General features: G+C 71.1%; 46 protein-coding genes and 2 pseudogenes (1 of these 48 cut by a window edge). 28 read left to right on the forward strand and 20 right to left on the reverse strand.

Going from position 1 to position 57,671, the window contains the following annotated elements:
- Together OG254_RS07205 and OG254_RS07210 are read left to right on the forward strand one after the other, a co-directional pair.
- Window positions 1–29: the end of an SWF or SNF family helicase gene (locus OG254_RS07205; RefSeq protein WP_405578511.1), read on the forward strand. 1,255 nt of this gene lie to the left of the window's left edge; only the last 29 of its 1,284 coding nucleotides appear in the window; the start codon falls outside the window, past its left edge; it ends in the stop codon at window positions 27–29.
- Between the two features lie 253 nt (window positions 30–282).
- The gene (locus OG254_RS07210) at window positions 283–1,629 is read left to right on the forward strand and encodes an esterase-like activity of phytase family protein (protein ID WP_405578514.1); all 1,347 of its coding nucleotides are present in this window, start codon (window positions 283–285) and stop codon (window positions 1,627–1,629) included.
- 88 nt (window positions 1,630–1,717) lie between these two features.
- Here the strand turns inward: OG254_RS07210 and OG254_RS07215 are convergent, their stop codons facing one another.
- A complete protein-coding gene (locus OG254_RS07215) occupies window positions 1,718–1,954 on the reverse strand; it encodes a hypothetical protein (protein ID WP_405578516.1) in 237 nt (78 codons plus the stop codon).
- A 517-nt stretch (window positions 1,955–2,471) separates the two neighbouring features.
- Window positions 2,472–3,638, reverse strand: a complete 1,167-nt coding sequence (gene xylA / locus OG254_RS07220; protein WP_405578519.1) for a xylose isomerase — start codon at window positions 3,636–3,638, stop codon at window positions 2,472–2,474.
- Window positions 3,639–3,820: 182 nt separating this feature from the next.
- On the opposite strand from xylA, the gene xylB reads away from it, so the two are divergent.
- The 7 genes from xylB (at window position 3,821) to OG254_RS07255 (ending at window position 12,988) form a co-directional block, all read left to right on the forward strand.
- Entirely contained in the window at window positions 3,821–5,266 is a 1,446-nt protein-coding gene (xylB, locus tag OG254_RS07225; RefSeq protein WP_405578522.1) for a xylulokinase, read from the forward strand.
- A gap of 14 nt (window positions 5,267–5,280) precedes the next feature.
- Complete coding sequence (locus OG254_RS07230) at window positions 5,281–6,489, forward strand: ROK family protein (RefSeq protein WP_405578524.1); 1,209 nt, start codon at window positions 5,281–5,283, stop codon at window positions 6,487–6,489.
- 244 nt (window positions 6,490–6,733) lie between these two features.
- Window positions 6,734–8,230, forward strand: coding sequence for an APC family permease (locus OG254_RS07235; protein ID WP_405578527.1), 1,497 nt, complete (start codon window positions 6,734–6,736; stop codon window positions 8,228–8,230).
- Window positions 8,227–9,237 carry an acetamidase/formamidase family protein gene (locus OG254_RS07240; protein WP_405578529.1) on the forward strand — a complete coding sequence of 337 codons (1,011 nt, stop codon included), beginning with the start codon at window positions 8,227–8,229 and terminating at the stop codon, window positions 9,235–9,237. Before OG254_RS07235 ends, OG254_RS07240 begins: the two co-directional genes overlap by 4 nt.
- Window positions 9,238–9,347: 110 nt before the next feature.
- Complete coding sequence (locus OG254_RS07245) at window positions 9,348–9,947, forward strand: N-acetylmuramoyl-L-alanine amidase (protein WP_405578531.1); 600 nt, start codon at window positions 9,348–9,350, stop codon at window positions 9,945–9,947.
- Between the two features lie 118 nt (window positions 9,948–10,065).
- Window positions 10,066–11,343: a GAF domain-containing protein gene (locus OG254_RS07250; RefSeq protein ID WP_405578534.1), complete on the forward strand. Its 1,278-nt coding sequence runs from the start codon at window positions 10,066–10,068 to the stop codon at window positions 11,341–11,343.
- Between the two features lie 121 nt (window positions 11,344–11,464).
- A complete protein-coding gene (locus tag OG254_RS07255; RefSeq protein ID WP_351194194.1) occupies window positions 11,465–12,988 on the forward strand; it encodes an aldehyde dehydrogenase family protein in 1,524 nt (507 codons plus the stop codon).
- A 142-nt stretch (window positions 12,989–13,130) separates the two neighbouring features.
- Here the strand turns inward: OG254_RS07255 and OG254_RS07260 are convergent, their stop codons facing one another.
- Window positions 13,131–13,766, reverse strand: coding sequence for a hypothetical protein (locus OG254_RS07260; RefSeq protein ID WP_405578538.1), 636 nt, complete (start codon window positions 13,764–13,766; stop codon window positions 13,131–13,133).
- Between the two features lie 3 nt (window positions 13,767–13,769).
- Between OG254_RS07260 and OG254_RS07265 the strand changes: the two genes are divergently transcribed.
- Window positions 13,770–13,904: a hypothetical protein gene (locus OG254_RS07265; RefSeq protein WP_405578541.1), complete on the forward strand. Its 135-nt coding sequence runs from the start codon at window positions 13,770–13,772 to the stop codon at window positions 13,902–13,904.
- A 328-nt stretch (window positions 13,905–14,232) separates the two neighbouring features.
- Here OG254_RS07265 and OG254_RS07270 read toward each other — a convergent pair.
- Window positions 14,233–14,840 (reverse strand): annotated as a pseudogene (locus OG254_RS07270) (XRE family transcriptional regulator).
- Between the two features lie 166 nt (window positions 14,841–15,006).
- On the opposite strand from OG254_RS07270, the gene OG254_RS07275 reads away from it, so the two are divergent.
- Together OG254_RS07275 and OG254_RS07280 are read left to right on the forward strand one after the other, a co-directional pair.
- The gene (locus OG254_RS07275) at window positions 15,007–15,507 is read left to right on the forward strand and encodes a DinB family protein (RefSeq protein ID WP_405578543.1); all 501 of its coding nucleotides are present in this window, start codon (window positions 15,007–15,009) and stop codon (window positions 15,505–15,507) included.
- Window positions 15,414–16,289, forward strand: coding sequence for an alpha/beta fold hydrolase (locus OG254_RS07280; RefSeq protein ID WP_405578546.1), 876 nt, complete (start codon window positions 15,414–15,416; stop codon window positions 16,287–16,289). Before OG254_RS07275 ends, OG254_RS07280 begins: the two co-directional genes overlap by 94 nt.
- A gap of 104 nt (window positions 16,290–16,393) precedes the next feature.
- Here OG254_RS07280 and OG254_RS07285 read toward each other — a convergent pair whose 3' ends face one another.
- Both OG254_RS07285 and OG254_RS07290 read right to left on the reverse strand, forming a co-directional pair.
- The gene (locus OG254_RS07285; protein ID WP_405578549.1) at window positions 16,394–17,251 is read right to left on the reverse strand and encodes an NmrA family NAD(P)-binding protein; all 858 of its coding nucleotides are present in this window, start codon (window positions 17,249–17,251) and stop codon (window positions 16,394–16,396) included.
- On the reverse strand, window positions 17,248–17,685 hold the full coding sequence (locus OG254_RS07290) for a nuclear transport factor 2 family protein (protein ID WP_405578552.1): 438 nt from the start codon (window positions 17,683–17,685) through the stop codon (window positions 17,248–17,250). Before OG254_RS07290 ends, OG254_RS07285 begins: the two co-directional genes overlap by 4 nt.
- Window positions 17,686–17,786: 101 nt before the next feature.
- Between OG254_RS07290 and OG254_RS07295 the strand changes: the two genes are divergently transcribed.
- Window positions 17,787–18,395, forward strand: a complete 609-nt coding sequence (locus OG254_RS07295) for a TetR/AcrR family transcriptional regulator (RefSeq protein ID WP_405578554.1) — start codon at window positions 17,787–17,789, stop codon at window positions 18,393–18,395.
- 74 nt (window positions 18,396–18,469) lie between these two features.
- On the opposite strand, the gene OG254_RS07300 is transcribed toward OG254_RS07295, so the two are convergent.
- Complete coding sequence (locus OG254_RS07300) at window positions 18,470–19,054, reverse strand: SUKH-4 family immunity protein (RefSeq protein ID WP_405578557.1); 585 nt, start codon at window positions 19,052–19,054, stop codon at window positions 18,470–18,472.
- Window positions 19,055–19,504: 450 nt separating this feature from the next.
- On the opposite strand from OG254_RS07300, the gene OG254_RS07305 reads away from it, so the two are divergent.
- Window positions 19,505–20,359 carry a serine/threonine protein kinase gene (locus OG254_RS07305; RefSeq protein ID WP_405578560.1) on the forward strand — a complete coding sequence of 285 codons (855 nt, stop codon included), beginning with the start codon at window positions 19,505–19,507 and terminating at the stop codon, window positions 20,357–20,359.
- The gene (locus OG254_RS07310) at window positions 20,356–21,897 is read left to right on the forward strand and encodes a serine/threonine-protein kinase (RefSeq protein ID WP_405578562.1); all 1,542 of its coding nucleotides are present in this window, start codon (window positions 20,356–20,358) and stop codon (window positions 21,895–21,897) included. The genes OG254_RS07305 and OG254_RS07310 overlap by 4 nt, the downstream gene beginning before the upstream one ends.
- Window positions 21,898–21,931: 34 nt before the next feature.
- On the opposite strand, the gene OG254_RS07315 is transcribed toward OG254_RS07310, so the two are convergent.
- Both OG254_RS07315 and OG254_RS07320 read right to left on the reverse strand, forming a co-directional pair.
- The gene (locus OG254_RS07315) at window positions 21,932–23,107 is read right to left on the reverse strand and encodes a hypothetical protein (protein WP_405578565.1); all 1,176 of its coding nucleotides are present in this window, start codon (window positions 23,105–23,107) and stop codon (window positions 21,932–21,934) included.
- A gap of 143 nt (window positions 23,108–23,250) precedes the next feature.
- Window positions 23,251–23,736 carry a hypothetical protein gene (locus OG254_RS07320; RefSeq protein ID WP_405578568.1) on the reverse strand — a complete coding sequence of 162 codons (486 nt, stop codon included), beginning with the start codon at window positions 23,734–23,736 and terminating at the stop codon, window positions 23,251–23,253.
- 181 nt (window positions 23,737–23,917) lie between these two features.
- Between OG254_RS07320 and OG254_RS07325 the strand changes: the two genes are divergently transcribed.
- The gene (locus OG254_RS07325) at window positions 23,918–24,133 is read left to right on the forward strand and encodes a hypothetical protein (protein ID WP_405578570.1); all 216 of its coding nucleotides are present in this window, start codon (window positions 23,918–23,920) and stop codon (window positions 24,131–24,133) included.
- A gap of 11 nt (window positions 24,134–24,144) precedes the next feature.
- Here the strand turns inward: OG254_RS07325 and OG254_RS07330 are convergent, their stop codons facing one another.
- From OG254_RS07330 to OG254_RS07340, 3 genes are read right to left on the reverse strand one after another with little or no spacing between them, the layout of a single operon-like run.
- A complete protein-coding gene (locus tag OG254_RS07330) occupies window positions 24,145–24,558 on the reverse strand; it encodes a luciferase family protein (protein ID WP_351194181.1) in 414 nt (137 codons plus the stop codon).
- A 50-nt stretch (window positions 24,559–24,608) separates the two neighbouring features.
- The gene (locus OG254_RS07335; RefSeq protein ID WP_405578573.1) at window positions 24,609–24,836 is read right to left on the reverse strand and encodes a hypothetical protein; all 228 of its coding nucleotides are present in this window, start codon (window positions 24,834–24,836) and stop codon (window positions 24,609–24,611) included.
- A complete protein-coding gene (locus tag OG254_RS07340; protein WP_405578575.1) occupies window positions 24,833–26,338 on the reverse strand; it encodes an FAD-dependent monooxygenase in 1,506 nt (501 codons plus the stop codon). Before OG254_RS07340 ends, OG254_RS07335 begins: the two co-directional genes overlap by 4 nt.
- An 87-nt stretch (window positions 26,339–26,425) precedes the next feature.
- Here OG254_RS07340 and OG254_RS07345 point away from each other — a divergent pair, with 87 nt between their 5' ends.
- Together OG254_RS07345 and OG254_RS07350 are read left to right on the forward strand one after the other, a co-directional pair.
- The gene (locus OG254_RS07345) at window positions 26,426–27,037 is read left to right on the forward strand and encodes a TetR/AcrR family transcriptional regulator C-terminal domain-containing protein (RefSeq protein ID WP_405578578.1); all 612 of its coding nucleotides are present in this window, start codon (window positions 26,426–26,428) and stop codon (window positions 27,035–27,037) included.
- Between the two features lie 235 nt (window positions 27,038–27,272).
- On the forward strand, window positions 27,273–28,550 hold the full coding sequence (locus tag OG254_RS07350) for an alginate lyase family protein (RefSeq protein WP_405578581.1): 1,278 nt from the start codon (window positions 27,273–27,275) through the stop codon (window positions 28,548–28,550).
- Between the two features lie 18 nt (window positions 28,551–28,568).
- Here the strand turns inward: OG254_RS07350 and OG254_RS07355 are convergent, their stop codons facing one another.
- The 3 genes from OG254_RS07355 to OG254_RS07365 all read right to left on the reverse strand — a co-directional run bounded on the left by OG254_RS07355 (window position 28,569) and on the right by OG254_RS07365 (window position 34,186).
- Window positions 28,569–29,801, reverse strand: coding sequence for a glucuronyl hydrolase (locus OG254_RS07355; RefSeq protein ID WP_405578584.1), 1,233 nt, complete (start codon window positions 29,799–29,801; stop codon window positions 28,569–28,571).
- A 145-nt stretch (window positions 29,802–29,946) separates the two neighbouring features.
- A complete protein-coding gene (locus OG254_RS07360; RefSeq protein WP_405578586.1) occupies window positions 29,947–31,848 on the reverse strand; it encodes a glycoside hydrolase family 97 catalytic domain-containing protein in 1,902 nt (633 codons plus the stop codon).
- 37 nt (window positions 31,849–31,885) lie between these two features.
- Window positions 31,886–34,186 (reverse strand): glycosyl hydrolase family 95 catalytic domain-containing protein, encoded by a 2,301-nt coding sequence (locus OG254_RS07365; protein WP_405578588.1) that lies wholly within the window; start codon window positions 34,184–34,186, stop codon window positions 31,886–31,888.
- Between the two features lie 292 nt (window positions 34,187–34,478).
- Between OG254_RS07365 and OG254_RS07370 the strand changes: the two genes are divergently transcribed.
- The 3 genes and pseudogenes from OG254_RS07370 to OG254_RS07380 all read left to right on the forward strand — a co-directional run bounded on the left by OG254_RS07370 (window position 34,479) and on the right by OG254_RS07380 (window position 37,845).
- Window positions 34,479–35,774, forward strand: coding sequence for an SUKH-4 family immunity protein (locus OG254_RS07370; RefSeq protein ID WP_405578590.1), 1,296 nt, complete (start codon window positions 34,479–34,481; stop codon window positions 35,772–35,774).
- Window positions 35,775–35,938: 164 nt separating this feature from the next.
- Window positions 35,939–36,874: a LysR family transcriptional regulator gene (locus OG254_RS07375; RefSeq protein WP_405578593.1), complete on the forward strand. Its 936-nt coding sequence runs from the start codon at window positions 35,939–35,941 to the stop codon at window positions 36,872–36,874.
- A 211-nt stretch (window positions 36,875–37,085) separates the two neighbouring features.
- Window positions 37,086–37,845: pseudogene (locus OG254_RS07380) on the forward strand (hypothetical protein).
- Between the two features lie 6 nt (window positions 37,846–37,851).
- Here the strand turns inward: OG254_RS07380 and OG254_RS07385 are convergent.
- The gene (locus tag OG254_RS07385) at window positions 37,852–38,148 is read right to left on the reverse strand and encodes a hypothetical protein (protein ID WP_405578596.1); all 297 of its coding nucleotides are present in this window, start codon (window positions 38,146–38,148) and stop codon (window positions 37,852–37,854) included.
- A 186-nt stretch (window positions 38,149–38,334) separates the two neighbouring features.
- Here OG254_RS07385 and OG254_RS07390 point away from each other — a divergent pair, with 186 nt between their 5' ends.
- Entirely contained in the window at window positions 38,335–39,558 is a 1,224-nt protein-coding gene (locus OG254_RS07390; protein ID WP_405578598.1) for a TolB family protein, read from the forward strand.
- A gap of 13 nt (window positions 39,559–39,571) precedes the next feature.
- Here the strand turns inward: OG254_RS07390 and OG254_RS07395 are convergent, their stop codons facing one another.
- The 3 genes from OG254_RS07395 to OG254_RS07405 all read right to left on the reverse strand — a co-directional run bounded on the left by OG254_RS07395 (window position 39,572) and on the right by OG254_RS07405 (window position 43,450).
- Window positions 39,572–39,748, reverse strand: a complete 177-nt coding sequence (locus tag OG254_RS07395) for a hypothetical protein (RefSeq protein WP_405578601.1) — start codon at window positions 39,746–39,748, stop codon at window positions 39,572–39,574.
- 85 nt (window positions 39,749–39,833) lie between these two features.
- Entirely contained in the window at window positions 39,834–40,919 is a 1,086-nt protein-coding gene (locus OG254_RS07400) for a sugar ABC transporter substrate-binding protein (RefSeq protein WP_405578604.1), read from the reverse strand.
- Entirely contained in the window at window positions 40,916–43,450 is a 2,535-nt protein-coding gene (locus tag OG254_RS07405; RefSeq protein WP_405578606.1) for a SpoIIE family protein phosphatase, read from the reverse strand. The genes OG254_RS07400 and OG254_RS07405 overlap by 4 nt, the downstream gene beginning before the upstream one ends.
- 271 nt (window positions 43,451–43,721) lie before the next feature.
- On the opposite strand from OG254_RS07405, the gene OG254_RS07410 reads away from it, so the two are divergent.
- The 6 genes from OG254_RS07410 (at window position 43,722) to OG254_RS07435 (ending at window position 54,417) form a co-directional block, all read left to right on the forward strand.
- Window positions 43,722–44,810 (forward strand): substrate-binding domain-containing protein, encoded by a 1,089-nt coding sequence (locus OG254_RS07410; protein WP_405594877.1) that lies wholly within the window; start codon window positions 43,722–43,724, stop codon window positions 44,808–44,810.
- 109 nt (window positions 44,811–44,919) lie between these two features.
- On the forward strand, window positions 44,920–45,627 hold the full coding sequence (locus tag OG254_RS07415; protein ID WP_405594879.1) for an ATP-binding cassette domain-containing protein: 708 nt from the start codon (window positions 44,920–44,922) through the stop codon (window positions 45,625–45,627).
- A 14-nt stretch (window positions 45,628–45,641) separates the two neighbouring features.
- Window positions 45,642–46,910, forward strand: a complete 1,269-nt coding sequence (locus OG254_RS07420) for a sugar ABC transporter permease (protein WP_405594881.1) — start codon at window positions 45,642–45,644, stop codon at window positions 46,908–46,910.
- 144 nt (window positions 46,911–47,054) lie between these two features.
- Window positions 47,055–47,696 (forward strand): DedA family protein, encoded by a 642-nt coding sequence (locus OG254_RS07425; protein WP_405578609.1) that lies wholly within the window; start codon window positions 47,055–47,057, stop codon window positions 47,694–47,696.
- Window positions 47,697–47,869: 173 nt separating this feature from the next.
- A complete protein-coding gene (locus tag OG254_RS07430; protein WP_405578611.1) occupies window positions 47,870–53,071 on the forward strand; it encodes a family 43 glycosylhydrolase in 5,202 nt (1,733 codons plus the stop codon).
- A 119-nt stretch (window positions 53,072–53,190) separates the two neighbouring features.
- Window positions 53,191–54,417, forward strand: a complete 1,227-nt coding sequence (locus tag OG254_RS07435) for a cytochrome P450 (RefSeq protein WP_405578614.1) — start codon at window positions 53,191–53,193, stop codon at window positions 54,415–54,417.
- A gap of 28 nt (window positions 54,418–54,445) precedes the next feature.
- Here OG254_RS07435 and OG254_RS07440 read toward each other — a convergent pair whose 3' ends face one another.
- On the reverse strand, window positions 54,446–57,640 hold the full coding sequence (locus OG254_RS07440; RefSeq protein WP_405578617.1) for an ATP-binding protein: 3,195 nt from the start codon (window positions 57,638–57,640) through the stop codon (window positions 54,446–54,448).
- Window positions 57,641–57,671: the final 31 nt, after the last annotated feature.

Raw genomic sequence — 57,671 nt, forward strand, 5'->3', positions numbered from 1 at the left:
TGCGGTACGCGGACGAGGAGCAGCCGTAGGACGGCCTGTGGTGGGGCAGGAGGGGTGATCGCCAGTGGTGGGGCAGGCCCGGTTGAGGGGCAGACCGAAGCGTCGGCTGTCATCCCGCCAAGTGGCGCCGGGCGAACGGGCGTGTCTGCCGGGCCAGTTCGCTGACGGCCACTTCGGCTCGACGAGCGCCCGTCGTTCCGCGTTCACCCTGCGGTCGCATGGCGTTCCTCGCGGGCTCCAAATCTGGCCGCTGTCAGCGAACTTGGTCCTCAGGAGGCCCGAATGTCCCCGCACGCCACAGGCCGGCGCCGCGCCCACCGTTTCGTCGCCGGGGGCGTCCCCCTCGCCGTGATCGCGGCGCTCGTGGCCGCCGGGCCCGCCATCGGCGCCGGGGACGGGCAGGTCGACGCGCACGTCGTGCGTACGGCCACGCTCGGCGACATCCCGCTCGGCGCGTTCAGTAACGCGTTGCTGCCCGGCAGCGTGGACAACGACCGGGGCGTCGACCTGGGCGGCATAGGCAGCGACATCTACCCTGCCGGCCGCAAGGGCGAGTTCTGGACGGTCACCGACCGCGGTCCGAACGGCCAGATCAAGGTGGACGGCACGAAGCGCCGTACCTTCCCCGTGCCGGGCTTCGACCCGGCGATCGTGAAGATCCGGGTGACGGGAGACACCGTGAAGGTGCTCGACGCGATCCCGATCACGACCGCGTCCGGCAAGCCCGTCACCGGGCTGTCGAACCAGAAGGGGCGCGACGAGGCGCCGTACACGTATGACGCGCGGACTCCTCTGACGTACAACCCCAACGCGCTGGACACCGAGGGCATCGTGCGGGCCGCCGACGGGAGTTTCTGGCTCGTCGACGAGTACGGGCCCTCCCTCGTGCACGTGTCCGCGCGCGGGAAGGTCCTCACGCGCTATGTGCCCGAGGGCCTCGGCCTTACCGGCGCGGACTACCGGGTCGTGGAGGCGCTGCCCTCCGTCCTGCTGAACCGGAAGATCAACCGCGGCTTCGAGGGGCTCGCCCAACTGCCCTGCGGCGACCTGGTGATCGCCGTGCAGAGCCCGCTCTCCCTGCCGGACAAGGATGCCGGCGAGGCGTCGCGCACCACGCGGCTTCTGCGCTTCTCGCCGAAGAAGAAGGCGGTCACCGCGGAGTACGCGTACCGCTTCGACCCGGTGAACGTGGTGGACCCGAGCGAGGACGACACCTCCGAGCTGAAGATCTCGTCGGTCGTGGCCGTGGGCGGGAACCGGCTGCTGGTCGAGGAGCGCACCGACAAGGCCGCGCGGCTCCAGCTCGTGCGTCTGGACCGTGCGGCGAACATCCTCGGCAGCCGCTGGGACGACGCCACGACGTCCCCGTCGCTGGAACAGCTCGACGACCCTGCGGCGTCGGGCGTGCCGGTGCTGTCCAAGCGGCTGGTCGTCGACCTGGGCAAGGTCGCCGGTGTGCCCGGGAAGATCGAGGGCGTCGCGCGCGTGGACCGCGACACGCTGGCCCTGATCAACGACAACGACTTCGGGATGACGGACGGCGCGGACGCGTTCGACGCCCAGGGCCGGCTCGTCGACAGCGGTATCGAGACGTCCGTGGTCTACGTGCGGCTGCCGCACGGCATCTGACGGCCGATCAGGGCACCTGGTTCGCAGCGGCACGTGTGCGTGGCCGCCGGGGAGCGGTACGCGCGCGTGCCGCTCCCCGCTGCATGCCCTAGGGCAGTTCGTCCGCCAGTGACGGGAGCAGCGACTCCAGGTCGCTCGGAAGGCCGCTCGGCAGTTCGGTGGGGAAGCCCGACGGCAGGGACGTCGGAAGTTCGCTCGGCAGCTTGCTGGGCAGCTCGGTCGGGATACTGAAGGACGGCCTGGGTGAACCGCTCGTGCTGCTCTGTGCGGGCGGGTTCTCGTCGGGCGAGTCGTCGCTGCCCGAGAACGTCAGAACCACGGCCACGACGGCTCCGACGACCACGATCGCGGCGAGCAGGATGAGGAGGGGATTGCGCCGTCGGCCCGGTCCGCCGCCTCCGTCCGGCTGCTCCGGAGGGGGCCAACCGCCGTACGAGGGCGGGTCGTTGTCGCCCGGAGGGGGTCCGTAGCCTCCCGGGGTCCCATAACCCCCGGTCGCCCCGAAACCGCCTGTGGACCCATGGCCCTCTGTGGTCCCATGGCTCCCTCCCGCCCCCTGCCCTGGGCCGAAGCCCTCGGGAGGCGGTCCGAAACCGCCGCCCGGAGGCGGCGTGTCACCCGGCGGTCCTGGCGGCTGAGGAGGTACGGGCGGCATGGCCATACCGTCCAGAGTCGCCGCGTCCGGGTCGGGGCGCGACCCCCACGTTGGAGTTAATACGGGTTCAAGCCATGGATTGCATGATTCCGGAACATTCCGCGCCCAGAGCGATCATCGAGCCGTTCCGCGTGTGACCGGGTCTGTCGACCTGCGGTCACACGCGGTCGGGCACGCGCGCGTGGTCTCAGCCGCGGGCACCCAGAAGGTGGTCCATGGCCAGCTGGTCGAGACGCTCGAAGGCCATCCCGCGCGCGGCGACCGCCTCGACGTCGAACTCCTCGAAGGCCGTGCGGTCGGCGAGCAGCGTCTTGAGGCCGTCGGCGGCCGTCGGCTGAGCCAGTTCGTTCAGCCGCGAGGCACGCAGGGACTCCTGGACCTCCGGGTCTGCGCGGAAGGCGGCCGAACGCTCCTTCAGGATGAGGTAGTTGCGCATGCAGCCCGCGGCCGACGCCCACACCCCGTCGAGGTCCTCGGTCCGCGGCGGCTTGAAGTCGAAGTGGCGCGGCCCGGCGTAGCCGGCGCTCTCCAGGAGGTCGACCAGCCAGAAGGCGGCACGCAGGTCGCCGGCGCCGAAGCGCAGGTCCTGGTCGTACTTGATACCGGACTGGCCGTTGAGGTCGATGTGGAAGAGCTTGCCCGCCCACAGCGCCTGCGCGATGCCGTGCGGGAAGTTGAGTCCGGCCATCTGCTCGTGGCCGACCTCGGGGTTGACGCCGTACAGCTCGGGGCGCTCCAGGCGCTCGATGAACGCCAGCGCGTGGCCGACCGTGGGGAGCAGGATGTCGCCGCGCGGCTCGTTCGGCTTGGGCTCGATCGCGAAGCGCAGGTCGTAGCCCTGGGAGATGACGTACTCGCCGAGGAGGTCGAAGGCCTCCTTCATGCGGTCGAGAGCCGCGCGCACGTCCTTGGCGGCTCCGGACTCCGCGCCCTCGCGGCCGCCCCAGGCGACGTACGTCCTGGCACCCAGCTCGGCGGCCAGGTCGATGTTGCGGATCGTCTTGCGCAGGGCGTAACGGCGCACGTCGCGGTCGTTGGCCGCGAACGCGCCGTCCTTGAAGACGGGGTGCGTGAAGAGGTTGGTGGTGGCCATCGGAACGGCCATGCCGGTCGCGTCGAGCGCCTCGCGGAAGCGCTTGATGTGCCCCTCGCGCTCGGTGTCGGAGGACCCGAAGGGAATCAGGTCGTCGTCGTGGAAGGTGACGCCGTGGGCGCCGAGCTCGGCCAGGCGCTGCACCGTCTCGACCGGGTCGAGGGCACGGCGGGTGGCGTCGCCGAAGGGGTCCCGTCCCTGCCAGCCGACGGTCCACAGGCCGAAGGTGAACCTGTCTTCGGGGGTGGGCTGGTAGCTCATGCCGCGGCTCCTTGGTGCGTACGACTATTTCGTCATGGCCGTTTACAAATTAGTATGCGCTCGCATCCCTGGGAAGAGACAAGATGTCTTTGTCACCCGATGTCTTCGTCACCCACGTAGTCACCCACGTCCTTGTCGCCTGATCGCTTCGACCCGCAGAGCCGCGGAAAAGGGAGAGCCCGATGTCAGCAGCCGAGGGTCCGCTCGTCGTCGGCGTGGACACGTCCACGCAGTCCACGAAGGCGCTGGTCGTCGACGCCTCGACCGGGCAGGTCGTCGCGAGCGGCCAGGCAGCGCACACGGTGTCCTCAGGGGCCGGCCGCGAGAGCGACCCGCGCCAGTGGTGGGAAGCCCTGTGCGAGGCGCTGCGCCAGTGCGGCGACGCCGCTCACGAGGCCGCCGCGGTGTCGATCGGCGGGCAGCAGCACGGCCTGGTCACGCTGGACGGCCGGGGCGAGCCGGTACGTCCGGCGCTGCTCTGGAACGACGTGCGCTCGGCCCCGCAGGCCCGCCGGCTGACCGAGGAGCTGGGCGGCGCGAAGTTCTGGGCCGAGCGCACGGGCTCGGTTCCGGCCGCATCCTTCACGGTCACGAAGTGGGCCTGGCTCGCCGAGAACGAGCCCGAGTCCGTCCGCGCCACCCAGGCCGTACGCCTCCCCCACGACTACCTGACCGAACGCCTCACGGGACAGGGCACCACCGACCGCGGCGACGTCTCCGGCACGGGCTGGTGGGCGTCCGGGACGGAGTCGTACGACGAGGAGATCCTCGCGCACGTGGGGCTCGACCCGGCGATGCTGCCCCGCGTGGTCCGGCCCGGTGAGATCGCGGGCACCGTCCGTGACAGCCACGACCTGCCGTTCTCCAAGGGCACCCTGGTCGCGCCCGGCACCGGGGACAACGCCGCCGCCGCGCTGGGCCTCGGCCTGCGGCCGGGCACGCCCGTGCTGAGCCTGGGTACGTCCGGCACGGTGTACGCCGTGTCCGAGCGGCGCCCTGCCGACCCGACCGGCACCGTGGCGGGCTTCGCCGACGCGCACGGCGACTGGCTGCCGCTGGCCTGCACCCTGAACTGCACCCTGGCCGTCGACCGTCTCGCGACCCTGCTGGGCCTCGACCGCGAGGCCGTGGAACCCACCACCGCCCTCACACTCCTGCCCTACCTGGACGGCGAGCGCACGCCGAACCTGCCGAACGCCTCCGGCATCCTGCACGGCCTGCGCCACGACACCACCGCAGGCCAGCTCCTCCAAGCCGCCTACGACGGTGCCGTGCACGCGCTGCTCGGCGCCCTGGACCTGGTCCTGGACGACGACGCGGATCGATCCGCCCCGCTGCTGCTGATCGGCGGCGGCGCCCGGGGCACCGCCTGGCAGCAGACCGTACGACGGCTGTCGGGGCGCCCGGTGCAGGTCCCCGAGGCCAAGGAACTGGTCGCGCTCGGCGCGGCCGCCCAGGCCGCGGGCCTGCTGACCGGCGAGGATCCGGCCGCGGTGGCCCGGCGCTGGAACACCGCGCGCGGGCCGGTCCTGGACGCCGTGGAGCGGGACGAGGAGACGCTGGCCAGGATCAGCGGGGTACTCTCCGACGCGGCCCCGCTACTGGCGCGGGCCACCGAAGCTCACTGAGGACTGACGGAGGCATGACCGCACCGCTGCACGAGGCCCACCCGACAGGCGCCGGGCGCGCGCTGCCCAACACGCAGCAGGGCATGCGCCGCCGCAATCTCGCCCTGGTGATGCACACCGTCAGCGCCGAGGGTCCGCTCTCCCGGGCCGCCGTCGCCTCCCGTATCGGGCTGACGCGTGCGGCGGTGTCCACTCTCGTCGACGAGCTGATCCGCTCGGGGCTGCTGGAGGAACTCGGTCCCGAGCGGCCCGGCCGGGTGGGCCGCCCCGGGTCGGCGCTCGCCGTCAGCGGGCGCGGTCCGGCCGGGATAGGCGCGGAGATCGGCGTCGACCATCTCGCCGTGTGCGCGGTCGATCTGCGTGGCGAGGTGCGGTCCAGGGCCGTACGGCACGGCGCGAACCGAGGCCGGGACCCCGAACCGGTGGTCGAGGAACTCGACGAGCTGGTGCGCCGGGTCGTCGCCGAGGCCGAGCGCGAGGGGCTCTGGCCCGCCGGCCTGGCGGTCGCCGTGCCGGGTCTCGTGGCGCGCGACGCCCGTACGGTCGTGCGCGCCCCCAACCTCGACTGGCGCGACACGGACCTGGCCGACCTGCTCCGGACGGACTTCCCGCTGACCGTGGGCAACGAGGCCGACTTCGGCGGCCTCGCCGAACTCTGGCTCGGTGACGGCACCCCGCGTGACTTCCTGCACGTGTCGGCGGAGATCGGCATCGGTGCCGCGGTCGTGGTGGACGGGATGCTGCTGCGTGGAACGCGTGGTTTCGCGGGCGAGTTGGGCCATGTGCCCGTCGAGCCGTACGGCCCCGAGTGCCCGTGCGGGGGGCGCGGATGTCTGGAGCAGTACGCCGGCGAGGAGGCAGTGCTGCGGGCGGCGGGGCTGGAGCCCGGTGAGGACCGCGTCGGGCTGCTGGCCAGGCGTGCCGCGGAGGGCGACGAGGACGTACGGCGCGCTCTGCGGGACGCGGGAACGGCGCTCGGTATCGCGCTGACGGGCGCGGTCAATCTGCTGGACCCCGAGAGCGTGGTGCTGGGCGGCGCGCTGGCCGGGCTCGCGCCCTGGTTGCTGCCGTCGCTGGAGGCCGAGCTCGACCGGCGCACCGCGGGGCCGGCGTGCCCGGTGTCGGTGTCTCGGCTGGGGCCCGAGGGGCCGTTGCTGGGGGCTGCGCACTCCGTGGTGCGCGGGGTGCTGGACGATCCGGTGGTGGTGGCGGAGCGGGGCTGATCGCAGGCGTCGGGAGGGCTTGATCCAGGCCTCGGACGGGCCTGCTCTCAGGACTCGAACAGGCCTTGCTCCAGGGCGAGTTCACTCGTGTGAGTGAGGGAGTTATCCACAAGACCGCGGCTGTCCACGGAAACCCGGCGTGCTCTTCTGCCCAACCCGCCAGCGCCGTACCGTGATTCACGCGAGGCGCAGCCGTCGGGTCCCGACGACGCGTGGCGCATCGGCGTGAATGAGGGGGATTCACATGTCGGGGGAAACTGCGGAGCTCGGAGCCACGGGGTTGCGGCGCGACGCGATCGGATTGCGCGAGGTCCTGTTCCAGAGCATCACGGCGATGGCGCCGGCCGCGGCAGTCGCGGCGTCCATTCCGTCGGGCGCGGCGTTCGCGGGCGGGAGCCTGCCGCTGTCGGTGCTGATCGCATTGGTGGCCTGCCTGTTCACGGCGTCGTGTGTCGCCGAGCTGGCGCGGGAGCTGCCGGCCGCGGGCTCGGTGTCCACGTACGTGGCACAGGGGCTGCATCCCGCCATCGGCTTCCTCGTGGGCTGGGGCTATGTGTTCGTCGAGGCGTTGATCCCGGCTCTGCTCCTGCTGCAACTGGGCTTCACCACGGCGGGCACGCTGCATCAGGAGTGGTCCTCCTATCCGGCGGACCTGTGGTGGCCGTGGGCGCTCGCGGGTGCCGCGGTCATAGCTGTCTCCGGGTATTTGGGGGTGCGTGCCTCGGCGCGGTTCGGCACGGTCCTCGGTGTCTTCGAGGTGCTCGTCCTGCTGGTGTTCGCCATCTGGCTGATCGGCAAGGCGGGCGGGGACAACACGCTGTCGGTGTTCGGGACGTCGCACACCGCCGAGGGCTATGGGGGCGTCAGCGGCGTGTTCGCCGGGTCGGTCTACACGGTGCTCGCGTTCGCCGGGTTCGAGGCCGCGGCCCCGCTGGCCGAGGAGACGCGGGACCCACGCCGCACGATGCACCGCGCGGTGCTGGGCTCGGCCCTCGCCATCGGCCTGTTCTACGTGCTCACCACCTACGCCATGAGCGTGTACTACGGCCCGGACCGCTTCGAGGAGTTCGGCGCGTCCGGTGCCGCCTCCTGGGAGGGTGTGGCCCGGGCGTCGTTCGGAGTGTTCTGGGTGCTGGTGTTCCTGGCCGTGGTGAACTCGGCCATCGCCAACGCCAACGCGTGTGCCAACGTCTTCACCCGGACCGCGTTCGCCCTCGCCCGCATCCGCGTCCTGCCCCGCTTCCTGGCGATACTGCACCCCAAGTACCGCTCGCCCGTCGCCGGTATCGCCGTGCAGGGCGTCGTCGCGGTCGGAGCCGCGCTGGGGCTGGGGTTCGCCTACGATCCCGTCACGGCGTTCCTGCTGCTGGCCACGGTCATCGTCACGGTCGTGATCGGCGTGTACATCATGGTGAACCTCGCCTGTGCCGGTTACTTCCTGCGCCGCAGGCGTGAGGCGCTCAAGCCCGTGCGGCATCTGCTTCTGCCCCTCCTGGGCATCATCGCGTTCGTGCCCGCGCTACTCACCGCGGCGGGGCTGCCCGTCTTCGACTTCGTCTCCGAGCTGACCGCGCCCGTGTCGTACGCGGGGTCGGTGGTCGGGGTGTGGATGGTGACCGGGGTCGTGGTGCTGGTCGTGCTGATGCGGCGCCATCCCGGGCGCATAGCCGAGACCGCCCGTGTCCATCTCGACGACCCCTCCCCCACCGGCCTTCCGCAGAACGGAGCAGTGCAGCCATGAGCGACCCCCGGATCCTGACGGTGCGACCCGAACCCGGCGAGTACGCCTGGACGTTCGGCGGCGCACCGCCCGTGGCGCGCATCGCGCCCGGCACGGTCCTCGACCTGTACACCGAGGACTGCTTCGCCGGACGGGTGCGGTCGGAGAAGGACCTGGTGTCCGAGGTGTGCGAGTTCCCGTACCTCAACCCGCAGACGGGGCCCTTCCACATCGAGGGCGCGGAGCCCGGTGACACGGTCGCAGTGCACTTCGTGTCGATCGAACCGGCCCGGGACTGGGCGGCGTCGACCACGGTTCCGTTGTTCGGCGCACTCACCTCGACGCACACCACGGCCACGCTCCAGCCGCCCCTGCCGGAGACCGTCTGGATCTGGCAGCTCGACCGGGACCGACGTACGGCGTTGTTCCGGGCCCACGACAGTGACATCGAGGCCGAGCTGCCCATGGACCCGATGCACGGCACCGTCGGGGTGGCTCCCGCCAATCTGGAGGTGCGCTCGGCGCTTGTGCCCGACGCACACGGCGGGAACATGGACACGCCGGAGATGCGGGCGGGCGTCACCTGCTACCTCGGGGTGAACGTCGAGGGCGCGCTGCTCAGCCTCGGCGACGGGCACGCCCGGCAGGGAGAGGGCGAGACCTGTGGGGTCGCGGTCGAGTGCGCGATGAACACCGTGGTGATCGTCGAGCTGCTCAAGGGACTCGCCACACCGTGGCCGCGCATCGAGTCGGACACGCACATCATCTCGACGGGCTCGGCACGGCCGTTGGAGGACGCGTTCCGGATATCCCAGCTCGACCTGGTGCAGTGGCTCGTGCGCGACTACGGGTTCAGTGAGCTGGACGCGTACCAGTTCGCGACCCAGGCCGTCGAGTCACCGCTGGCCAACGTGTGCGACACCAACTACACGTGCGTGGCCAAGATCCGCAAACAGTGGCTGCCGGCGGGCGAGACTCACCGCGGTGTGCACGCGCGGCTGCGGGAGACGGCAGCAACGCTGCGCTGAGCGCCGGCGTCCGGCGTCCGGCGTCCGGCGTCCGGCGTCCGGCGTCCGGCGTCCGGCGTCCGGCGTCCGGCCCGACGATCAATCACCCAACGCTGAAAGGCAATCCCCTCTTGGAACGCGCAACACCACGCCTCACCCGACGGCGGATCCTGCAAGGCACCGCCCTCGCCGCCGTCCCGTACGCCCTGCTCCCCGAATGGCGGGCCGGAGCCCATGTCCCGGGGCCGGACTACCCGCTCGCCGAGTGGCAGCCGGCGAGCACCGCCAACTACACGGTGGCGAACCGTCCTACGTCCCATCCCGTCGATCGCGTGATCATCCACGTGACACAGACCGGCTACCCCAAGACCCTGTTCGTCTTCGAAAACCCCAAGAAGCAGGTGTCCGCCCACTACGTCGTCCGGTCGGCCGACGGGCACACCACCCAGTGCGTTCGCGAGGCCGACATCGCCTGGCACGCCGGGGACTGGGACCACAACATGCGCAGCATCGGCATCGAGCACGAGGGCTGGGTCGACCAGCCCGAGTACTTCACCGACGTCCTGTACGAGACGTCCGCCCGCCTCACGGCGGTGATCTGCGCCAGGTACGGCATACCCAAGGACCGGGAGCACATCATCGGGCACCACGAGGTGCCCGGCACCGACCACACCGATCCCGGTCCGCACTGGGACTGGACGCGCTACATACGCCTGGTCAACGCCGCCTGAGGGCTCGCACATCTGCGCCCATGCGCCCGTCGTTCGGGTGCCCCTCGTCGAAAAGGTTGTCCGCGCGCGTACCCGGAGTGACGATGTCCCCAGCCGCATTGCTTTCCGGGGAGGCGAGTTGACCGATCCGTGGGTGGCTCTCGAACCGGGGGCCGACCCTGCCGAGCGCGTACGCGCGCTGCGCCGCGCGCATGAGACGTTCACCGAGGTGGGCACCGTGCCGAAGCCGGTGCGTGCCGTGGTGGCCGACTCGTGGCGGCGCTCCGCTCGGGCCGGTGTCGGTCCGGACGGCACGGCGTGCGTGGAACTCGCGGACGGCGATCTCGGCGCCTATCGCGCGGAGCATCCGCTGGCACGGGTGATGCCGCTGTTCCGGGAGCTGCTGGGCACGTTCGCCGCCGACGGGGAGCATCTGCTCGCGGTGTGCGACGAGCACGGCAGGCTGCTGTGGGTGGAGGGCGATGCGACGACCCGGCGCAGGGCAGGGCACATGAACTTCGTGCCGGGTGCGCGGTGGGCGGAGAGCGCGGTCGGGACGAACGCGCCGGGTACGGCGGTCGCCGTGGACCGGCCAGTGCAGGTGTTCGCGGCCGAGCACTTCATCCGCCAGGTGCAGCCCTGGACCTGTGCGGCGGCGCCGGTGCACGATCCGCGGACCGGGCGGGTGCTCGGCGCGGTGGACATCACCGGCGGTGACGGGCTCGCGCATCCGCACAGTCTGGGGTTCGTGCAGGCGGTGGCGCGTGCCGCGGAGTCCCATCTGGCGCTGCTCGCTCCGCAGTTGCCCGCCGCGGACAGACCAGAGCTGTCGGCGCTGGGCCGCGACGAGGCGACGCTGCGCGTCGGTGGCCGCCGCGTCCGGCTCAGTCGCCGGCACAGCGAGATCCTGGTACTCCTGGCCCGCCACCCGGAGGGGCTGACGGGTGACGAGTTGCTGTGCGCGTTGTATGAGGACGAGTCGGTCACGCCCGTGACCCTGCGGGCGGAACTGGCTCGGCTGCGCCGGATACTCGGGCCCGGCCTGCTCGCCTCGCGGCCGTACCGGCTCACGGTTCCGGTCGAGTCGGATGTGTCGGTCGTCGAGCGCCGCCTGGAGACGGGCGCGATCACGGCCGCGGCTGCGATGTACGCGGGGCCGCTGCTGCCCGGCTCCCAGGCACCCGCGGTGGTGCGACTCAGGCGGCTGCTCGCCGACGGCCTGCGCACGGCGCTGATCGCCCGCCGCGACCCCGACCTGTTGGCCGACTGGGCGCACGCCCCGTGGGGCGAGGACGACCTCGACATATGGCGGGCGCTCGCTGTCGTGCGTCCGACGTCGGCGGTGCGGTCGCGGCTGGCCGCGCTGGAGTCCGAACTCACGGCACCGCCCGCCTGGGAGCGCCGCCCGATACGCTGACCGATCCACCGGCACTCATGGAACCCCCGGCGCACGCAACGTACTTGCAACCTCGCCGTTCCTAGCCTCGCGCGGAGAGCTGCCCAACGGCGGGCAGCGCTTTTTCGGGAGGCAGAGCAGTATGACCCGTTACGCGGCGCCCGGCACCGAGGGTGCGATCGTCTCCTACCAGGCGCGCTACGACCACTTCATCGGCGGTGAGTACGTGCCGCCGATCCGGGGGCAGTACTTCGAGAACCCGACGCCGGTGAATGGGCAGCCGTTCACCGAGATCGCGCGGGGCACGGCGGAGGACGTGGAGCGGGCGTTGGACGCGGCGCACGCGGCCGCCCCGGCGTGGGGCCGGACGTCAGTGACCGAGCGCGGCGACGTCCTGCTGAAGATCGCCGACCGGATGGAGGCGAACCTGGAGAAGCTGGCCGTCGCCGAGAGCTGGGAGAACGGCAAGCCGGTACGGGAGACGCTGGCGGCGGACATTCCGCTGGCCATCGACCACTTCCGCTACTTCGCGGGCGCGATCAGGGCGCAGGAGGGGTCACTCGGCGAGCTCGACGACGACACGGTGGCGTACCACTTCCATGAGCCGTTGGGCGTGGTCGCGCAGATCATCCCGTGGAACTTCCCGATCCTCATGGCGACGTGGAAACTCGCTCCGGCGCTGGCGGCGGGCAACGCGGTCGTGCTCAAGCCGGCCGAGCAGACCCCGGCGTCCATCCACTACTGGCTGAGTCTGGTCGCCGATCTGCTTCCGCCAGGCGTGCTCAACATCGTGAACGGCTTCGGTGTGGAGGCGGGCAAGCCGCTGGCATCCAGCCCCCGGGTGGCCAAAGTGGCGTTCACCGGTGAGACGACGACCGGCCGGCTGATCATGCAGTACGCCTCCGAGAACATCACCCCGGTCACCCTCGAACTCGGCGGCAAGTCCCCGAACATCTTCTTCGACGACGTCTGGGCGGCGAACGACGACTTCCGGGACAAGGCGCTCGAGGGGTTCACGATGTTCGCGCTCAACCAGGGCGAAGTGTGCACGTGCCCATCCCGGGCGCTGGTCCAGCGGGGCCACTACGCCGAGTTCATGGAGGCGGCGACTGCCCGGACCGAGCAGATCAAGACCGGCCACCCGCTCGACACGGACACGATGATCGGCGCCCAGGCCTCCAACGACCAGTTGGAGAAGATCCTCTCCTACCTCGACATCGGCCGGCAGGAAGGCGCCCGGATTCTCACGGGTGGCGAACGCATTGAGCACGACGGCGAGTTGAAGGGCGGCTACTACGTCCAGCCGACCATCTTCGAGGGCGACAACCGCATGCGGATCTTCCAGGAGGAGATCTTCGGGCCGGTCGTCTCGGTGACGTCCTTCGACGACTTCGACGACGCCATCAAGATCGCCAACGACACGCTGTACGGCCTCGGGGCGGGCGTGTGGACGCGGGACATCAACACCGCGTACCGCGCGGGCCGCGCGATCCAGGCGGGCCGCGTGTGGACGAACTGCTACCACGCGTACCCGGCACACGCGGCGTTCGGCGGCTACAAGGGATCGGGCATCGGCCGTGAGACGCACAAGATGATGCTGGAGCACTACCAGCAGACCAAGAACCTTCTTGTTTCATACGGTCCGAAGAAGCTTGGGTTCTTCTAGAGCGTGAAGTCGGTTGCCTGGAGGCAGCGTTGCACTCCAGGCAACCCGACACGGTAACCCGAACATCAAGACGTCTAGTGGGCGCGCACCCACCCCGAACCAACTGGAGCGCTGGGGTGCCGCCTGCGATCACGGGGACGGCTCATCGCGGCTGCTGCCCTCTGACGAGCGCAGTGGGCAGTGACGCGTCGAGGATCAGATCACGCGGCAGCGCCAGTTCGAAGCGCTGCTCCAGAACGGCGAGCGAGGCACGGTGCGCCGTGTCCCTCTCCCCCTCCTCCGGGATTCCGGCCGCGACGATGTCAGCGCGGATGAGGTCGGCGCCGGGGCCGGTGATCTCCTGCGACCAGGTGTGCATGTACATATCGAAGCCGCACACATACTGGTCATCCTGGAAGTAGGCGAATGCGGGTGGCGGGACCTTCGGGTTCTGCTTCTCGTAGTAAAGCTCGAAGACGTGGACCCCGTCTCGGGATGTCCCGTCGTGGTGCGCGGGCCCGAGGACGGACGGCCAGTAGCCGTAGGCAATGGCGAAGCCCAGGCCGGCGTGGTCGCCGTAGCGGACGGCGATGCTGTCGGCGTCGCCGCGCTCCGCGTCGAGTCCGTCGATGAGCGCTTCGGCCTGCGGCCCGGTGGTGGCCTGGACCGGTACGGGGCCGCCGGGAGCGGCGAGGCGGGCGGCGAGCTGTTCGCCGGTCAGACCCCGGGCCAGCTTGATGTAGTAGCCGAGCCAGGAGATGTCCCCGTCGGCTATCCATGTGATCCCGCCGGAACTCACTGCGTGTCTCCGTTCTCCGGTGTGGCGCGGCCCGGGACCGGCCCGTTCTTCGCCTTCGAGCACCCGCCGTTCGGCTTCGCCCTCGTCGTCGGTGTCGCCGTGGCGGCAGTGCTCCACCTCCTGTTGCGGGGGCGCTGACCCGCATACCGCTCAACTTCGATGGCACGCGCTCAGGGTTCTCGACAGCCGCCCATTTTCTCAGCCCAGAACTGTAACCGGGGCAGAGTAAACCCCGTCGACCACCGCGCAACCGCGCCAGTCCCGGTACGCAGAGACCCTCGCCGGATCAAGCCGACGGGGGTCCACATCGATCACACCTGTCGCGCGGGCGTCACCAACAGCGTGGACTCTCCTGAACCATAAGTCCCTGACCAGGCCAAACGCTCCCGACTTGGACCACGTGGACGCCAGAAGACGGTTCCGACTACCTGTGCCCGTCAGGCGCCCTTCGCGGCGCCCGCTGATCTCACCGCCGACTCCCCGCCTGCGGCGATCGATGAGGGTCGGTGCGTACGTGCGCTCGCACCCCTTGCAGGCCGAACAGGATGAGAAGCTCAACCACGCCGCCGTCGGCGCTGCCCAGCCAGTGGGGCAAGGACGTGTCGAACTCGGCTGCCTCACCCGGCGGCAGCGTCAGGTCGCGCTCGCCGATCACGAGCCGCAGGCGTCCGCCCAGCACGTAGAGCCATTCGAAGCCTTCGTGTGTCTGCGGGGTCGGTTCGAGTGGTTCCGGCGGGCCGGGAAGGTCATCTTGAACGCGTGCACCCCGCCCGGTCGCCGGGACAGGGGCACGAACGTCATCCCGAACCGCAGAATCGGCTTGAGGTGTATCCGGGGGTCGCCATGGCGCGGGGCGCCCACGAGGTCGTCCAACGGGACGTCATAGGTACGGGCCAGCGGCAGCAGCAATTCCAGGCTCGGCCGACGCTGCCCGCTCTCCAGCCGGGACAGAGTGCTCTCCGACACGCCAGTCGTCGCCGCGAGGTCGGCGAGGGTGATGCCGCGCGCACGACGCAGCGCACGAAGGCGCGGCCCCACCGCGCCGAGCACTTCGTCGTCCGTCTTGCGTTCCATCAGGCCACCTTGCCGAAACCGCAAGATTTCGTGCCAGGTCGTGGGGTGCCTGGCAAGACTCTGTGCATACCGACGCAGGGAGCCTTGATGAGCACCAGGATCCCGGCACCTGCAACCCCGAGCCCGCGGTAAGTCGCCGCGGGTATCGACCTGAAGGGAGACCACGGTGCCCAGCACCACGCGCCGCAAGCGCCGCCGCGACACCCCGCCGCCCCGGACCGGAAGCAGCGAGACCGAGGTCCTGCGCGGGTTCCTCAACTACCTCCGGACCTCGATCGCTGCGAAGGTCGAGGGCGCCGGCGAACCGCAGGTGCGAACAGCGGCAGTGCCGTCAGGCACGAACCTGCTCGGCCTGCTCAACCACCTGACTTTCGTGGAGCGCGCGATGTTCCTCGGGGACGACATCACCGACTGGCAGGCGACATTCCAAGCCGCACCGGCGGACAGCGTGGCCGATGTCGTCGCTCGCTATCGGGACGCGGTCAAGCGCGCGGACGACGTTCTCGACGGGTGCCCCGATCTCGGCGCGCCGGTTCCCCGACCGCAGCCGGACCGCCCCGCTCCCAGCACCCGTTGGGCACTCACCCACATGATCGAGGAGACCGGCCGGCACGCGGGCCACGCGGACATCCTCCGCGAACTCATCGACGGCGCGACCGGTCGCTGACCACCATCGCCAGGACGGGAATACATGGCCGGCCACAGACCTGGTACGGCTGGTGGCCGATCATGCCGGAACTCGCCAGGCACCACACCGTCTACGCCGTCGACCTTCCCGGACTGGGTGACAGCACCGGCTCACCGACCGGCTACGCCAATGCCACCCTGGCACGGTACGTGCACACGCTGATCGCCGATCGGCTCGGGGTGGGTGACGCCCGTGTCATCGGGCACGACCTCGGCGCCACAGTGGCATTCCAGTACGCCGGTCAATTCCCCGTCGACCGCGTCCTCTTGGCCGGGGACGCCACCCCCCTCCACTCACAGGAGCCCTTCACCATGCACGAATACGACGTCACAGTGGCCACCACTGCCTCGCCGGAAGTCGTCTGGAAGCTGCTGGTCGACGCCTCAAGTTGGCCGCTGTGGTCCAAGGTGGACAGTCTGGACACGGCACGGTCGGTCGACCTCGACCCCGGCGGCGACGACGGTGTCGGTGCCGTCCGGGCGTTCCGGACGGGACGCACCGTGACCGGAGAGCGGCTGACGGAGAAGGTCGAGCAACGCCTCTTGGCCTACAAAGACGCATTCAATTCGTCGATGCACAACTATCACGCGCGCATCGAGCTGCAGCCGACAGCGAGCTCCGGCACGGTCATCCACTGGTACGGCACGTACGAGACGAGCCGGCTATTGGGCTGGGTCATGCCGCGCTTCCTGCAGAAGTTCATGCAGGGCATGGCGGAAGGGCTGGCCCACTACGCCGAGGAGTGCAAGCCGGCCCGGTGAGTGATGCGTACGCCGCAGCGAGCATTCGGCCTGGGCCCGCCCGAGCATCGCGGGCGGATCGGCACCCAACGGCGACCTCTCGACCCCTCAGATGCCGGGCTGGACTAGCACAACTCCCGCTCCACAAAGCCCCGGAAGCTCCCCGCCGGCCGTCCGGTGACGCGCTGGACGGAGTCGGTGACCCGGTCCTCCGCTCCCTGGGCGATGGCCCGGTCCATGTCCGCCAGCATCGCGGCGAATTCTTCGGGCATCAGCGCGGCCAGTCGGTCGCGCATCTCCTCGTAGGACAGCGGTCGGTGGGTCACCGGTCGGCCGGTGGCCTCGGTGATGACCGTGGCGATGTCGTCGTAGCTGAGGGCCTCGGGTCCCGTGAGCACGAGATCGGTGTTGGGGGCGTGGACGTCGGTCAGGGCATGGGCAGCCACGGCTGCGATGTCCTCGGCGTCGACGAAGCCGACGCGGCCGTTCCCGGTGGCCGTGCGGATGATGCCGTCGGTCCGGATGCCTGCGGCGTGCACGTGTTCGCCGGTGAAGTTCTGCATGAACCAGGACGGCCGCAGCACCGCCCACTCGTCGAAGATGCCCGGCAGTGCCTGGTGCACCAGCCCCACGGCCGGCCCGCCCTCCGGGATGGCGGAGGCGCTGAGCAGCACGGCGCGCCCCACGCCGGCGGCCCGGGCCCGGCGCAGGAAGGGCAGGACGACCGCCGCGGGGTCGGGGTCGCCGACGGGTGGGATCACGTAGACGCGGTCGACGCCGTCGAGGGCTGCGGCGTGGGTGTCGGGGCCGTACCAGTCGAAGCGGACGGGGTCGGCTCCGGCCACAGGCGAGGCCTTGCGGCTGGCCGCCTTGACCGCGTGACCGGCGGCCGCCAGATGGGCGGCGGTGCGGCTGCCGGTCGTCCCGGTCGCACCAATCACGAGCGCGGTGCCGATGACAGAGGTTGCGCCGGTGGACGTCATCGGCTGCTCCCGGTGAAGTCGATGCCGGGTTCGAGGACGGCGAGCGGGTTCCAGTAGTCACGGTAGGAGGTGAAACGGCCCTCCTCGACGGTGACGACGGCGATGTACCGCATGTCGAAGGGGCGGTCGGTCTCCACCTGCCTGCCGATGCCGCGCATCTCGACCACGATGGTCTGCGGGTCGGAGGTCCGGTGGATCCTCAGGTCGGCCTCGGGGAAGTCGTGGAGGTCGATGTGGTCGGGGTACGGGCGCATGTAGTCGGCGATCGCCTCCCTCCCCTCCAGCCGTGCGGGCCAGCCGGGAGGTGCGAACGGGAACTCCATGACCCCGTCCTCGGCCCACAGGCCGATCCAGCTGGGGATGTCCTTGTCGAGCAGGAGTCGCAGGCTGTAGCGGTACAGATCCGCGGCAGGGAGCGATACGGGTACGGACATGGGTATCCTCCGTCTCGTAGAATGCGGACCCTGGGTCCGCTTCGATTTCAACGATACGGACTCGGGGTCCGTTTTTCAATCGGTGGAATGGGAGAGACCGCGTGCCCGAGCCCGAGCGCAGAGCCCGCAAGGACGCCGCCCGCAACCGGCAGGCCGTTCTGGAGGCCGCCGACGGCCTTTTCGCCGGCTCCGAGAGCCCGGAAGACCTCACCATGGCCGACATCGCGGCCGCGGCGGGGGTCGGCAAGGGGACCGTCTTCCGTGCCTTCGGCGACCGCGCCGGGCTGCTCCGCGCGCTGTACGCGGACCGGCTCGAGCCGGTCCGCGAGGCCGTGGAAGTGGGCCCGCCGCCCCTCGGGCCCACCACCGCGCCGCAGGAGCGAGTGCCCGCTCTGCTCGACACCCTCCTGTGCTTCAAGCTCGACAACCGCCGCCTCGTGCTGGCCTTGGAGGAGAGCGGGAGTACCAGCCCGTACCAGGCGGAGCACTACGGACTCTGGCACGGCCTGCTCCGGTCCGTGCTGGAGCAGATCCCCGGACTGACGGACCCCGACTTCACCGCCCACGCCCTGCTCGCCGCCATCCGGGCCGACCTCGTCGAGCGCCTGGCCGGCCAGGATGGCGTATCGCGCGAGCGGCTACGGGCCCAACTGGCCACCTACGCCCGCAAGGTCGTGACCTCTCACCCGGATCCCTCCGGCCGGAGCTGATCGGCCCAGGGACAGCCGAGGGACACACGCAGGCATCGAGTTCCGCCCCGTCGGCATCGAATTCCGCCGCGTCCTCAGCCCAGATGCTCGAAGATCTTGTCCCAGAACTTGGAGTCATCCACGTACCAATCCGCAATCGTCATGCACTCACGGAGATCGGTGACGGCGGCCGCACGTGCGGCGGCGTCGTCCGATTCCAGCGCGTTGCGCGACTCGGCGATCAGCCCGAGGAGTAGCGCCAGCTCGGGGAGAGAACCGGCGGCGTATCCCTGCCATCCGGCACCGTGGTCCCAGCCGTTGAGGTCGTAGTGTGTGAGGTCGCCGTCCGCCGCGTCGAGCATCAGGTGCTGGTCGTACCAAGTGGCGATGGTGAAGCAGAAGTCCTTGGGCGGTGAGTCGTCGTCGGGATAGCGCCTCCCGTAGAGTTCGTCGGCATCGAAGGGTTCCCACCCGTCCTCGTCCCGCAGGTGCCTCGTATCGATCCCTACGTGGTCCAGGTGGACGACGGGAAAGCCGACCGTGAGCAGGAACTCCCTCGATTCGGTGTGGGTGAGCTCGGCCGGCAGAGCGGCCTCGTCCGGTCGCCATAGCGAGCCTTCGCCGAACCGTTCTTCCAGCCAAACCGCGTCAGGCTTCGGCGGAATGTCGTCGCTCTTCACCGCGTGGCCCCCATGAGTTGCGTGTCGTACAGTCACTGAGGGCTCAGTCGATCGCACGGCCGGTGGGCGCGAGCGCGGTGGGTGATGTACGGCCTCGACCACAGCCCGATGGACCACCCGGACGCTCGTCCGGGGCGGCCGGAACGCCCGGTACCGCGGCGCAAGGGCCTGCCACGGCATCCCAGGCACTCACAAAGCCGCAGGTCAACAGGGCAGGGATGGTTCCAGGGTCACAGAACCGGCACAAGTGGTTGCGGCGGCTCCTGTGACCGGTGATGCTCTCGGTGTCGTAGCGACCGGGGCGGACTGACCATCCGCCATCCAAGGAAGCACTGGCACCGATCCACGCACCACACACACCACGTACCAGGCACCACGCAGCATGCGCCGGGCAGGCGGGCACCGGAACCGCCCGTAGAATTCTGGCGACCACATCGGGGGAGAGCCGGCATGGAAACGATCATTGTCCAGCCGCCCGGTCCGGCGCGGCCGGACGACGTCGGCGCGGGCAAGCCCGAACTGCTGCACATGGGACCGGGCGACGTGGCCGACTTCGGGCGCGGGCTGCCCGGCGGAGGCGGTGTCGCCATCGTCCTGCCCGACCCCGGGATCTCCCGGCGTGCGGGGCGGCTCGAGGCGGCCGAGGACTACTGGCGGCTGTCGAACTTCAGTCGTGACACCGCGTATGTGGTGGAGAACCTGGAGGGTGCCGGCGAGTACATCACCGTCGCGCCCGGGCGGCTCGGAGCGCCGGTGCCGTTCGAGTTCTCCCGGGTCGTCCTGCCCGCGCTGAACGGGACCGCCGACTTCAAGGTGTTCGCCCCGCAGCACGCCTATCTGGACGAGCGGTCCGCGCCCGGTGCTGGGGAGCAGACCGTGCATCCCTACGCGCTCGACGTGACGGCCAAGTACTTCCTGGTTCTGGTGGCGCTGTGCGAGCCGCGGCTGCGCGACCTGTCGGACAGCGCGTTGCCCGGTGCCGGGGACATCGCGGAGCGGCTGCGTCCGCTGGAGAGCTGCCGTGATCTGACCCGCTCAGCCGTGAACTACCACATCGACTACCTGGCCTTCGCGAAGCTGCGCCTGGACCTCGGCGAGGAGCCGGGAGCCGACGGCAACGGCCGTACCGGCGCCAAACGCACCCGGCTCGCCTCCCTCGCCCTGCGCTTCGGCCTGGTGCGGGAGGAGCATCTCGCCCTGCTGCCGTCCCGCAAGCGGACCCTGACGCAAGGGACCGTTTCCCAGGGAAGCGTTTCCCAGGGGACCGCGTCCCGGGGGACCGTCCGTGAGGGGACCGGCGCGTGACCTCGTCAGGCGCCGAGGAGGGCGCCCTCGGAACACCGCGCCTGCCCGCGGGTTTCCGCGTCGAGGGCTGGGAGTTGGGTGCGGTCATCGGGTCCGGCGGGTGGGGCACCGTGTACGAGGCCCGCTCGGTCGCCGACGGCGCGACCGCGGCGGTTAAGGTGCTGCCGACCGGCGCCCTGGCACCCGGCCAGCGTGCCGCACTCGGCGAACTCGTCGCGCGCGAGGTGCGGTTCAGCGCCGAGGCGGACCATCCGCACCTCGTCCGGACCCGCGCCGTGTGCACCGTCGACGCTCCGGACCTGCCCGCGCTGGACGGCGCGATCGCGCTCGTCATGGACCGCGCCGAGGCCAGTCTGCACCAGACGCTGGACTCGGCCGAGACCGGCAGGCCGGTACCGGAAGCCGTGCGGATCCTGCGCGGTGTCGCCGCCGGGCTGGCCCATATGCACGGCGCCGGCTGGGTGCACGGCGACCTCAAACCCGCCAATGTGCTGCTCGGCACGGACGGCGAGGTCTGGCTCGCCGACTTCGGTCTCGCCACCGAACTCGACGGCACCCACGCCCACTTGCCGCCGCTCGGCACCCTCGACCACCTGCCGCCCGAGTGGTGGTCCCAGCGCACCGGAGCGGACGGGACGGTGGTGCGGCCGACCGCCGACATCTGGGCCTTCGGCGTCCTCGCCCACCAGGTGCTCACCGGTGGCCTCCACCCGTTCCCCGGCGCCACCGCTCGCGCCCGCTCGCTCGCCGCCCAGGCCTACGCCCGCGGCACCACGCCGCTGCGACTCGACGCCGGGCTCGACGAGGGCTGGCGCCGGATCATCGGGGACTGCCTGGCACCGGACCACGCGACGCGGCTCCCCCACAGCGCCGCGAGCCTCGTGACCCGGATCGAAGAGCTCTCCGGCACGCGTGGCCGACGCCGGCCGCTGCCGATCGCCGCGTTGTCGTTCCTCGGGGTCGCGGCCGCCGCCGCCATCGGGTTCGCGCTGCTCGGGGGCGGCGACGGCGGTGACGACTCGGGGCGCGACACTCCCGCCACCGCCACCATCACCGCCACGCCCATCGCGGCCCCGGGAGAGATCCCGGAGGACTCCGACGTACCCGAGGACCTGCGCCCCGTCCTCGTCAACGCCGCCCGGCGCTGCACCGACGAAGAGGTCACCCCCGTGTTCCTCGCCGCGATGGTGAAGGCGGAGAGCGGGTTCGACCCGAACGCGGCCCGCCCGGAGGCCGAGGAGTACGGCATCGCCATGTGGACGCCGTCGGTGTTCCGGGCCTGGGCGGTGGACGGTGACGGCGACGGGGACAAGGACTACCGGTCGCCGGCGGACGCGATCTCCACGATGAGCCTGTACGTGTGCTGGCTCGACCAGCAGTTCAAAAAGGCCCACCTGCCCGCCGAGGACCTCCCCGCGCTGATCGCGGCCGGCTGGCGCACGAGCGATCGCACCGTCATCGAGGAGCGCGGAGTCCCCCAGCGCGTCAAGCCGCACGTCGACAAGGTGCTCCGCTACCTCGCCGCCTACGAGCGGTGAGGAAGCGGCTCGCAGGCGGTCACCGGCCCGGCGTTCAGCAGTCCTTCACATCCGGCAGCCGGTTGTCGGGCGAGCTGATGTAGATGTTGGAGATCCAGCCGCCGTACTGAGGCAGATAGGCCCACCAGTCGTTGGAGTACGGCGGCACCTCGACCTTCTGCCCCCTCGCCTGGCATCCCACCAACACCTCGACACCCGCCGGGAGTTGGGTGATCGGCGCTTTCCCCGTGGAGGCATCGGGGCGGACGTTCACATGGTTGCTCCACGTGCCGTACCACCACCCCGCGGGCCGTGCCGCCCCCGGAACGTTCAGCGAGCGGGTCAGCCGGCCGATGTCCGTGTACGCCTTCCCGTACGACGTACCGACGGGATGCAGCGTGAAGACGGCGACGACGAACCGGTCACCGGCGCCCACCGTCCCGGTGCTGTGCAGTGCGGGCCGGGTCAGGTCCACGTCCGCCGCGGCGGCCGGAGCCAGAGCCGGAGCCGAAGCCGGAGCCAGAGCCAGAGCCGCGGAACGCGACGCGCTCGCCGCGCCCGTCGAGCCGCACGTGCCCTCCTCGTACGAGCCCGACCAGCCCTGCTTCACCGCCCACGGCTTCTCGAACGCCCCGGCGACGCCGAAGTGCTGATCGAAGTGGTCCGAGGCGCAGCGCGTGGACTGGCGCAGGTTACCCATGACGAAGTCGCGTACCGGGCCCGGCGCCGAGTCCAGGAGGTAGCGGTAGATCTTCACCGTGTCGCGGGCGGAGAGCGAGGTATAGCCCCAGTAGCCCTCGTAGCCGGCGGGCGGTGGAGTCGTGTCGCTCAGGCCGAGACGGCCGGCCATACGGGTGATGATCGCCGACCCGCCGTTCACCTCCCAGTAGTGGGAGGCCGCGTCGTCGTTGCTGCTGCGCAGCATCGGCTCCAACAGGGCCCGGTCGGCGGCGGGCACGGCGTAGTCGGGGCCCCGGTTCCACAGGAAGTCCAGCGCCAGCAGCAGTTTGACGACGGAGGCGGACCGGAAGCGGGCGCTCGTGTTGAGCTGCTCGGTGAAGGTGCCGGTCTGCCGGTCGAAGACGGCGGCCGAGGCGGTGACGCCGTCGGGCACTTGGACGGACGCGGCGGCCTTCGACGGACGCGCGGCCGGGGTGTCGGCGGCGGCGGACCCTGCCACGCCGCCGACCAGCAGCAGTGCGGCGGCGACAGCGAGAAGACGGCGCCTCACCAGTATTCCCTGAGCCGGTATTCCCCGAGCCGGTATTCCCTGAGGTGGATCGAGTTGATCGGCGCGAGGTTGAGGTCTGCGCATGGTGATGCCTTTCGCGGGTGCGCGGTCGGAGCGGGCAGGGAACGCGGGGAACGCGGGGTCTACCACCAGTCGGAGCAGTGGACCCGGCCGTCGGAGATCAGCGAGCCGCAGACCCGGAACTGGTACTGCGGGTCGGTGCTGGTGCGCCGGAACGGCGTGGTCAGGCTCTGTCCGGCCGAGCGGACGGTGAAGGGCCCGCACTGAAGCCAGGGCGACACGGCGTGATCGTGGTCCCAGCCGTCCGCACGCCAGTCCATCCAGACGTTGTCGCCGGGCCGGGTCTCGCCGCTGATCTTGCCGAAGGCGATCTGCTGGCCGACGTAGGCGCCCTTTTCGAGCGTGAAACGGGCGTTGCCGAGGTTGAAGCTGCGCGGCTTGTCGGTGTCACCCTCGGCGTTGTCGGGGTGGTCGCGGAAGCCGCGTGCGCCGCCCTCGCAGTCGGCAGCCGAAGCCTGTGCGGGCTGCGCGGGCTGGGTGAGTACGACGCCGGTGGCGACCGCACACAAGGCGGCGGCCGTCGCGAGCGTGGAGCGGAGCGGGCGCATGAATGCGTCTCTTCCTGTCTGTGGAGGGTGCCCCGAGGTGCAGCCGGGGCCGGGAAGACAACCCGAACCCTAGAAAGAGGGCCGCTGCCTGCGCTCCTGACAATTGTCAGGGTGACGGCCGCGGCCGTGTCGGCGCGGCGCTCCGCATGCGCCCGCCCGTCGTCGGCCGCACCCTGGTCCCATGGCCAGCGCGCATCCGATCGTCGTATACCCCCTCGCCGAGGACGGTGGGCGACGGGTCCGCGTCGACGACCGGTTCCTGGGCATGGCGTACGGGCTGCTCGACGTGGTCGAGTTCCTGCGCCTGGCGGGCTTGGACGACGTCGACGACGACTGGGTGCGCCAGTCCGGGCTGATCGAGTGGCGCGGCAGCGGGCCGGACGGCTGGCAGCGGTGACGAGGACCGAATCAGCCCCGCCAGGTCGGTGAGCCCTCGCCGAGACTCTGGCGTGCGACCACCGCGACGCGTTGGTCATTGCATCGGGCCAGGGGCTCGTGATCGGGCTGCGGCCATGACTGATGAGCGCGCAGAGCCAGGCTCACCAAGGTCATCAGGAGGTCGAAGTCGGCCACCACCTCCAGGCGCAGCGTCACCCAGTGCGAGCCGGGGACCATTCGGACCGCGGTCGCGGCCCCGAGGTGCTCCTCGAACCGCCGGATGACCCGCGCCGTGAGGCAGAGGTCGAGGTTCCGGTCGGAATGGAAGTGGGCGATCTCGCCGTGGGCTGCGGCCAGTGCCCGGCCGGTTCCGCAGCTCGGTTCGACCTCGGTGAGGTCGGGCCAGGTCGCCAATTGCGCGAAGGCTCGCGCGGCCAACGTCATGCGCCCATCATGAACCCCTCACCGCACGGCCACCAGGAGGTGAGGATCCCTTAACCCTCCCGAAAGCGTGATTGTCCGGATCCCGCTTCGACACCGGGGCGGGCGAACTCGGCGGGTGTATGGCCGTACCGGCTCTTGAAGGCCCGGACGAGGAATTCGAGCCGGGCCCCTTCCAGCCGGCTGCCGCGAATGTATCCGGCGACGGTCGCCTCGAACACCCGGTGGAAGGTCCGTACCGAGACGGTGAGTTCGCGGGCCGTCATCGACGGGGAGTTCACGGGCGTGACAGGGCCCCTCGGGGACCTTGCGCCACGGCAGCGGCGACGGCCCGTTCCGCGCTCGCGGTCAGCAGCGCGTCGTCCCGGTCGGCGCCTGCCCAGGCGACATGGCCGTCGGGACGGATCAGGGCGGCGCGCACCTCATTCCAGGCGGCTGGGGGGTGGTCGAGTGGTCCAGTGTGGAGGGCGAGGCCCGGCGAGGTGCGGTCGCCGAGGGCGCCGTCGGCCGAGAGGTCCAGCAGGAGGTGGGCGTCGGTGCGGAGCAGGGCGAACAGGCCCTTGTCCGTGCCGGTGAAGGCGAGGTCGGGGGCGCGGGTGCCGGTGAGCGGGTGGGCCGCCGGGTCCGGGGCGGGATAGCGGACGGCGAGTGCGGTGAGCCGTTCGGCGAGCGCGCGGTTGAACGCCGGCTGGGCGGCGATCATGCCGCTGAGCACGGCTCGCAGGTCGAGGCCCTCAGGCGTGAAGGTGGACATCAGGGCGGTCTGGGCGCGGCTGTGCTCGATCAACTGGGCGCCGACCGGATGCCGTTCGGCGTGGTAGGTGTCCAACAGGCCCTCCGGGGCCCGCCCGTTCAACGTCGCGGCCAGCTTCCAGCCGAGGTTGTGCGCGTCCTGGATGCCGACGTTCATGCCGACTCCCCCGGTGGGAAAGTGCTGGTGGGCGGCGTCTCCGGCGAGCAGCACGCGGCCGCGCCGGTACTCGGCGGCGAGGCGGGTGGCGTTGCCGAAGCGGGAGAGCCACGACGGGTCGCGCATGCCGAGGTCGTCGCCCGCGATGGCGACGGTCTTGCGACGCAGCTCGTCCAGCGTGAGGTCACCGGGCCACTCCGTGGTGACACTGTCGGGGCTGACCCCGACGACTCGGAACCGCCCGCCGGGCAGCGGCGCGACCATCACACCGCCGTGGTGCGTGAAGGAACTGAAGGCATTGCGCGGCGGGTTGTCGAGGGTGACGTCGCCGAGCCAGCCGAGGACGGTCGAGGGTGTGCCGGGGAAGTCGATACCGGCGGCGGTGCGCACGGTACTGCCGACGCCGTCGCAGCCGACGAGGTACGCCCCCTCGATCTCGTACGTCCCCTCCGGACCCGTCACCTGAACGGTCACCGACCGCCCGGTCTCGGTGAACCCGGTGACCCGCTGCCCGCGCACGATCGTGGCGCCGAGGCGGAGCGCGTGCTCCTGCAGCAGTTCCTCGGTGCGGGCCTGCGGCAGGAAGAGGGTGTACGGGAACGGGGTGTCCAGGCCCCGGAAGTCGAGCCGGTCGTCGAGCATGGCGAAGTGGCCGAAGGGGATCGTCAGGCCCTCGGCCAGGAACGGCCCGTGGATCCCGCGTGAGGCCAGGACCTCGATGGTGCGGGGGTGGATGGTGAGCGCCTTGGAGCGCTCGTCGATCTCCGTGCGCTCCTCGACGACGGTGACGGAGATCCCGCCCAGCCGCAGCTCTGCGGCGAGCCACAGCCCGACGGGGCCTCCTCCGGCGATGACGACGTGCCTGTCTTCCATGAACGCCTCCAACTTCCCACTCCTCACAGTCCTGGCCCGCAGCCTTGGTCAGTGACCAAGAGCTCCTGCCCGCAGTAAACTAGGTCAATGACCAAGAGGCAAACGGCCGACCGTCTCGAACCGGCCACCGTGATCCGCGCGGCACTGGAACTGCTCGACGAGAAGGGCCTGGACGCGCTGTCCACGCGGGCGGTCGCCGACCGGCTCGGCGTACGGATGAACACCGTGCTGTGGCACGTGAAGACGAAGGCCAGGATGCTGGAGCTGATGGCGGACGCGGTCGTCGGCGAGATCCCGCTCGACGGCCTTCCGGACTCACCCGGCCCGCGCGCCCGCGAAGTGGTCCGCCGCTACCGCCGCGCCCTGCTGGCGCACCGCGACGGCGCCGCGCTCGTCGTCGGCACCTACGCCGCCGAACCGCACACCCTGCGCCTTGCGGAAACCCTTGTCGCGGCGCTACTGGAGGGCGACCTGTCCGAGCGTGAGGCCGCCTGGACCACGTGGACGCTGATCTACTTCACCCTCGGCCTCGCCCAGGAGGAACAGGCGGCCGCGCAGCAGCCCTCGGTCGACCGCCTGGCGGACGCGGTCTCCTCGACGGCTCACCCCGCCCTGCACCGGGTCCTCGGCCACCTCGCCTCCGAATCCTTCGACGAGCGCTTCGAGTTCGGCCTGAACTCGATCCTGGCCGGTCGGTGAGCTGGGGACGCTGGTCGGCGTCCCTGCCGATGTTCAGCGGGCTGACCGAAGCGACCCTTTCGCGGCGGCAGCCAACGCACCGGTGAGTGGCGACGATCGCAGCTGAAGGTCCGTACCAACAAACCCGCGCACACCCCTTTCCCCCTCCCCACGGCCATGCCATGCTCGCGACCAGCTCGCACGCTCATCTGAACGCCGTTCATATACATGAAGATCTCGACATGGGAGGACGGACATGAGTGCACAACCCCGACCGGTCGTCCTGCTGGTGGCCCTGGCCGCGTTCACGGCGGGCGCCGTCCCCGCCGCCACGGCCCGGACGCAGGCGCCGGACCCGCCTCGCGTCCCGCACACCGCCGTCCTGGACGGTGCCCGGCTCCAGCAGACGAAGATCCGCCTCGATCGCGGCGACGCCCAACTCCGGCAAGCGGTAGGGGCGTTGAAGACCCGCGCCGACAAATGGCTGAACCAGGGGCCGTGGACCGTCGTCGACAAACCCCGGCCGGCCCCCGGCGGCGACGTCCACGACTACCTCAGTCAGGCCCCCTACTGGTGGCCCACCAAGGCCCCGACCGCGGACAACCCCTGGGGCTGCCCGTATGTGCAACGCGACGGCGAGCGCAACCCCGAGGTCGACTCCGGCACCGACCGCCAGGACGTCGAGAAGACCTTCGACTCCGCCTACGACCTCTCCCTCGCCTGGTACTACACCGGCGACAAGCGGTACGCCGAGAAGGCCGGGCAGGTGCTACGCACCTGGTTCCTCGATCCGGCCACGAGGATGAACCCGAACCTGAACCACGCCCAGTTCATCCCATGCAAGTACGACGGCCGCGCCATCGGCATCATCGACTTCTCGCAGTCGTACACCAGCGTCCTCGACGCGCTCGCCCTGCTGGAGACCGGCGCCCCGGGCTGGACGGCGAAGGACCGTACCTCCATGGCCAAGTGGAACACCGATTTCCGCGACTGGCTCAAGAACAGCGACTTCGGCAAGCAGGAGGCAGCCGCCACCAACAACCACGGCACCTTCTACGACATGCAGCTCGCCGCCCTCGCCTACGCGACCGGCGACCGGGACCTGGCCCGCCGCACGGTCCTGGATGCCCGGCACAAGCGCATCGCGCCGCAGATCGCGTCCGACGGAAGCCAGCCCCAGGAGCTGACCCGGACCAGGAGCTGGCACTACTCGACGTTCGATCTGGTCGCCTACACCCGGCTCGCGGCCATCGGCCGGAATGTCGGCGTGAACCTGTGGGCCTACGAAGGGCCGGACGGGCAGAGCCTGTTCAAGGCGGTGGACTATCTGCTGCCCGCCGCGACGGGCGCCGCCGCCTGGCCGCATCCGGAGCTGGAATTCCGGCGCTACGCGGCGACCGACGTCGTCCACGCGGCCGCCGACGCCGGAGACACGCAGGCGGGGCGGGCCGTACCACTGCTGGAAGAGCCGCCGGGCGGTGACCTGTGGGTCCTGCGCCCGGCGGCGGAACAGCTGGACTCGATCGCGGGCTGACCAGTGGCGTCCGGGCGATCAGACCGTGGACAGGTCGATCGCCCGGTCCACGTCCTGCGGCCGGAGCACGCGCAGGATGCCCTCCAGCAGGTAGTAGTCGGCATACGGCAGGGAGATCTCGACGCCGTCCTCGCTCGGCCGGTTGCGCGTGCACCGGGCGACGACCGCGTCCGCGCGGGCCGAGTTCCTCGTCAGACAGGTCTCGGCCAGCGCGGTGAGCAGCCGCAGGGCCACCTCGCGGTAGGACTGCCGGCCGGTGGCCGCGGCCAGGTCGAGCAGGCCGCACGCCATGATCGCGCCGGCCGACGCGTCCTTGATGTCGTACGGCTGTTGCGGAGCGCCGTAGTCCCACACGGGGACGTGGTCCGGGGTCAGCGCCCCCACCGCGAAGTCCGCGAGCTTGCGAGCCGTGGCGAGGAAATCGGCGTTCCCGGTGCGCCGGTACATGGTGGTGAACCCGTACAGCCCCCACGCCTGTCCGCGCGACCAGCACGAGGTGGAGCTGTACCCCTGCACGGTGCCCGGGCCGATCGGGGCGCCGCTCGCCGGGTCGAAGTCGTACACATGCGGGGTCGACCCGTCCGGGCGCAGGAAGACCCGCTGGGCGGTCCTGGCGTGCGCCACGGCGATGTCCAGGTACTTCGCGTCGCCGGTCTGGCTGCTCGCGAAGGCCAGCAGGTCGAGGTTCATCATCGTGTCGATGATGACCCGGCCGGCGTTTCTCTCGTCGTTCAGGGCGCCCCACGCCCTGATGAAGCGTCCGCGCGGGTTGTACCGCTGGATCAGGGAGTCGGCCGCCCGCAGGGCACCCGTCCGCCAGGCGTCGTCACCCGTCAGCCGCCAGGCGGTGACCCACGACGGGTAGAAGAGGAATCCGAGGTCGTGCGTACCGGTGTCGTACTGGCGAGGGGCCAGCTTCTGCGCCGAGACGAGCGCCCCGGCGCGGAAGGAGTCGTCCCCGCTGTGCAGCCAGGCCATCCACAGGGTGCCGGGCCAGAAACCGCCGACCCAGTCGCCGTTCTGCGAGTAGGTCCACTTCTCGAACTTCGTGCCCACCGGGAAGGCGGTCACGGTCGGTGCGACCGCGTGGAGCTTGTCGACGGCGTAGTCGGCCGCCGCGCGCAGCTTGAGCAGGGTCGGGGCCGGTGCCCTGCCGGCGGTCACGTCCGCGGCCGCGTCCGGTGCCGAGGCGACACCCATCGCCGCGGCACCGGCAGCCGTGGCCAGCACAGTACGCCGGGAAACACTCATGCTCGTCCCTCCAACTGGTCAACGGGATAACGGAGTTGACCGAGCCTTGCACGGGAGACTCGACGCTGTACACCCACATGTGCATTGTTCATAAGTGTGAACGCAGTGAATGTCGCGAGTACGGCGAGTGCGGCCGCGGTCGCGGTCAGCGGTGACAGGTGGTGATTCCCGGACGCCACGCGCAGGCGATCGCGGCGAAGCCGCCGTTCGCGACGATGTCCACCCCGAGGGTGTCACCGCCCCGCAGCACCCTCCGCTCCCGCACGAGCCCGTCGACGCCGTCCTCGATCGTCTCGACCAGCCACCGCCCCGGTCCGATGGTCAGCGGTACCTCGGCGGTTCGTGCGGCTCCGGCGTACACGCCGCCGATGAACCAGCGGTCCCCGCTGCGCCGGGCGAGCACGGCTTCCTCACCGGGCCGCCCGTCGAGCAGCCGGGTGTCGTCCCAGGCCGCCGGGACCTGGTCGAAGTAGGCGCGGGCGAGCGGCCGTTCGTCGTACGACTCGGGCGTGCCGGCGAACATCTGCAGGCCCGATTCGTAGGCGACGGTGAGCCCGACCTCGGCCGCGTCCGAGTTGGGGCGCAGCCCGACGCGCTGGAAGGCGCCGGGGGTGAAGTCCATGGAGCCGATGACGTTGCGGGTGAAGGGCAGGGTGGTCAGATGGGCGGCGGTATTGGTGCGCTTCTCCTCTCCGGCGACGCCCTCCAGGGTCATGACCTGCGGCCAGGTGCGCTGGATGCCCTTGGGGATCGTGGAGCCGTGGAAGTCCACCAGGAGGTGGTGGGCGGCCGTCTCCGCGAGGATGCTGTCGTACCACCGGAGCATGGGCTGCGCCTCGGAGTTCATGAAGTCGATCTTGACTCCCTTGACGCCCCACCGCTCCAGAGTGGGCAGCCAACTCGCGCGTTCCTCGGGAGTGTCGAGGTCGCGCTGGTGGATCCAGACGATGATGCCGACGCCCTTGGATCGTCCGTACTCGACGAGTTCGGGCATCCAGCTGTTGGTCTGCCAGTCGGGATCGGTGGTGTCCCACGCGTCGCTCTTGAAGTACCAGCCCGCGTCGACGGCCTCGTACGGCCAGTTCCGCTCGGCCGCGTAGTCGACGTAGGCCTTCTGCGCCGTGAGGCTCTGGCCTGCCGGGCGGCCGCCGGCGAGCCAGGTCCACAGCACGGTGCCGGGCCTGATCCAGGAGGCGTCGGGGACCTTGGAGGCGGGGGCCAGGTCGTCGGTGAAGGTGGACCGGGTGACGGTGGCGAGGTCGCCGGTGACCATCGCCCGCCAGGGGGTGGCGAGGGGGCCGTCGGTGTCGATCCGGTCGTCGGCGAGCTTGATGCGGTAGGTGCCGGTGCCCTGGTCGTGGGCGAGCCGGGCACCGGAGTAGCCGCCACTCAGGTCGGACTCGGCGAGCAGGGTGTAGCCGCCGTCGGTCTCGAACAGCGCCTGGTCCGAGTACTCGCCGGTGGGTGCCGTGGCGGCGGTGTACCGCACGAACTGGCCCTCGTTGTCGACCCGGTAGGTGCCGAGCCATGCGGCGGCGCCCGGCGGCAGGTTGAACGCGGACGTCTCGCCGAGCACGTCTCCGTATCCGCCCGGCAGGACGTAGCGGTAGGCGACGCCGTCGGCACTGGCGCGGACGACGAGGTCGAGCCGGGCGCCCGTGGAAGTGGCGAAGGACAGGCGCGTCTCGTTCATCCGGACCCGGCGGTCCAGCCGTTTCCCGGACTTCGCCCGGTATCTCTCGTCGACGAGCCGGTCCCTGCGGTGCAGGAAGCGCAAGTCCTTGGAGAGGTCGGCCTGTTCGGTGACGATGCCGACGGGCGACGGTTCGACGACCGTACGGCCGTCTCGGGTCACCGCCAGGCTTACCGTGCCGGTCGAGGCGTCCAGGGCTATCCGCGCTCGTGGTTCGTGCGCGGCGCCGCGGCCGGGGCCGGACACCGTCCAGATGTGCTCGCGTTGGTCGGCCCGTGCGGGCCCGGTCGTGAGAAGTGTGGCCACCAGCCCGGCGCAGAGCGCGGCGACCGCGGCCCTGAGGGGAACCGCCATGTGAACCCTCCTTGTGGTGCGTGCGGTCCGACAGTGGTTACGGCAGTCCCCAGGCGGGGCCCGGTTCGCCGACGGCGACGGGCGCGATGACGAGGTCGGGGCGGGAGCCGGAGTGGACGAGGACCTCGCGGCCCTTGGGCAGGTCGATGGCGAGGGTGCCGTCGCCCAGGTCGCGGGTGCGGGCGGGGGTGCCGTCGTCGAGGAGCACGGTGAGGGTGCCGGTGAGGCCGTGGCGCAGGTGGAGCGGTTCGCCCGCCAGGCTCCTGATCCGGATGAACCTCGTGGTCCCGGCCTTGCGGACGGCGCTGACCAGGAAGGCGCCCTGGGTGCGGAAGTCGTGCAGGGTCACGTCCGCCCAGTCGGTGGGGACGGCCGGGAAGACGCGGATCACGCCGCCCCAACTCTGGCAGAACATGTCGTGCAGCGACTGCGAGGCGGACAGCGGCGTCTCGATGACCGGACCGGCCTCGGTGTAGTGGGTGTTGGCCTGGCAGGGGTAGCGGGTGGTGGGGTCGAAGAACTTCCGCAGAGAGGAGAGGGCGGTGTCGCCGTCGCCGGTCATCGCGTACATCGAGGCGGCGCCGGTGTAGCTGTAGCCGCGGTGGGCGCCGGTCAGGGCGTGCCAGTGGACCACCGACTTCGTGATGAGGTCGCGGCTGTCGGGCTGGTCCCAGTTGACGAGGTACAGCGGGTAGACCATGAGCAGGTGCGAGTAGTGCCGGTGGGACTGGGCGTACGGGGTGTCGGCGCCGATCATGAAGCCGTTGTCGTCGACCGGGTACGGGGTGAGCCTGGCCGGCACCTCCCGCCAGCGCGGGATCAACTCGTCGTCGATGCCGAGGATTTCGGCCGACTCGATGAGCGTCCGGCAGCCCCAGCGGATCAGGGCGAGGTCGTAGTTGGTGTCCCGCGGGGGCACGACGGGGTACTCGGGCGAGAGGGTGCTCGGCAGGTGCAGCTTGCCGTCGCTGCCCGGGGTGAGGAAGTGCAGGTAGTAGTTGATCGCCCTGCGCAGCACCGGGTAGATCGTGTCGCGCAGCAGGGACTTGTCCATGGAGTGGCGGTAGGACAGCCAGGCGTTGTGCAGCGCCCAGGTGAGGTTGCCGGCCTCGCCACCGGTGCCTATCTCGGGCACGCCCCGGTTGGCGAACATGTCGGAGCTGCGGCCGACTCCGGAGCTGTCGGCGCGGTAGGCGGCGGGCACGTTGGCGATGAGCTGTTCCTGGTTCTGGCGCAGGGTGGTGGCGAGCGCGTCGAGTTCCAGGTGGTTGGATCCGTGGATGAGCCAGTACTCCAGCTGGAGGTTGAGGTTCCACCAGACCGCGGGCCAGGGCGTGGGTTCCAGCCAGGGGCCGGCGGTTGCCATGACGGGGCCGTTCGCGCGGCTGGCGGAGGCGACCTTGTAGAGCTGGATCCAGTGGAAGCTCTGGAGCCGCTGGTCGGGGAACGAGATGAAGCTCTTGCGGTAGAAGTCGTGCCACCAGCGGATGTGCCGTCGCCGCAGGCTGCCGTACGACGCCGCGCGCCGCAGGTGGCGCAGTGAGTCGGCCTCGGCGGCGGTGTCGGAGGGGAAGCTGTGTCCGGCGCCGACCAGCAGGTCGTCGCCGTCATGGCGGTATGCGGTGGCGGTCTGGCCGCCGCCGGTGAGGGGCTGGAGGACCTGCTCGGTGCCGTCGGGGGCGGTCCGCGTGGTCCAGGGCGGGTTGGGGGTGTAGCCGGCGGGCGGCGCCTCGCTGATCTTGCGCGGGCTGATGGCCTCCTCGGGGTGGAAGGTCCAGACGACCCGTTCGCCGCCGTCGGCCTTCGCGCGCAAGGCCAGGACCTGGTCGTGGATGAGGGCGGCAAGGGTGAGCGTGCCGGCGGTGGTGGTGACGGTGCCGGTGAGTTCGGCGTCCCACAGGCTCAGCCGCCAGTTCACGGCGGTGATGGTGCCGACCGGATCGAGGGTGAGGTGTCCGACGGGCAGCCGGCAGGTGCCCCAGCCGCTGCCGAACGCGGGCCGGTGGTCCTGGACCCGGCCGTGTTGGACGGTGAAACGGATCCGGTTGGCGCCCGGTTCCTGGTAGATCATGCTGCCGAGCAGCCCGTCACCGAGGAACGGCCCCTCGTACCAGCGGGTGGGCAGCTTGGTCCACAGCAGATCCTGGCCGCGCAGGAAGCTCGACCAGGCGCTGTCGGTGGTCATGGTGTCGCGCAGTCGCCAGGGGCGCCTGCCCGGTTTCAAGGGCTCTTCCGCGTGGGCCGTTCCGGGCAGGGCCGCCGCTGCCGCGCCGCCCAACGCGGTGCCGAGTACGACTCGGCGGGCCACCTGCGAACGTCTCTCCGGCTGTGAGGTCATGCGTCCTCCAGACCTGACGAATCCTCGATACATCGGGTGTATCGCGGAACCTAGCAGGCTTGATGCACCTGTCAATGACCTCAACAGCACCAGGAATGGGGCGCGTTGGGTCGTGGAGCAGCCATGACCTCCGCACCCATGTCAGCGAACCTCGTCCAAATCCTTGACTCCTCCGATGTATTGAGGAGGTCGGTGGAGGTCAGTGGTGAGACATCGAAGGCGCGGCGCGGGGGCTCCGCACGCCACTCGGGGACCGAGGGGCGATGTCAGTGGCGGGTGACAGGATGTCGGCATGATCGAGGAGCTTGACGACGTACCGGCCGACCCCGCACGCCTGTTGGCCGCCGACCGTGCGGCGGTGCGCACCGGCATTGCCGCCGCCGGCGGCGTGGGGCGCGAGGTCTTCCTCCAGGCCGAGGCGATGTTCGGCGACGCGGCGGTGACGCCCGCCGAATTCGCCGCGTGGCTGCACTTCGCGGCGAAGGCGACCGGCCACGAGGAGTACGCCGAGCGGATCGCGAAGGCCGAGCCGGGGATGCCATGGCGGACCGTGTGGGCGTGGTGGCGCCCGGTCAACTGGTTCGTGGCCCACCCGAGCCTGAACGGCGACTACCACCAGGTGCACCGACGCCTGTACGAGGGCCGGGAGCTCGTCGAGGTCGTCGACTGGCGCGGACCGTTGTGGCTCGACGCGGAGACCGGCCGGAGAGTCACGGTCCGGGGCGAAGGGGCCCTGCCCGAAGCGGTGTTGTCGCGGGAGACGATTGACGCGCCCGACCTGGACGACTGGGATCTGACCGCTCCGGCGAGCTGGGGGAGCGCGGCCGCGGTCGCCGTCGAGGGCGGCAGGACCAGGTATCTCGTCCAGGACACGCATGGCATAGCGATGATCGAGACCGACTCCGACGTGCTGCGGGACTGGCCTCGGGGCGAGGGGATCGACTACGACTCGTCCGAGGAGGCTCTGCCGGATGCCGAACCGGAGCCGCGGCGGCCGACGGGCCCGCTCACCCCGGCCCGGGTGGACGACGCCTTCGGAGAGCGGTACGTGGTGCGCATACCCGGGGGCGATCTCCCCGCGGGCCTCGAACACCCGGGAAGCAGGCGGCACTTGTCGGGCATCGGCCTGCCCACGTGGTGGGTGTGCCATGGGGCCGAGTACGAGGCCCGGCCGGCCGGTGCCATGCGGCCCCCGGCCGACGGTGACCTGTCCGAGGACGGCCTGCCCGGCGGCGTGTCCGCGTCGGACCTGATCGGCTTCGGCGCGTTCGAGTACGGCGAGCTGTATCTGCACCGCCACGACGGGTCCGTGCACATCTGGACCCGCGTGGGCGCCAGGGGCAAGGCGCTGGTGCCGCTCGCCCCGGACCTCGACGTCTTCACGCGCATCCTGGAGGCCGTCTACCGCTACAGCAACGCCTGTTGGCAGCCCTATCCGGTGGAGGGCGGCCAGGACGCGGTGGGGGAACTGTTCCTGGAGGAGATGGACGACCTGGCCCCGGGCCTGTTCGACCGCGAGACACCCAGCGGCGAGATGTGGAGCCGGCTGTACGCGGGCATCACCGAGCTCGGGGTGGACGGGTTCTAGGGCCGCCGAGGCCTGGGCGGGACCGCCCGATGCACAACGCAGCGTTGATCAGCACGGGACATCACTGCGTCACACCTCCCGTCCCTGATTAGGTGACCAGGCACATCAGACAACCGACGAGCCGCTGCATCACAACGTGGCGTTGTACAGATACGTTGGCCGATGTGGACCTCAACGCCGTACGAACCTTCGTCGCCGTCGCCGAAGCCGGCCAGTTCCAGATGGCCGCCGTGGATCTGGCCCTCACCCAGCAGGCCGTGTCCAAACGGGTCGCGGCGCTGGAGCGGGAGCTCGGGGTGCGGTTGCTGACCCGCACCCCGCGGGGTGCCGAGCTCACCATCGACGGACAGGCGTTCCTGTCCCATGCCCGGTCCCTGCTCCAGGCCGAGGAGCGGGCGAGGGAGTCCGTGCGGCCCGGCAGCCGTGCCCTGCGTGTCGACGTGGTGGGACGGCGGGCGTCGCTGGCCGGGGTGCTGCGGGAATTCCACCGCGCGCATCCCGGGATCGCCCTCGACGTCGTGACGCTGCCCGGCGCGGAGGAAGCCATCTCCGCCGTCCGGGACGGCATCATCGACGCCACCTTCCGGGCCGTCACCATGCCCGGGCAGCGGATCCCCGACGGCATCGAGATCAGCCCGGTCCACGACGAGCCACTGCACCTGTTCACCGGGCCCACCCACGTGTTCGCCGGGGCCGCCGCCGTCGCCCCCGCCCAGCTGGCCGGCCACCGCATCTGGATGCCGGGCAACGTCCCCGGCACGGAGTGGACCGCGTACTACGAGGCGATGGCCGCCGACTTCGGGCTGACCATCGAGGCGACCGGCCCCAACTTCGGGGTGGAGGCGCTCATCGACACGATCGCGGCGTCCTCGACACTGGCGACCTTCCTCGGCACCCAGACACCCCTCGTCTGGCCCGCCGGCTACGACATGCGTCTGATCCCCCTGCGCGACCCGACCCCGGTCTACCCGCACTCACTGCTCTGGCACGCCGACAATCCGCACCCGGCGCTCACCACACTCCGCGAGTACCTCACTTCCGTGCACCACGATCCCCCGAACGGCGCGATCTGGACGCCGGCATGGGCCCGGCGGCGCTGAACAGGCCCTCGGGCAAGCAGGTTCCGGCGCAGTGAGCGTCGTCGGCGATAAGAGCCGGACCGCTCAGCGGGCCCGCCGATAGAGTCCGCACGTGCGTTGATCTTCCGGGCGACGGCCATGCGCCGCCGCAGACGGTGCGAGCGACCCGATGAGTCGGGCCGCCCGGTCGGCATCCCCGTCACCACGTCACCACATCACCGGAGATCACGCAGTGACTGCTCAGGAACCCCTCTCCTACGACGCGTTCGTCGAACTCGCCGCCGCCGACGCAGCTGTCGTCGGCCTTGTCCTCAAGGGCTCCCGGGCCCACGAGGGCATGGCCACCGAGCACTCCGACCACGACCTGTACGTCGTCCTCGCCGACGGTGCGACGACGGGCATCACCCGGTTCGCAGGGCACCGCACCCCAGAACTCGACCTCGTCATCGTCTCCCTCGACGAACCTCCGCGCCGCCGGAATGCCCGGCTTCGAGCGGTACGCCCTCGCCCGGGCCCGGATCGTGCTCGACCGGCTGGACGGAGTCATCACCCGGATCCTGGCCGACAAGGCACGACTCGACGTCGGCGAAGCCTTCCGGGAGGCGGGCGGGTGGCTCGATGCCTACGCCAACTCCCTCTACCGCTCGGTCAAGAACGACCGCGACGGACAGGCGCTCGCGGCCCGCCTCGACGCCGCCGACAGCATCCGGTTCCTGCTGGAGTTGCTCTTCGCGCTGGACCGTCGCCCGCGCCCCTACAACAAGTACCTGGAGTGGGAACTCGCCCGGTTCCCGCTGCCCGGCTGGGACACCGGGCACCTGCTCGTCGCCGCGGACCACATCTCGGGTACGGGCGACGTGCCCACACAGCGCCGCCTCTTCGCCCAGGTCGAAGCAGCGGCCCGGCGGGCCGGGCACGGGGCGGTGCTGGACTCATGGGGTAAGGACCTGCACCTGATGCGACCGCAAGAGAAGCGCACGAGGCCTTCGTGACCTGCCCTAGGCGGCGAGCCCGCCGAAGAGACTGACCATGCCGATCATTCCAGCCGCCCCCAGGGCCGTGCCGAGCGTGGCGGTCCACATCCGGCCGACGCCCTGACGGGCGTAGTGGATGCCCGCCACCCCGAAGGTCACGGCAAGAGGCCCTGCGATCCACGCGATCGGGAAGAAGACGATCCACGCGAACGGGAAGAAGGCGAAGACCCCGAAGGTGGAGAAGACCCCGAGGACGAGGGCGGTCGGCCCCAGGGCGGTGGCCGGTGTGTCGTCCTGGGCTGCCGCGTTCGTGTCACGCATGATGCGCTCCCCCTCTTTTTTGAACACGTTCAGAGTATGGCTGATCGGCGCGGAAAGATCCACGGCGGGCTCCACTGAAAGCTCCGTCGTGGAAGCGGCTTTGCGCATTGACCCTTCGCGGCCGCCGCGCTTTCATCCCGACTGACGTCGTCCCGGGACGGGACGGAAACCGAAGGGGAGCCCTCTGTGAGACCTCACTTACGCATCGCCGTGACCGCCGCCGTGACCGCCGCACTCACCTCACTGTCCGGACCCACGGGTGCGGTCGGCGACGAGCAGGTCCCGCGCACCGAGCGGATCAGCGTGGCTCCCGACGGGACGGGCGGCAACGGCCACTCGGTGGAGCCGGTGGTCAGCGCGGACGGGCGGGTCGTCGCCTTCGCCTCGGGGGCGACGAATCTGGCCCCCGGCACCGACGTGTCGTACAGCGTCTACTACCGGACGGCTCCCGACGCCCCGCTGACACGGGTGGTGGTGCCGGGCGGGACGACGTCGACTCCGCAGCTGTCCGAGTCCGGGCGCCACCTGACCTTCACCTCGTACTCGGCCGCGACCGCCACGTCCTCCGTCCACGTGATGGACCTGCGCACCGGACGGATCGAACGCCTTGCACCCGCGCTCGCCGAGGACTACCACGTGTCGTACGGCATCGCCCCGATCAGCGCCAACGGGCGGTACGTCGCCTTCGTCGCCCGGCCCGCCGTCGACGAGCACGGGGCCTTCGCCTGCCGGGTGATGCTCCTGGACCGCCGCACGGGGCAGGTGTGGCGGGTCAGCCGGCCCTCGGACGGTTCGAAGAAGTTCCATCAGTGCCAGCAGATCTCGATGAGCGCCGACGGCCGCAAGGTCGCCTATCTGGAGGGCTATTCGGGGCCGGCCGACGACGACCAGGGCGACATCCTGATGTACGACCGGGTGACCGGCCGGACCGTGCAGGCGGACGCCACCCATGACGGCGCGCCGGCCGACAGGTCGGCGATCGGTCCGGTGCTGAGCGCCGACGGCTCCAAGGTCGGGTTCAACTCGACGGCCGGCAATCTGGTCCCCGGCGACGATCCGAACAACGGCTGGAACGGCTTCGTCCGTGATCTGCGGGGGCGCACGCTCCAGCGTTACGACGGCCGCTCCCCCACCGATCTCACCCAGGTGTCCGACCTGTCAGTCAACGGCGCGAAGGTGCTGCTCAACACGGCGGACGCGGACCGCCGGACGCTGGGGCTGGTCCTGCGCGACACGCAGACCGGCCAGGAGGAGTCGCTCTCCCCGGGGCAGGACGGCGCGCCCGTCACGGTGGGGCGGGCTGCGCTGAGCGCGGACGAGTCGACGGCCGTTTTCGACTCGTACTACCCCGGCCTGGTGCCCGACGACACGAACCTGATCGGGGACGTGTTCGTGCGGTCCCTGCGCTGAGCCGGGGCGCCGGTCACGCGGGGCTGTTGTCGTCCGTCCGCTCGCCCTCGGCCTGGGACGGCTCGGTCCTGGGGACGTCCGGGTGGCGCTCCACGGCCGATCGCTCATTGGTCTCGTCGCGTTCACCCTCGGCCTGCGAGGGGGTGTGAGAGTACAGCCAGCGGTCGTAGTCCGATGCTCCGGTCTTCATGGCCGACCTCCGTTGCTCGTTCCCCTCCCATGCTGCGCCCGGGGCGGCGCGCCGACCAGCCGTCCCGTCATCCGATGAGGCCGACTCATCCGATGAGGCCGACCCGTCCGCAGCCGGAGCGCAGTCCCGGGGGACAGATCTGCTGGACGGTGAACACGCCGTCGTGGATGACGGTCTTCTCGATGTCGCCGGCCGTCACCAGTGTCGGCGTGAGCAGGATGGACGGGATGTCCTTGTGCGTGGGGCTGTCGGTCTGCGTCGTCGAGACGTCGCGGACGTCCTCGCCCCGCCCCAGGGCGACTGCCATGGCGGCGGCCGCGGCGGCCTCCTTCTCGAACGGTTTGTACACCGTCATGTACTGCTCGCCCTTGACGAGGCGCCGCACGGCCTCGAGGTCGGCGTCCTGGCCGGTGATCGGCGGGAGCCGCTTGACGCCCGCCTTCTTGAAGGCCGAGATGACCCCCGCGGCGATGGCGTCGTTGGCCGCCAGGACGCCGTTGATGCGGTCCGCTCCCAGCGCGGAGATCGCGGCCGACATGTTCGCGTGAGCGTTCTCCGGACTCCAGCCGGTGGTCTCGTACGACCTGGCGATCTTCGCCCCGCCCGCGAGGACGGACATCGCTCCCCTGCGGAACCACTCCGCGTTGGCGCTGCTCGGGTCGCCGTTCATCATCACGACGTTCGAGCCGTCCCCCCGCTGCGCCATGGCCTTCAGGAGCGCCTTGCCCTGCAGTTGGCCGACCTTCGCACCGTCGAAACTGACGAAGCCGGAGATCGGGCCCTCGGCGAGCCGGTCGTAGGCGATGACCGGGACGCCCGCCCGGTCCGCCTCCATGATCGAGGAGCGCAGCGCCTTGCTGTCGGCGGGGTCGAGGATCAGGACCTTCGCACCCTTGGTGATCATGGAGATCATCTGCTGCCGCTGTCTCGCCGCGTCGTTCTCGGCGTTGGCATACACCATGGTGCAGCCGGCGCACAGCTCCTTGAGCCGCTTCTCGATCAGCGGCTTGTCGGAGTGCTCCCAGCGGGGCGTCACGGTGTTCGGGAGCAGCAGGCCCACCGAGAAGCTCTCCGTGTCCGCCTCGCCGTCTGCGCCGCAGCCGGCCAGGGGCACCGTGAGCAGTCCGGCGACGAGTGCCGCGACGGCGGTGTGCAGCGTGTGTGCCCTCATCGCAGCTCTCCTCCGTTCACAGCCTCACGTGCGCGGTTACCGGTTTCGTCCTCCGGCACCGTGATCTCGCTCCACACCTGCTTCCCGCCGGCCACCGGGACGGTGCCGCTGGCGTCCGACACCGCTTCGACCAGCAGCAGGCCCCGGCCGCCGGTCGACTCCCAGTCCACGATCACGGGCTTCGCGGGCGCGCGCGGCGAGGAGTCGCTCACGCTGACCCGGACCCGGTTCCCGCGCAGCACCAGATCGAGGCGGACCGATCCCTGGGTGTGCACCAGGGCGTTGGTGACGAGTTCGGACACGACGAGCAGTACCGCGTCGGCGGCTTCCTGGACGTGCCAGCGGCGCAGGGTGCGCGCCGTGAAGCGGCGGGCGTGCATGACGGCGTCGGGCAGCCGCCACACCACCCAGCCGGCCCTGATCGGCTTGGTCTTCATGCCGTCGTAGCGCAGCAGCAGCAGCGCCACGTCGTCCTCGCGCCGGCCGCCGTCACCGAGCAGCGCGTCGGCCATCTTCGCCGGGTCCTCGGGATCGGCCGCGGCGAGCGCGACGCGGGTGCGTTCCATGCCGGCGTCCAGGGGCAGATCGGCCGCCTCGACCAGGCCGTCGGTGACCATGGCGAGCACCGTGCCGGGGCTCAGCGCGACCGAGGTCAGAGGGAACTCGGCCTCGGCGAGAACGCCCAGCGGGGGCCCGCCCTCGACCAGCACCTCCTCGGTGGTGCCGTCGGGATGGCGCAGCAGCGGCGAGAGGTGCCCTGCACGGACGAAGAGGGTGGTGCCCTCCTCCATGTCCAGTTCGACGTAGCAGCAGGTGGCGAAGAGGTCGGTCTCCATGCCGACGAGGAGGCGGTTGGCGTGCGACACGACCACGTCGGGCGGGTGGCCCTCCACCGCGTACGCCCTGACCGCGGTGCGCATCTGCCCCATGATCGTCGCTGCTCCGGCGCTGTGTCCCTGCACATCGCCGATGACCAGCGCGACCCGGTCCTCGGACAGCGCGATGACGTCGTACCAGTCGCCGCCCACCTGGAGGCCGCGGCGGGCGGGCAGATAGCGGGCGACGGCCGTGCCGCCGGGCAGTTCGGGCAGCCGGCGGGGCAGCAGACTGCGCTGGAGCATCGTCGCCAGTTCCTGCTCGGCGTCATGGGCGTGCGCCCTTTTGAGGGCCTGCCCGACCAGTGCCGCGGTGGCGGTCAGCAGGGACCGCTCCTCGGGGATGAACTCGTGCGGACGGTCCCAGCCGACCAGGCACACACCGGCGACCCTGCCCTTGGCCGGGAGCGGCAGGACGGCCAGGCCTCCGGGACCGACGCCTTCGAGTCCCGGTTCGAGGGCGGTGCCGGCGGGCCACAGATCCATCCGGCCGTCCCGCAGGGCCAGCCGCAGGGTCGGCAGGGCGCTGACCGGTGCGTCGGGCCACTCCGAGCGCCACTGGGCGCGCCACAGCTCCGGCCAGGCGTCCTGCTCCGGCGGGTCGAGCAGGGTGACCATCAGCCGTTCGTCGCGTACGTCGGCGAGCGCCACCCGGTCGGCGCCCAGGGGTTCGCGCAGCGCGGCGAGCGCGACCCGCCCGACGTCGCCGACCGTCGCCGCGTCGTCGAGGGCCGCGGTGAGCCACTGGATCCGGGACACGTCGTCGGCGCCGCGGCTCCTGACCTGCGTCGCCGTCACCACGCCCAGCAGTTGCCCCGGCTCGTCGGCCGCGCCCGCGAGCACCCGGCAGCTCAGGCTGAGCCAGATCACCTCGCCGGCGGGGCGCCGGACGCGGAATTCCAGCTCGCGTCGGCGCACCGGGTGCAGGTTCGGCTCCAGGACGGACATCAGGGCGGGCATGTCCTCGGGGAGGGCGTGCGACAGCAGGGTGTCGACCTTGCCGTCGAAGTCGTCCGGTGTGATGCCGACCAGTTCGAGGAGTGCCCCGTCCGCCTCGATGACGCCGGTGTCGGGGACCAGGACGAACGAGCCGACCCGCAGGCCGCGCAGGGCACGGCTCAGCAGGGACCCGCCCGCGGACCGGCCCTTCGCGTCGCGCAGCACGCAGGCGACCGCGCCGGCGTACCGCTCCAGGAAGCGCTGTTGCCCGTCGTCGAAGCCGTCCGCGGAGGCTCCCACGACGACGAGGCAGCCCAGTCGCGCGCCTTCCGGGTCCAGCGGCAGCGCGCCGAGCGACGCCGTCCGCGCCCGCGGCGGCGTGGGCGCGCCGTCGGGGTAGGCGGCGAGGGCCGCGGCGTTCAGCCACAGCGGCCGGTCGGTGCGGACGGCGTGTGCGGCGGCCGAGGCGCCCGACAGGGGCAGCAGCTGCGGCAGCCGGTACTCGGAGGTGACGCCGCCGGCCGTTTCGAGCAGTTGGAGCTCGTCGCCCCCGGCAGCGGGAGTGTAGAGCGCGGTGAGCGCCGCTCCCGCGAACGTCAGGGCCCGATCAGTCGTGGCGGCCTGCGGCGCCGTAGGCGGTGAGCCGGTGTCTGCGGTGCCGGCCTCGGATGCCTCCGGCACCGGATATCCGGTCCGGGCACGGCCGTCATGAGGCATGTCCGCAACCTTCCTCCCGTCCGTGCCGGAGGTGCCGAAGGAGATCGGGGCACCCCGACTCCCAGCGCATTCGGGCACCCGAAGACAAGAATCGCATATATGGATGAGCTGGACATATCTGCTCGCGCGCCGCCCGTGGCGGCACCGCGCCCGCCGCCCCGTGAGGTGCTCTGGCTGCGCTCGCCGATCGCACCGGCCGGTGTCAGACTGACCGAGTGGTCGGCATGTGAGAAGGCCAGGTGTCGCCATGCTCGCCAGAGAGATCCCCCGCATGAAGGCCTCCCTACGCAACGCGGCCCTCTCCCTGATCGCGATCTCCACGGCCGTCTCCCTCGCCGCCTGCGGGTCGGACGGCGGGAGCGCCTCCGAGACGGAGACCGGGCCCAAGATCGGCGTGCTCCTGCCGGACGCGACCACGGCCCGCTGGGAGACCCAGGACAGGCAGCTGCTGGAGAAGAACATCCATGAGCTGTGCCGCACATGCACGATCGAGCACGGCAACGCCAAGGGCGATGTGGCGATGCAACAGCAGCAGATGAACTCGATGATCGCCGAGGGGGTGGACGCCATCATGCTCGTGGCGGTGGACTCCCGATCGCTCGGCGCCTCGGTCCGCAAGGCGGACGAGGCGGGCATCCCCGTCATCGCCTACGACCGCTTCTCCGAGGGCCCGATCGCGGGCCACGTCTCCTTCGACGGCCAGGAGGTCGGCAGGCTCCAGGGCCAGGCACTGCTGAAGGCCATGGGCGACCACGTGCCCGGCGGCCAGATCGTCATGATGAACGGCGATCCCAGCGACGCCAACGCGGTGCTGTTCAAGGAGGGCGCGTTGTCCGTCCTGGACGGCCAGGTGAAGATCGGCAAGGCGTACGACACGCTCCAGTGGCGGACCGAGGCCGCCAACCTGAACATGTCCGGCGCCATCGCCGCCCTCGGCGCCGACAACATCCAGGGGGTCTACGCCGCCAACGACGGCCTCGCCGCCGGCAGCATCTCCTCCCTCAAGGCGAACAAGGTGAACCCGCTGCCCCCGGTCACGGGGCAGGACGCCGAACTCGGCGCCGTGCGCCGCATCGTCGCCGGCGAGCAGTACATGACCGTCTACAAGCCCTTCCTGCCCGAGGCCGCCGCCGGCGCCGCCATGGCCGTGGCCGCGGCCCGCGGTGAGAACCTCGACCGGGTGGCCAAGCAGGAGGTGCGCACGAGCGAGGGCAAGACGGTTCCGGCGGTCATGCTCACCCCCGTGTCCGTGACCGTCGACAACATCGAGGACACCTTGGTGAAGGAAGGCGTGTACACGATCCGGGAGATCTGTACCCCCGATCTCGGCGCCGCCTGCAGAACGGCCGGGCTGACCTGACCTCCGGCCCGGCCGCGTCCGGGCCACGGGAAGGAGATGGTTCCGCGTGCCTGCCCCCTTGCTGGCGCTGCACGGCGTGTGCAAGCGCTACGGCGCCGTCGAGGTCCTGATGGACATCGAACTGGAGATCCACGCCGGCCAGGTCCTCGCGCTGCTGGGCGACAACGGAGCCGGCAAGTCCACCCTGATCAAGGTGATCTCCGGCGTGGCGCCCGCGGACCGGGGCGTCATCGAGTGGGAGGGCCGCCCCGTCCAGATCAGGCGCCCGGGTGACGCCCAGGACCTCGGCATCGCCACTGTGTACCAGGACCTCGCGCTGTGCGGGAACCTCGACGTCGTCGGCAATCTGTTCCTCGGACGCGAGGTCCGCAGGTTCGGCTTCCTCGACGAGATGGAGATGGAGCGCCGCACGTTCCAGCTGCTGGACAGCCTGACGAGGGGCGTCCCCGAGCTGCGTGCCCCGGTCGTGTCGCTGTCCAGCGGTCAGCGCCAGACGGTCGCGATCGCCCGCTCGCTGCTGGGCGGACCGCGCCTGCTGCTGCTGGACGAGCCGACCGCGGCACTGGGGCTGCGGCAGACCACGGAGGTCCTGGACCTGGTCGACGAGCTGCGGGACCGGGGCGTGGGCGTCCTGCTGATCAGCCACAACATGGGCGACGTCAAGGCCCTCGCGGACCGGGCAGCCGTACTGCGGCTCGGCCGTAACAACGGCTACTTCGACGTGGGCACCGCCTCCCAGGAACAGATCATCTCCTCCATCACCGGGGCGACGGAGAGCACGCCCCGCCGACCGGCCCACCAGGAGGCGGCGTGGTGAAAGGGACGCGCGACATGGCGGCCGACCCACAGACGGAACCCGTCGAGCCCGCCGCGCCCGGCAGCGACAGCAAGGCTCCCCCCGGGTCGGCCGCCGGCCGGGCCGTGGAGAGGTGGGTCGCCTTCGCCCGGCGCAAGCTGAGGGCCGGTGAAGTGGGCTCACTCCCCGTCGTCCTCGTCCTTGCCGTCGTCTGGATCACCTTCCAGTCCCTCAACGACAACTTCCTCTCGCCCCGCAACCTGTCCAATCTCAGCGTCGACATCGTGGGTACGGGACTGATCGCGGTCGGCATCGTCTTCGTGCTGCTGCTCGGCGAACTGGACCTGTCGGTCGGCTCGATCAGCGGGCTCGCGGCGGCCGTGTTCGCGGTGCTGAACGTGAACAACGGGGTGCCCGAATGGCTCGCGCTGATCGTCGGGGTGCTGGCCGGCACGGCGGCGGGCACCGTGCAGGGCTATTCGTTCGCCAGGACCCGGGTGCCGGCGTTCGTGGTCACGCTCGCGGGGCTGCTCACCTGGAACGGGCTCATGCTCTACATCCTGGGCAGCAGCGGCACCATCAACCTCGACGAGAACGGCCTCGTCGCCAAGCTGACCAGCTACTACTTCACCGATGACGCGGTCGCCTACGGACTTGCGGCGCTCGCCGCGGGCCTTGTCTTCCTCGTGTCGTACAGGGACCGGCGACGCCGGATGGCCGCCGGCATGCGGCACCGCTCGCTCCAGGTCATCGGGGTGCGCGCCGGCGGGCTCGCGGTGATCGCGTTCGTCAGCGCCTATCTGCTCAACCGGTTCCAGGGTCTGCCGCTCGCCCTCCTGATCTTCCTCGTGGTGGTGGCCGGGCTCGACATCGTGCTGCGGCGCACCCACTACGGCCGGCAGGTCTACGCCCTCGGCGGCGGCGTCGAGGCGGCCAGGCGCGCCGGCCTCCACGTGACGCGGGTGCAGACCGCGGTGCTCGCGGTCTCGGGCACCATGGCGGCGGTCGGCGGCCTGTTCCTCGCGTCGCGCATCACCTCGGTGAGCCAGAGTTCGGGCACGGGCGTGCTCCTGCTCAACGCCATCGCGGCAGCCGTCATCGGCGGCACGAGCCTGTTCGGCGGACGCGGTTCCACGTGGTCGGCGGTGCTCGGCATGCTGGTGATCCAGTCGATCGCCTCGGGCATGGCCCTCACGGACACGCCGGCCGCGGTCCAGTTCATGATCACGGGCGGGGTGCTGTTCGCCGCGGTGGTCATCGACGCACTGTCCAGACGCTCGCAGGAGGCGCACGGGCGGGCCTGAGCGCGTACGGGGCGCTGACGGCCGGCTCTTCCTCCCCCCACCCACCCTCCGCGTCACCGCGCCCGACGGGACAGGCGCCCGCGCCCCCCGCACGGGATGCTGGAGGGGAGGGCGCGGGACGAGGACGGCCGGGAGGTGAGGGCGGTGATCGCCGTCAACCCGATGGACACCGACTCGGTGCTGGCGACCTTCGGCGCCCTCGGTGTCCTGGTGGTGATCTTCGCGGAGTCGGGCCTGCTCGTGGTCGGCTTCTTCCTGCCCGGCGACACCCTGCTCTTCCCGGCGGGCGTACTGTGCGCGGCGACCGCCGACCAGGCGGCACGGCTGGTGCTGTGGCAGGTGCTGCTGTGCGCGGCCGTCGGCGCGGTGGTGGGAGGCCAGGTCGGGTTCCTGCTGGGCAGACACGGCGGGCGGGCGCTGCTGGCCCGCACCTCGAAACGACGCGTGCGGGAGGCAGCGACCCGCGCGGAGAAACTGCTGGCTCGCTACGGCTACGGAAAGGCCCTGGTGATCGGCCGTTTCATCCCGATGGTGCGCACCGTGCTGCACCCGGCGGCCGGCGCGCTCGGCGTGCCCTGGCGGACCTTCACCGTCTGGCAGATCGTGGGCGGTCTGCTCTGGTCACAGAGCCTGGTGCTGGTCGGGTACACGCTGGGGGCGTCCGTCCCCGGCATCGACGACTATCTGCTGCCGCTGGTGGCCCTGGTCGTCGTGCTCTCACTGCTGCCCCTGCTCCCCGTGCTGACTGAGGCCCGCCGGTCCAGGCGCGACCGCGAGAGCCCGTGACGGACAAGGGAGTTGACGGACCCGACCCTCTTCGTTCGACCTGTCGGACATCGTTCGAAAACCCTTGACGCTGTGCCACACCCCGTTTGACACTCTCGCAACACGACGTCACACAGCCGAAACGGCAGGGTGCCCATGGCCGAGGCCCCGCCATGCCTCAGCAGGGAATCGACATGCCGTACATCGCACGCGTCCGTGTCCGGGCGAGACGTCTGGCGGGCCGACTCGCCGGACTGACCGCAGCATCGCTCTTGCTGGGACTGGCCGCACCCGCCCTGCCCGCGCAGGCCGCCGCGGCCGAGATCACCGACGGTCTCGCCCTCTGGTACAAACTCGACGCCGCCTCCGGCAGCACCGTCCCCGACGCCTCGGGCCACGGCCGCGACACGACCGTGAGCGGCACCGCCGACTGGTCGGGCGCCGGGCAGGGGCTCGCCTTCAACGGCTCCGACACCTACCTCAGGGTGCCGAACGACGTGATGAAGGGCATGGACTCGATCTCCGTCTCGCTGGACGTGATGGTCGACTCCGCCCAGACCACGCCGTACTTCATCTACGGCTTCGGCAACTCCAGCGGCAGCAACGGCAACGGCTACCTCTTCGCCACCGGAAACGCCCTGCGGACGTCCATCGCGAACGGCAACTGGTCGACCGAGCAGACCACCAGGCCCGCCGACTCCCACAACCTGACCCGCTCGGTCTGGAAGCACCTCACCTACACCCAGACCGGCACGACGGGCGTGCTCTACGAGGACGGCGTCGAGGTCGGGCGCAACTCGGCCGTCACGATCACCCCCGGCTCCATCGGGTCCGGCACGACCACCGCCAACCACATCGGCAAGTCCGTCTACTCCGGCGACAAGTTCTTCAAGGGCCGCATCCGCGACTTCCGGGTCTACGACCGCGCGCTCGTCGCCTCCGAGGTCGAGCAACTCGCCCTCCCCGTCGCCACGCAGGGCGTCGCCGACGACAAGGCCGCGCTGAGCCTCGGCGACACCGGCGCGGTCGTCGCCGACCTGGACCTGCCGAGGACCGGCACGGCCGGCGGCTCCGCGATCAGCTGGGCCGCCGGCAACCCCGCGGTGGTCTCCGACTCCGGCAAGGTGACCCGCCCCGCCGCCGGTGAACCAGCCGCCCACGCCACGCTCACAGCGACCATGAAGAAGGGCACCGTGACCGACGCCTTGACCTTCGACGTCACGGTGCTCCCGGACTTCGACGACCGAACGGCGACCGAACAGGCCGCCCAGGATCTCACCGTGCACAACCTGGACGACGTCCGCGGCAACCTCACGCTCCCCGCGACCGGCGCGTACGGCACCGACGTCACCTGGTCCTCCGCGAAGCCGGACGTCGTCAGCTCCGACGGCCTCGTCCACCGCCCCGCGCACGGCGACGGCGCGACCACCGTCGAACTGACCGCCACCGTCTCCAAGGGCACGGCGAGCACGACGCGCGCCTTCACCGCCAAGGTGCCCGAACTGCCGAGGACCGAGGCCCTCAAGGGCTACATGTTCAGCTACTTCACCGGTGAGGGCACCGCCGACGGCGAGCAGCTCTACGCCGCCCTCAGCAAGGGCAACGACCCGCTGCGCTGGCGGGAGTTGAACGACGGCAAGCCGGTCCTGACCTCCACGCTCGGCGAGAAGGGCCTGCGCGACCCGTTCATCATCCGCTCCCCGGAGGGCGACAAGTTCTACCAGATCGCCACCGACCTCAGGATCTACGGCAACGGCGACTGGGACGCCGCCCAGCGCACCGGCAGCCGGTCCATCATGGTGTGGGAGTCCACCGACCTCGTCCACTGGACGGACCAGCGGCTGGTGAAGATCTCGCCCGACAGCGCGGGCAACACCTGGGCCCCGGAAGCGTTCTACGACGCGAAGCTCGGCCAGTACGTCGTCTTCTGGGCATCGAAGCTGTACGACAACGAGGCGCACTCCGGCGACACGTACAACCGCATGATGTACGCGACGACCCGCGACTTCCACACCTTCAGCGAGCCCAAGGTCTGGATCGACCGCGGCTACTCGGTCATCGACTCCACGGTGATCCAGCACGACGGCACGTACTTCCGCCTCTCCAAGGACGAGCGCAACAACTCCTCGTCCACCCCCAACAGCAAGTTCATCTTCGAGGAGAAGAGCGACGCGCTCCTCGACCCGTCCTGGGACGCCGTCGCCGAAGGCATCGGCAAGGGTGCGATGAACGCGGCCGAGGGACCGTTGGTGTTCAAGTCGAACACCGAGGACAAGTGGTACGCGTTCCTGGACGAGTTCGGCGGCCGCGGCTACCTCCCCTTCGAGACGACCGACCTCGCCTCCGGCACCTGGACCCCGTCCACCGGCTACGACCTCCCGGCCAAGCCCCGCCACGGCACGGTGCTCCCGGTCACCCAGGCCGAGTACGACCGCCTGCTGCGCGCCTACCAGCCGGACCAGCTGGTGGAGGGCGTCGAGGACGTCTCGGTGAAGACCGGCATCGGGCAGACCCCCGTCCTGCCGGCCACCGTGATCGCCACGTACGCCGACGGCGTGACGCGTCCGGTCGCCGTGACCTGGGAGGACGTCCCGGAGTCGCAGTACGCGCAGGCCGGCACCTTCACCATGACCGGCAGCCTGCCCGACGGCGCCGCGCTGCCGGTCCGGGCCGAGGTCACCGTGTCGCAGGACGGCCCGGACGTCCCCTCCGACCTGCTCCTGCACTACGACTTCGACGAGACGGGCGGCAGCATCGCCCGCGACTCCAGCGGGCACGGCCACCACGGCACCTACGTCCGTACGCCCGACTTCGGCACCGGTGTGGAGGGCGGCTCGTTCAGGATGTCCGGCGACTCCGCGTCGTCCCCGTACGTGAAGATCCCGAACGGTGTGCTGAAGAACGCCGACAGCGTGACCGTCTCGACGTACGCCAAGTGGAAGGGCGGCAGCAGCTTCCAGTGGCTGTTCGGGCTCGGGCCCGACAGCGACAAGTACCTGTTCGCGACCCCCTCCAACGGCGGCTCCAGCCTGTACTCCGCGATCACGAAGGCGAGTTGGTCGGCGGAGTCGAAGCTGACGGCCGGCTCGCAGCTGACGCCCGGCGAGTGGCGGCACGTCACCGTCACCCTCGACGGCTCGACCGGGGCCATGGTCCTCTACGTCGACGGCATCGAGGCGGCCCGTACGACCACCGCCGTCAAGCCGTCCGAGCTGTACGACGCGAACAAGGACTACGGCGGCTACATCGGCAGGTCCCTGTACGCCGCCGACCCGTACTTCGGCGGCGAGGTCGATGACTTCCGCGTCTACGACCGGGCCCTCACCGCCGCCGAGATCATGGAGCTCAGCGGCAACACCGCGGGCATCGCCAGGGCAACGCACCCGGCGCTGAAGGTCGACGCGCTCGTCGACAACGCGGGCAGCCGGATCACGCTGCCGATGACGGAGGGCACCGATCTCACCGCCCTCGCCCCGGAGTTCACCCTCGCTCACGGCGCGGCGATCACCCCGGCCTCCGGCAGCGTGCAGGACTTCAGCGAGCCGGTGACGTACGAGGTGACGGGCTCCGACGGAGCGAAGCGGACCTGGACGGTCTCGGCGCTGGTCATGAAGAGCCCGGTGCTGCCGGGGCTGAACGCCGACCCGAACATCGTCCGCTTCGGCGACACCTTCTACCTGTACCCGACGACCGACGGCTTCGAGGGCTGGAGCGGCACGCAGTTCAAGGCGTACTCCTCCACCGATCTCGTCCACTGGACGGACCACGGCGTCATCCTCGACCTGGGCCCGGACGTCTCCTGGGCGGACAGCAGGGCCTGGGCCCCGACGATCGCCGAGAAGGACGGGAAGTACTACTTCTACTTCTGTGCCGACGCCAACATCGGCGTCGCGGTGTCCGACTCGCCGACCGGCCCGTTCAAGGACGCGCTGGGCAGGCCGCTGCTCAAGGCCGGCGACTTTCGCGGCCAGATGATCGACCCGGCGGTGTTCACGGACGACGACGGACAGTCGTATCTCTACTGGGGCAACGGCCACGCCTACGTCGCGCCCCTGAACGCCGACATGACGTCCATCGACACCTCCAAGGTCGAGGACATCACCCCCAGCGGCTACAACGAGGGCACCTTCGTCATCAAGCGTGACGGCACCTACTACTTCATGTGGTCGGAGAACGACACCCGCGACGAGAACTACCGCGTCGCCTACGCCACCGGTCCCTCACCGACCGGCCCGTGGACCAAGCACGGCGTGATCCTGGAGAAGGACCTCTCGCTCGGCATCAAGGGCCCCGGCCACCACTCGGTGGTCCATGTCCCGAACACCGACGACTGGTACATCGCCTACCACCGGTTCGCGCTCCCCGGCGGCGACGGCACCCACCGCGAAACGACCGTCGACAAGCTGGAGTTCGACTCCGACGGGCTCATCGAGAAGGTCGTGCCCACCCTCACGAGCATCGATCCGGTCACCGTCGTCCACGCCGGGCCGGACTCCGAAGGCCGCGAAGGCGACCGGATCGCGCTGAACGGCACCCTGTCCGGTGCGGGGAGCCCCCAGTGGGCCGTCGAGGAGGGCGCACCCTGCTCCTTCGCCGACGCCGGGGCGGCAAGGACCACCCTGACCTGCACGGACGACGGCACCTACACGGTCACCCTGTCCGGGGGCCGCGGCAGTGACTCAGCCACCGTCGAGGTTGCCAACGCGGCTCCGGCGATCACCTCCGCGACCGGGCCCGCGTCCCCGGTCTCGGTCGGCAAGCGCGTGGTGGTCACGGCCGAGTTCACCGACCCCGGCAGCGGCGACACCCAGACCTGCCGGGTCGACTGGAAGGACGGCACCGCGCCGACGGACGGCACGGTGAGCGGCACCACCTGCCGGGCCGGGCACACCTACACCGGGGCCGGGATCCACCGCCCGGTGGTCACGGTCAAGGACGACGACGGCGCCTCGGACAGCACCACCCTCCCCGAGCTGGTCGTCTACGACCGCGCGGCGGGCCCGGCGCTCGGCACCGGCGTCATCGCCTCCCCGGCCGGCGCCTACCCGGCCGGGCCGGACCTGACCGGCATGGCCGCGTTCTCCTTCGCCGCCACCTATGCGAAGGGGGCCACGGTCCCCACCGGAAAGGCCGAACTCGACTTCGGCCGGGCCGGGTTGAAGTTCCGCTCCACCGGCTCCGACTGGCTCGTGGTCAGCGGATCCCGGGCCGTCTACCAGGGCACCGGCAAGGTGAACGGCACCGGTGGGTACGGCTTCCGGGTCACCGCGACCGACGCCCCGGACACCTTCCGTATCCGGATCTGGCAGAAGTCCACCGGTGACGTCGTCTACGACAACCTCACCGGCGCACGGGCCACGGGCTTCGTCACCGTGGGCGGCAACCGACGCCAGTAGCGTTCCAGGGGGCGGTTCCAGTCGGCCGCCCCCTCTGAAACCGTCCTGAAACCGCGCCGAAGGCGGCCTCCCGCACGCTCCTGGTGACACGAACTCCCGGAGCCAGAGAGGCACACGCCATGAACGCCACCCCCCTCCACCTGACCCCCGAGCTCGTCGAGGACCCCGTTCGCGGCTACGCCGACCTGCGCTCACGCACCGACCTCGGGCACGCGGTCCTGCCGGGTCTGGACACCCCTGTACGGCTGGTCACCCGCTACGAGGACGCGCGGGCCGCACTGACCGAGCCGCGCCTGATCCGGGACCGGTCCGCCGTCCCCGGCGGCTCCGAGATGCCGGACCCGCAGGCCGAGCTGCTGGCCCATGCCTTCGAGGGCTTCCCGGAGGAGTACCTCCCGTACCTGTCCGGGCATCTGGCGCTGTTCGACGGCGACGAGCACACCCGGCGCCGGGGCCCCCTCACCCGTGCCTTCACCGCCCGCCGCGTGTCCGCGCTGCGCCCCTTCGTGGAGAAGACCGCGCGTGAGCTCATCGCCGGCCTCGCCGGTCGTGAACAGACCGATCTGCTGGGCGACTTCGCCTACCAGCTGAGCACGGCCGTGATCTGTGAGCTGGTCGGCGTCGACGCCGCCGACCAGGACCGGGTTTGCGAGTGGATCCGGGACTTCGCGTACGGCGACGGCAGCCGGATCGCCGAGGGGCTGGCCGGCATCGTGGAGTACAGCAAGGGCCTGGTGGCCCGCCGTCGCGCCGAGCCCACCGACGACCTGGTCTCGGCGCTGCTGGCCGACGGAGGGATGAGCGACGACGAGATCGTCACCGTCTTCTTCCTGCTCATCAACACCGGCATCACCCCGCCCGCCCTGTTCCTCGCCCACGGCGTGCTCGCCCTGCTCGACCACCCCGAGCAGCTTCAGCGGCTGCACGACGAGCCGGACCTGCTCGCCCGCGCGGTGCCCGAACTCCTGCGGTACGTCACGCTGGTGCGCATCGGCGCCACCCTGTACGCCACCGAGGACTTCGAGTTCGCCGGTTCACCGCTGAAGAAGGGCGAGGCCGTGACGGTCGCGCTGTTCGGCGCCAACCACGACCCGGCCGCGTTCGAGACGCCCGAACGGCTCGACATCACCCGGGAGTTCGGGCGCGGGGACGGTCATCTCGCCTTCGGGCACGGCCCGCACTACTGCATCGGCGCGGCGCTGGGCCGGGTCGTGACGGGCGTCGTGTTCGACGAGCTGTTCGTGCGACGGACGGCGCCGGCCCTGGCGGTGGACCGGGCCGACGTCGCGTTCGGGCACTGGCCCGGCGACGGCTTCCACCTGCTGAGCCTGCCTGTGCGGCTCTGACCGTGCCTGCCGAGAGCCGGGACGTCACTCAGCCGGTCCGCTCCCGCAGCAGCCCGAACGCGGCCTCGCGCAGAGCGCCCGGGTCCAGGGTGGCGTACTCGGACACCGCGTCCGCGTAGGCCGCCCGATCGGCGTTCTCGGCGTCCTCCCGGGCGCGGACGGAGGACATCGTCGGCTGGAAGTTGCGCAGCCACCGGAAGCGCTCGGCCAGCGCGATCAGCCGCACTCCGTGAGCGGGATCCCCGTTCGCGAGGCCGGCGGTGCCGAGCGCGAGCAGCAGCGCACCCTGGACGGGGAGGTCCGCCGTCGTGGGGTGCGCGGCGGTCGGGGACCGGGTCAGCAGGGTCGTCAGACGCTCGGGGAGCGTCGCGGCGAGGGGCGCCACGAGGTCGGTGCGGCCGTGCCGGGCGTGGGCCGTGACGGCGACGGCCTGCAGCTCCAACCGCCAGCCCTCCAGCAGGGGTTCGCCTCCGACGACGGGGCTCGCTCCCCGTTCCATCCGTGCGATCGCCCGGCGCCACAGGCCGAGGCCGGTCTCGGTGTCGCCCCTGGCGAGCGCGATCTCGGCGCGGGCGCCCAGGTCGGGGGCGAAGGCGTCCGGTGTCATGCCCTCGGCCTGGTGCTTCAGGGCGTGTTCCAGCCAGTGCTCGGCCGCGTCGAGGTCGCCGGTCTGGAGGTGGGCGAGCATCAGCCCCCAGCTCAGTCCGACCGGGTCCTGCCCCTCGCCGAAGCGTTCCAGCTCCCGCATCGCGCTCGTCATGGGGCCGATCGCCTCGGCGCCGCGCTCCATGCGCAGGCACAGCTCACCGATCCGGGACTGCGGCCAGTACCGCAGCAGCGGAATGTCCCGGTCCGCGAAGGCGTCGAGCATCCGGCGGGCGGCGTCGAGGGCCCGGTCCGGGTCGTGCTCGCCCTCCCACACGTAGCTCGCCACGCAGTTGGCGATGCCCGCGAGCAGGGGCGCATCGCTGTCGCAGAGCGCCTCCAGGGTCGCGCGGTCACCGGACGCGAGCACCTCCGGCAGCGCGCACAGCACCGTCGACGCGGCCCGCACCAGGCTGTCGGGTGGCGCGGCAGGCAGTCGGCGCAGGCCGGCCAGCGGGCGCATGGCACCGGCTCCGAGACCGAGGAAGAGGGTGGCGGTCATCAGGGCGAGGGCCGTGCGGGTCGGCTCGACGCAGGCGGGGGCGGGCCGGTGGCGGGCGAGCAGCGGGGCGGTGTCGTCGGCCAGGACCATCAGCCGGGCGTAGTTGGCCTCGGTGGTCCACAGGGCGCACAGTACGGCGGCCACGGCGGCGACCGTGTCGGCGTCGTCGCGGGCGAGCGCGAGCCGCAGCGCCTGGACCAGGTTGTCCTGCTCGGCGCGGATCAGCTGCCAGGACGCGACCGGGTCGGGTCCGAACGGCGTGTCGTGGTGGGTGACCCCGAACTCCCGCGCCCACCCGATGAACCGGTCCGCGACGACGCCCTGCTCCCCGGCCTGCTCCCGATGCGCGGCGGCGAACTCCCGTACGGTCTCCAGCATCCGGAAGCGGGTGCCGTTCGCGGTGTCGGTGACCTTGATCAGGGACTGGTCGACGAGGTCTTCCAGCACATCCAGAACGTCCGGCACATCGAGAACATCCGGTACGTCCAGCGCGTCCGGGGCTTCCCGACCGGCGACGAGGTGCTCGGCGGCCTCGGCCGTGAAGCCGCCGGGAAAGACCGACAGCGCGCGCAGGGCCGCTCGGCCCTCGGGTTCGAGCAGGTTCCAGCTCCAGTCGACGACGGCGTGCAGGGTGCGGTGCCTGCGTGGCGCGTCCCGCGGTCCGCCGCGCAGCAGGGCGAACCGGTCCTGAAGGCGGCGCGTGATCTCGGCGACCGACATCACGCGCACCCGGGCGGCGGCGAGCTCGGTCGCGAGCGGCAGCCCGTCGAGCCGGCGGCACAGGTCGGCCACGGCGTCGGCGGGCAGTTCGACGTCGGGGCGGGCGGCACGGGCGCGCTGCTCGAACAGCTCGACGGTGGTGCGCGGGTCCAGCTCGGGCAGCGGGTGGACGGCCTCGGAGGACAGTCCGAGCGGGGCGCGGCTGGTGGTGAGGACGCTGACGTTCCTGGTCATGGACACCAGCGCCCGCACCAGGTCGGCGACGCCGGGGACGACGTGCTCGCAGTTGTCCAGGACGAGCAGCGCCGGCCCGGGGCCGAGGGCGCCGACGATGCCGGCGAGCGGCCCGGCGTTGCCCGCCGCGCCGCGCGGGCTCTCCCCGGCGCCGAGCGCGGAGGCGACCTCGGCGGCCACGTCGGCGTCCCGGCCGACCCCGGCGAGCGGCACCAGGTGCACGACCCGGTGCTCGGCCTCCCGTGCGACGGCGCCGGCGAGGCGCGTCTTGCCGAGCCCGCCGGGCCCGACGATCGAGGTGACCCGGGAGCTGTGGATCAGCCGGGTGACGGCGGCGATGTCGGCCTCCCGCCCGAGCAGCGGGTTCGGCTCGTGCGGCACCCCGCGCCGCACGGCGGGCGCCTGCCCGCGCAGCAGTTCCTGGTGCAGTTCCTGGAGGGCGGGGCCGGGGTCCGTGCCGAGTTCGTCCCGCAGGCGGCGCCGGTAGGTGTCGTACGCCGCCAGCGCGGCGGCCGCACCGGCCGTGGCCGCCTGACAGCGCATCAGCTCAAGCAGCGGCTCCTCGTCCAGCGGGTGGGCGGCCACCAGCTCGCCGAGCGGCCCCACCGCATCCTCCCGCCGCCCGGAGCGGGCCAGCGAGAGCGCCCGGAGCCGGGTCAACGTGCGGTGTGCGGCGGCGAGTTCGAGGCGCAGCGCCGCCACGGGGTCGTCGAGGTGGCCCTCCCCCGATTCCCCGGCGTCCCACAGGGCGAGCCCCGCCTCGGCCTCGGCGACCGCGCCGTGGTGGTCGCCGGCCCGCGCCTTCTCGATGCTCTCGGTGACGTGCAGCTGGACGGCCCAGGCGTCGACCTGGTCCTCGCGCAGGGCGATGCGATAGCCGGTGGGGGTGCTCGCGATGGTCTCGCCGCCCAGCAGGGACCTGGCCCGGGAGACCAGGATCTGCAGGGCCTTCGTCGGGTTCTCCGGCTGCTCGTCCGGCCACAGCCCGGCCACCAGCCGTCCCGTGCCGCATCCCGCCCGCGGCTCCCCGGCCAGCAGCGCGAGCAGGCCGCGCAGCCTGGGCGCGGTGATCTCCCTTCCCCGGTGGGAGACGGACGTCAGCAGCGTCAACTCGATGGTCACCCGTGCAGGTTAGTCAGAACGGGTGGTGAGA

This window comes from Streptomyces sp. NBC_01092 (assembly GCF_045039535.1).
Classification (GTDB): domain Bacteria; phylum Actinomycetota; class Actinomycetes; order Streptomycetales; family Streptomycetaceae; genus Streptomyces.

What these genes read in the sequence shown, in the direction of transcription:
- OG254_RS07345 (WP_405578578.1), top strand. Translation starts at nt 26,426, where the DNA reads ATGACCAAGAGGCAAACGGCCGACCGTCTCGAACCGGCCACCGTGATC.
- OG254_RS07230 (WP_405578524.1), top strand. Translation starts at nt 5,281, where the DNA reads ATGACCGCACCGCTGCACGAGGCCCACCCGACAGGCGCCGGGCGCGCG.
- OG254_RS07360 (WP_405578586.1), bottom strand. Translation starts at nt 31,848, where the DNA reads ATGGCGGTTCCCCTCAGGGCCGCGGTCGCCGCGCTCTGCGCCGGGCTG.
- OG254_RS07405 (WP_405578606.1), bottom strand. Translation starts at nt 43,450, where the DNA reads ATGCCTCATGACGGCCGTGCCCGGACCGGATATCCGGTGCCGGAGGCA.
- OG254_RS07370 (WP_405578590.1), top strand. Translation starts at nt 34,479, where the DNA reads ATGATCGAGGAGCTTGACGACGTACCGGCCGACCCCGCACGCCTGTTG.
- OG254_RS07285 (WP_405578549.1), bottom strand. Translation starts at nt 17,251, where the DNA reads ATGACGTCCACCGGCGCAACCTCTGTCATCGGCACCGCGCTCGTGATT.
- OG254_RS07210 (WP_405578514.1), top strand. Translation starts at nt 283, where the DNA reads ATGTCCCCGCACGCCACAGGCCGGCGCCGCGCCCACCGTTTCGTCGCC.
- xylA (WP_405578519.1), bottom strand. Translation starts at nt 3,638, where the DNA reads ATGAGCTACCAGCCCACCCCCGAAGACAGGTTCACCTTCGGCCTGTGG.
- OG254_RS07435 (WP_405578614.1), top strand. Translation starts at nt 53,191, where the DNA reads ATGAACGCCACCCCCCTCCACCTGACCCCCGAGCTCGTCGAGGACCCC.
- xylB (WP_405578522.1), top strand. Translation starts at nt 3,821, where the DNA reads ATGTCAGCAGCCGAGGGTCCGCTCGTCGTCGGCGTGGACACGTCCACG.
- OG254_RS07320 (WP_405578568.1), bottom strand. Translation starts at nt 23,736, where the DNA reads ATGCGCCCGCTCCGCTCCACGCTCGCGACGGCCGCCGCCTTGTGTGCG.
- OG254_RS07395 (WP_405578601.1), bottom strand. Translation starts at nt 39,748, where the DNA reads ATGAAGACCGGAGCATCGGACTACGACCGCTGGCTGTACTCTCACACC.
- OG254_RS07410 (WP_405594877.1), top strand. Translation starts at nt 43,722, where the DNA reads ATGAAGGCCTCCCTACGCAACGCGGCCCTCTCCCTGATCGCGATCTCC.
- OG254_RS07240 (WP_405578529.1), top strand. Translation starts at nt 8,227, where the DNA reads ATGAGCGACCCCCGGATCCTGACGGTGCGACCCGAACCCGGCGAGTAC.
- OG254_RS07365 (WP_405578588.1), bottom strand. Translation starts at nt 34,186, where the DNA reads ATGACCTCACAGCCGGAGAGACGTTCGCAGGTGGCCCGCCGAGTCGTA.
- OG254_RS07340 (WP_405578575.1), bottom strand. Translation starts at nt 26,338, where the DNA reads ATGGAAGACAGGCACGTCGTCATCGCCGGAGGAGGCCCCGTCGGGCTG.
- OG254_RS07305 (WP_405578560.1), top strand. Translation starts at nt 19,505, where the DNA reads ATGGAAACGATCATTGTCCAGCCGCCCGGTCCGGCGCGGCCGGACGAC.
- OG254_RS07385 (WP_405578596.1), bottom strand. Translation starts at nt 38,148, where the DNA reads ATGCGTGACACGAACGCGGCAGCCCAGGACGACACACCGGCCACCGCC.
- OG254_RS07255 (WP_351194194.1), top strand. Translation starts at nt 11,465, where the DNA reads ATGACCCGTTACGCGGCGCCCGGCACCGAGGGTGCGATCGTCTCCTAC.
- OG254_RS07325 (WP_405578570.1), top strand. Translation starts at nt 23,918, where the DNA reads ATGGCCAGCGCGCATCCGATCGTCGTATACCCCCTCGCCGAGGACGGT.
- OG254_RS07400 (WP_405578604.1), bottom strand. Translation starts at nt 40,919, where the DNA reads ATGAGGGCACACACGCTGCACACCGCCGTCGCGGCACTCGTCGCCGGA.
- OG254_RS07355 (WP_405578584.1), bottom strand. Translation starts at nt 29,801, where the DNA reads ATGAGTGTTTCCCGGCGTACTGTGCTGGCCACGGCTGCCGGTGCCGCG.
- OG254_RS07430 (WP_405578611.1), top strand. Translation starts at nt 47,870, where the DNA reads ATGCCGTACATCGCACGCGTCCGTGTCCGGGCGAGACGTCTGGCGGGC.
- OG254_RS07330 (WP_351194181.1), bottom strand. Translation starts at nt 24,558, where the DNA reads ATGACGTTGGCCGCGCGAGCCTTCGCGCAATTGGCGACCTGGCCCGAC.
- OG254_RS07290 (WP_405578552.1), bottom strand. Translation starts at nt 17,685, where the DNA reads ATGTCCGTACCCGTATCGCTCCCTGCCGCGGATCTGTACCGCTACAGC.
- OG254_RS07235 (WP_405578527.1), top strand. Translation starts at nt 6,734, where the DNA reads ATGTCGGGGGAAACTGCGGAGCTCGGAGCCACGGGGTTGCGGCGCGAC.
- OG254_RS07350 (WP_405578581.1), top strand. Translation starts at nt 27,273, where the DNA reads ATGAGTGCACAACCCCGACCGGTCGTCCTGCTGGTGGCCCTGGCCGCG.
- OG254_RS07415 (WP_405594879.1), top strand. Translation starts at nt 44,920, where the DNA reads ATGGACATCGAACTGGAGATCCACGCCGGCCAGGTCCTCGCGCTGCTG.
- OG254_RS07420 (WP_405594881.1), top strand. Translation starts at nt 45,642, where the DNA reads ATGGCGGCCGACCCACAGACGGAACCCGTCGAGCCCGCCGCGCCCGGC.